The organism is Paracoccus laeviglucosivorans, from assembly GCF_900182695.1.
Taxonomy (GTDB): Bacteria; Pseudomonadota; Alphaproteobacteria; order Rhodobacterales; family Rhodobacteraceae; genus Paracoccus; species Paracoccus laeviglucosivorans.
Window position 1 is genome coordinate 1 of the sequence record NZ_FXTK01000024.1, and the last position, 44,801, is coordinate 44,801.

Consider the following 44,801-nt stretch of genomic DNA (forward strand, 5'->3'; position numbering starts at 1 on the left):
CCGAACCACGCTATCAGCGTCAATCCAGTCGTCCAGACGATGGGGAAACAGGGAAGCTTGATCGCGCTCAACGCCCTCAATGAATCCAGCCATCTCGACCTCCCGAAACCACGAGAAAGTCTAACACAGAAGGGAGTTTCCACACACCCTCGGCCGGGGCTTCGCCAAGCCGTGCAGCAGGTCAGGTCGACTGAGACGGGCGAGCCTGTAGGCTGCTGTCTCGAAGCCTGCTGCCCGAGAGAGCCATTTCTGCCCCAAAAGCCCTTCGCGGCACATTTTAATTGTTTGCATGCTTTCTGACGCCAAGTCGGAGCCGGAGGCAGCGTCGGCCCAAGCTCCTTCGACAGCACCTAATCTAAGATGAAGCAAACGCTTCTTTCATCACAAGCAAACTCGCGACATCTCTAAAGTTCAATGGGCTGGTCGGAAGCGTTTCCTTCACGACCGCCGATATTCTGACAGGAACTCAGACATGCCGCAAATCACCTGGAGATGTGCATCTGGAAAATCCTTCAGCATCGATGTGGCGGCTGGCCAAAGCCTGATGGAGGCCGCCCGCGATCATGATGTGGATGGGATTTACGGTGATTGTGGCGGCAATCTGGCATGTGCGACCTGTCACGTCGTCGTTCCGCCGGAATGGGTGCCAGTAACGGGCCAGCCGGATGCGATGGAAGACGACATGTTGGATATCGTCGAGACCGGGCGCACCGAAACAAGCCGCCTGAGCTGTCAGATCCTGGCCACCGAAGAGATGGAAGGCATGGTGCTTGACGTTCCGGGTGCCTGACAAAGGTCAGGGCAGTGTTTGATCGTCCTTAACCTGACCCACCAATCGGCTGCGCTGCGTCTGGACCCATGTTTTTGCACTGTCGATGAAGGTCTTGTGCAAGCGGCTCCGCTCGACGCCCCTCGTCATCAGCAGCCCAAGCTTCATCGGGCGCTGCTGCCCGGCCAGCGGAATGAACTTCATCGGGTTGCCGTCGGGGGCAACGTCGTGCATCGGCCTGACATTCACGATCGAATAGCCAAAACCGTTGGCGACCAGGCTCCGCATTACAGCGACATCGCGGGTGCGCTCAACGACATTGGCGCGAAGATTTTCATTTGCAAAGAACGACAGGAAATAGTCCGCGCTTAGCGGCAGGTCCAGAAGCACCATGGGGAACGGCGCCAGTTCCTGCACCGAGACCTCGGACAGATGCGCCAAGGGATGCCCGTCACCCAAGGCGACCAAGGGCGGCAGTTCGATCATCGGCGTAAAGTCGAGATCCTTGGGCAAATCAAGATCGTAGGTAAGTGCCAGATCGATCTTTGCTTGTCGCAGCAAGCTGAACAGTTCGGACTGATCGGACTCTACCTGCGAGATGCGGACCTCGGGATATTGCTCGACAAAGCTGCGCCGCAAGCCAGGCAGCACCACCTGCGCGAAGGTGCTGAGACAGCCGATGGCCAGTGGACCCCGCACCATGCCCGACAGATCGCCTGCAAGGTCACGCAAGGCACCGGCCTGGCGCAGCACGGTCTGCGCATGATCCAGCAGCTTGCGGCCCGCCAAAGTTGGCGTCAGACCCTGCGCATGATGCCGCACGAACAGTTTGACCCCCAGCTCGTCCTCAAGCTGGGAAATGCCCGCCGAAATGGACGGGGATGAGACGTTCACCTGATGCGATGCCGCCGCGATGCTGCCGGTTTCGCCCACCGCGACGAAATATTCCAATTGCCGCAGCGTATAGCGCAGTTGCATCGCCTGTTCCGATCCAGAGGCGCTGAGCGGCCTGCATTTGCTTTCGAAGCCTCTTCGCCTCGCGCCAAGAGCCTGTCGCGGCCTGACCGTTTTGTAAATGGCCCTTTGGGGAGTGCCGGTGACGACAAAAATCGGCCAGCCGGCAACCGTTCCTGCCTAGGTCAGGCTTTCCAGCACCCTGTCCAGCATGCGGTCGCAAGCCGCAAGCTGGCCGACCTCCAGGTATTCATCGGGCTTGTGCCCCTGACCCTCCATGTCGCCGGGGCCGCAGACGACCGTCGGAATGCCGATGCCAGCGAAATATCCCGCCTCTGTGCCAAAGGCCACTTTAATGGGTGCCTCGTTGCCGCTGAAGCCCGACACCCGATGCACCACCGGATCGTCCTGATAGACGGTTAGCCCCGGGTAGGCATTCGTCGTTTCGACGACAATGTCTGCTTCGGGACAGATCGCCTGATAGGGCCGCAGCAGGTGCTCGATCTCACTGTTCAGGCGCTCGATGAAATCGGCGGGATCATCGCCGCCGATATGGCGCAGTTCGAATTCAAGCGTCGCGAGATCCGCCACGATATTGAGAGCAGTCCCGCCCTGAACCCTTCCCACATGCACGGTCGAATAGGGAATGTCATAAGCATGGTCATGCCCGGCACTTGCGGCATATTCATCCTGAAGCTGGCGCAGAATACCGATCAGATCTGCGGCAAGGTGCAAGGCGTTGACGTATTTCGGCGCCAGCGAAGAATGTCCTGCCTGACCGCGACAAGTCGCGCGAAAGGCCACCTTGCCCTTATGCCCGATGGCCGGCCGCATGGACGTAGGCTCTCCGACGATGCAAAGTTCGGGCTGCCAGCGCAGCGCCTGATAGCCAGGCAGCATCTCGCGGATGCCGGTGCAGCCGACCTCTTCGTCATACGAGATGCACATCATCAGTGGCCGCTTCAAAGCGACGCCGCGCGTGCGCCCTGCCAAGGCCAGCATTGCGGCCAGGAAACCTTTCATGTCGGTCGTGCCGCGGCCATATAACCGCTCGCCATCCTGGGTCAGGGTAAATTCAGGGCGCGACCAGTTCTGGCCGGTCACCGGCACGACATCGCTATGTGCCGACAGCATGATGCCCCCTGAACCCTCTCCCAGCCGGGCGAGCAAGCCCGCCTTGGGGCCAGTCTGACTGGGCAAATGGTGCACCTGAAAACCGGCGTCCCGCAGATGATCTTCGGCGAACTGGATCAGTGCCAGATTGCTTTGCGCACTGACCGTCTGAAAGGAAATCAGGCGTTCGAGCAGCGCCAGCGTCGCGTCATATGGTTTCGTCATGGCTCCACCAAACCACAGTTTTTCCCCGCCTACCCTTTCCCAGTTCGCGGCCGGGCGAAAATAGCTTCTTCCATGTTCTTGCTGCGGCAAAACCTAAGCAAGATGTTTAGGATCAGCCTAATCCTTGCTCTAGGATTTCGTAATTTTCGGCCAATGTGCAGGCCGCTAGCTTCTCCAGATGACAGGGCTGCGTGTCATGCGCCCCACCAATCCGGAAAAGGATGCCGAAATGTCAGTGGAGAAAACCGACACACTTGTGATCGGCGCGGGTCAAGCGGGCGTGGCAATGAGTGAACATCTTCGCAATGCCGGAGTGCCGCATCTGGTTCTTGAAAGGGACCGCATTGCCGAACGCTGGCGCAGCGGGCGCTGGGATTCGCTGGTGGCGAACGGCCCGGCATGGCACGACCGCTTTCCGGGGCTGGAGTTTTCCGGCGACCCGGACGCCTTTGTCGGCAAGGATCAGGTCGCCGATTACTTCGAGGCTTACGCCAAGAAATTCGACGCCCCGATCCGCTGTGGCGTCGAGGTGCAGGAGGTGCGTCGCAATTCGGACCGTTCCGGCTTTACGGTGACCACCTCGCAAGGCGTCATCGAAGCCGAGCGGATCGTGGCCGCCACGGGACCGTTTCAGGTCCCGGTAATCCCGCCCGTCGTCCCAGAGCAGACCGACATTTTTCAGATCCATTCTGCGCAATACCGCAATCCACAGCAATTGCCCGATGGCGCCGTTCTGGTCGTCGGGGCCGGATCGTCCGGCGTGCAGATCGCCGATGAGCTGATGCAGTCGGGGCGCAAGGTCTATCTGTCCGTCGGCCCGCATGACCGTCCACCCCGCGCCTATCGCGGTCGGGATTTCTGCTGGTGGCTGGGCGTCCTTGGAAAGTGGGACATGTCGGCCCCGAAACCGGGCACGGAACACGTCACCATCGCGGTCAGCGGTGCAAAAGGTGGCCAGACGATCGATTTCCGCCGCTTGGCACAGGAAGGCATGACCCTGCTGGGCATGACTCAAAGCTGGGATAGCGGCACTTTGTCTTTCGCCGACGATCTAAGCCGCAATCTGGCGAATGGCGATGCAAACTATCTGTCGATCCTTGACGAAGCGGACGCCTATGCCGCGCAGAACGCCCTGGACCTGCCGCAAGACCCCGAGGCTCGCAAACGCTTTCCCGACGCACCCTGCATCTCGCATCCGATCCTTGCGCTTGACCTGGGCAAGGAGAACATCCGCACGATCATCTGGGCGACCGGATTTGCCGTCGATTACAGCTGGATCAAGGTCGACGGCTTCGACGAAAAGGGGCGGCCGCTGCATCATCGCGGCGTGTCTGTGGTTCCCGGCATCTATTTCCTGGGCCTGCCCTGGCAATCGCGCCGCGGCTCCAGCTTTATCTGGGGCGTGTGGCACGACGCCAAGCATGTCGCGGAACAGATCGGCATTCAGCGCAAATACATGGACTATCACTTGGAAGCTTCCCGCGTGTCCGAAACTGCGTAAGCCAGCATCGCTTTCCCAATCACCATGACAAACCTGACCACGGAGACCGACATGGCCCATCACCGCATCCGCAAGTTCAACACCAAAGAAACCTATCCCGAGCAGAAGCTTGACAACGACCTGTGCCAGGCCGTCGTCACGCAGGGCGGCAAGATCGTCTGGCTGCGCGGCCAGTGCCCGCAGAACCTCGACGACGCCAAGAACATCGAAAGCCACGATCCCGTCGAACAGACCCACAAGGTCATGCAGAACATCAGGCAGCTGATCGAGGAAGCCGGCGGCAGCATGGAGCATCTCGTCAAGGTTGTGGTCTACATCACCGACGTGCGCCACCGCGAAGCCGTCTATCGCACGATGGGCGAATATCTGAAGGGCGTGCATCCGGTGTCGACCGGGCTGGTCGTGCAGGCGCTGGCGCGCCCGGAATGGCTGGTCGAAATCGACGGCACCGCCGTTATCCCGGATTGAGGCGATGACTTTCTCGGTTGTCGCCCGCTGCGCCGAAACGGGCATGTTCGGACTTGCGATCTCATCTTCGTCACCGGCTGTCGCGGCGCGCTGCTCATATGCGCGGGCCGGTGTCGGGGCGGTTGCCACGCAGAATGTGACCGATCCCAGTCTGGGGCCGTTGGGTCTTGATCTGCTGGAGCAGGGTCTTAGCGCCGTCGACGCCGTGGCGAAGTTGCGCCAGATGGGCAAGTTCATCGAATATCGGCAGGTGCTGGCGGTCGACCGAAATGGCCTGACCGCCATTCACTCGGGCCCGAATTCGCTGGGGATCTGGACCCAGGCACAGGCGGAGGATGTCGCCTCGGGTGGCAACATGCTGGCCAATGAGGGCGTTCCGCAGGCGATCATCAACGGCTTTCTGTCGGCGGACGGCCATATCGGCGACCGGCTGATCGCCGCCATGCGTGCGGGCATCGCCCAGGGTGGCGAGGCCGGGCCGGTCCATTCGGCGGGCCTGAAGATCGTGGACAAGGTGTCGTGGCCCGTGGCCGACCTGCGCTGCGACTGGACCGAGGATTGCCCGATCGAAGCCGTCGCCAGCCTGTGGGATCTCTACAGGCCGCAGCTTGACGCCTATGTCCAGCGTGCGCTGGACCCGCGCGAGGCGCCGTCCTACGGCGTGCCGGGCGACGAATGACAGTCCGTGGCGCAGCCTGACCCGGCTGCGCCATCCATTCGCGGGCATCGCTTCGCGGCACATCCAGAGCAGATTGGGGAACAGATGCGTCATGTCGTCATCATCGGGGCTGGTCAGGCAGGTGCGGCCTGCGCGGCGAAACTGCGGGCGCTGAAATTCGACGGCGAAATCACGATGATCGGCGACGAGCCGTCGCCGCCATATCAGCGCCCCCCATTGTCCAAAGCCTATCTGCTTGGAGATATCGAGCAGGAACGGCTGTGGCTGCGCTCGGCCGAGTTCTGGGCGGAACACCGGATCAATCTGAGGCTGGGCCAGCCGGTTTCGGCCATCGACACCTCGGCAAGGCAGCTGCAACTGGGCGATGAGCGGCTGAGCTATGACGAACTGGTGCTCGCAACCGGCTCGGCGCCGCGTCTCCTGCCGGCAGCCATCGGCGGCGATCTGGACGGAGTCTTCACCGTTCGGACATTGGCCGACGTGGATCGCATGCGCGCCGATTTCGCGCCCGGTCGCGACCTCGTGGTCATTGGCGGCGGCTATATCGGGCTTGAAGCCGCTGCTGTTGGGCGCAAGCTTGGGCTGAATGTCACGGTGGTCGAGATGGCCCCACGTATCCTGCAACGCGTCGCCGCATCCGAGACCGCCGACTATTTCCGCAAACTGCACGGCGACAACAAGGTGCGGCTTCTTGAAGGCACCGGCGTCGAGCGGCTTTTGGGTGAAACCCGCGTGCGCGCGGTGAAGCTGCAGGACGGTCGCGAACTGCCCGCGGATTTCGTCATCGCAGGCATCGGCATCACCCCTTGCGATACGCTTGCATCTGCGGCCGGCATCGCGGTCCAGAACGGCATCCGCACGGATGCGCAGGGACGGACCTCGGCCGCGCATGTCTGGGCTGCCGGGGATTGCGCCTCATTTCCGCTGGGCGGTCAGCACGTGAGGCTGGAATCGGTCGGGCACGCCATCGATCAGGCAGAGCTTGTCGCGGCAAATATCCTGGGCGCGGCGAAAGACTATGTCCCGAAACCCTGGTTCTGGTCGGATCAATACGATTGCAAGCTGCAGATCGTGGGGCTGAACACCGGATATGACCGCACCGTGGTCAGGGCCGCAGAGGGCGCGCCGACCAGCGTTTGGTACTTCGCGGCAGAACGCCTGCTGGCGGTCGATGCCATGAACGATCCCAAAGCCTTCATGATCGGCAAGCGTCTCATCGAGGCGGGCAAGACCGTCGATGCTGCAATATTGGCCGACGCAGCTACGGACCTGAAGGCACTGATGCGCTAGGGTCAACTGACCGGCTTGCCGACCGCCTCGGTGAAATAGCTGCGCGCATGTTCGGCGAAGCGTCGCGCGACAAGGCCACGATGCACGCCTTCGCGGGACGCGAGCACGATGCGCAGCGGGCGTACATTGTCCGTGATCGCCAATGTCCTGACCTCGCGCCCGTCATAAGTCTCGGACGATGGCGGGCGCATGACCAGGAAGGTAAAGCCAAAGCCCGCAGCGACCGCGCTTCGCACCGCCTCAAGCGACGAAGACACATAGGAAATGCGGGGCGTCATGCCGTTTTCGGCCAATAGTCCTTCGAAATAATGCCGGCTACCCGGTCCATCCAGCATGACATATGGATCGCTCTCAAGCTCGGACAGGCTGATCGAGGTGCGATGGGCCAGCGGATGATCGGCGGAAACGACGACCATCGGTTGCAAGGACGCCAGCTCCAGCAGGTTCAGCCCAGTTGTATCCGCCCCCCTGTCATAGGTCAGCGCGAAATCCAGCGATCCCTCACGCACGGCTTCGGCAAGGTTCACCAGTGACATCTCGTGCGGCGTGATGGTCAAGGCAGGCTCTGCTTTGGCAAAACGGCGGATCAGATCGACCGCGAAGAACGGGGTAAGCGTCCAGAACACGCCCAACCGGATTTCGCCCGCCAGCTCGGCGGCGAGCGCCGCCGCTTCGCGCTCGACCTGGGCTGCCTGCTCTTCCAGTTTTAGCACATGCTCAAGGAATGAGCGGCCCTGAACCGTCAAGGTCAGTCCTCTCGCATGATGGCGATCGAACAGGATCAGACCCGTCACCGCCTCCAGCTTTTCAAGTGCCTGCGCTACCGACGGTTGGGAGATGTTCAGTACCCGCGCGGCCTGCGCAATTCCACCATGTTCCGCGACTGCACGAAAATAGCTGCATTGCCGCAAAGTAAAGCGAACCATATTTTTACGACCCAATCATCGGATATATGAATTTTTACCTTGTTTGAAAAAACGTCAAGATGAGGTGTAGCCCTTTGGCCCAAACCGCACTCAGGCCAATGCAAACACAAGGAGGTCAGCCATGACGCAAGTTCAACCCATCAGAGAATTGCTCGCAGCCGCAAGCCGCCCACTGGTAGATGCGCGGGCGATGCCGCCTTCGGTCTATAGCAGCTCCGATTTCCTGGCAGTTGAGAATGAATCCATCTTTGCCCGCGACTGGGTCTGTGTCGGTCGCGCCAGCAGCCTGCCCAATGTCGGCGACTACATCACACATGAACTGGCAGGTCAGCCGGTCGTGATCCTGCGCGACCGCGACAACCAGATCAGGGCCTTGTCGAACGTGTGTCTGCACCGCATGTCGACGATCGTCGAGGGCAGCGGCAACAAGCGCGTGCTAGTCTGCCCCTACCACGCCTGGACCTACGATCTGAGCGGCCAACTGCGCGGTGCGCCGTTCATGACAGAGACGACCGGTTTTTGCAAAGAAAGCTATAAGCTGCCCCAAATCCGCTGTGAGGAGTGGCTTGGATGGATCTATATCACACTGAACAAAGACCGCCCCAGCGTGGCGCAGGATCTGGCCGAGGTCGAGCAGATGATCTCGCAGTATCAGGTCCAGAACTATACCGAATGCTTCCGTGAAACCCATGTGTGGGACACGAACTGGAAGGTTCTCGCCGAAAACTTCATGGAAAGTTACCATCTTCCTGTCTGTCATGCTGCCACAGTCGGCGGACACTCGAAGCTGGAGGAGATGGACTGTCCCCCCGGACTAAGGAACTTCAACTACCACTGGATCACCAAAGAGGCGTCGCTGCCGATCGGCAATGCCCACCCGGACAATACGCGGCTGGAAGGGCGGTGGCGCAAGACAACTGCGCTGCTGACACTTTATCCAAGCCATCTGATCACACTCACGCCGGGATATTTCTGGTATCTGTCGCTGCAGCCGCACGGCACTGGTCAGGTCTCGATGATCTTCGGCGGCGGTCTTTCACCCGAATTCATGGCGGATCCGAAGGCCGAAGAATACATCACCTCGCTGAAAACCTTGCTGGACGAGGTCAACGTCGAGGATCGCGGTTGCACCGAAAAGGTCTTCCGGGGGCTGAGCGCAGATGCGGCGAAACCTGGACATCTGTCCTATCTGGAACGTCCGATTTACGACTTCATGCAGTATATCGCCGATCGGACCGCAGGGTTCGAACGCTCGTTTGCTCTGGCAGCGGAGTAGGGCGGATGGCTTTTGATAGCGGAAGCAAAGTTGATGCCATGAATGCGACGCTGCACGATGTTGCGGCGCTGCACGAACACGAGGCCCAGTGCTTGCCGGGTCGTTTTTACACAGATCCGGACTATTTCCGTTATGAGGTCGACACGTTTCTCTCCAAAGAGTGGCATGCACTTGGGCGGGCTGACGAGATCCCCAAACCGGGCGACTATTTCGTAACCCAGCTCTTCGATGAGCCGCTGCTGGTCGTGCGTGGCGACGATGACGAGGTGCGCATCCTATCGAACCTGTGTCGGCACCGCGGCATGCCGCTGGTGGAAGGAACAGGGTCGACCCGTCGCTTTGTCTGCGCCTATCACGCGTGGACCTATGGGCGAAGCGGGCAACTGATCAACGCCCCGCGCATGCGCGATAAGGGCGTGACCGACAAGAACTGCAGCCTACCGACCTTTCGTTGCGAGGTGTGGAACGGCTTTATCTATGTCAACCTGGACGACTCGGCCGCACCGCTCGCGCCGCGATTGGGTCAGTTGGAAAACCTGCTTGGCAACTATCGTCCGTCCGAGATGCGGATTGTCCGCACCTTTGAAGAGGACTGGCACACGAACTGGAAATGTCTGGTCGAGAACTTCATGGAGGCCTACCACCTTTCGGTTGTCCACCCCGAGACGCTGCATCCCTATACCCCGACCGGGCTAAGTCGGAAATCGATGTCGGATGACAGCTTCACCTCCTATTGCGCGAACTATCCGGACGCGGCCGCATCGCGCGGAACGGGCGCGGAGGGGCTGACCGAGGAAGAGCGGCGGCGTTCGACGTTGTTCAACCTTTTCCCGGCCCAGATTGCAAGTCAGGCGGCGACCCTGCTGGTGTCGTTTTCGATCAAGCCGCTGGCAGTCGATCGGATCAGGGTCCGATGGACCATGTCGACCCTCGGCGACGAGCTGACACAAGACGAGCTCGAGGAGCGGATCGCACTTTGGCACGAAGTGAACCGCGAAGATCGCGAAAAGCTTGAAAAGATGCAGCGCGCCCTTGCGTCGCGTCACGCGCCATCGGGACAGCTTGCGCCGCGTGACTACGAGGGCACGATCTGGGATTTCTACCGATACCTCAGCAGGCAAATCCCCGCGGTCGGCTCACCGCTGCGGGCCGTGGCCGGAGGCTGACAACAAGCCGAGGCCGGGAGTCGATCCCGGCCCTCAGCCCGTCGGCAGACCAAACTGCGGGGAACAACTGTCGCCGGCAGCGCAGTGAATGCGCCATGCGGTGGACGGACTTTCAATGACTGGCGGCGGTGCGGGCAGCATGCCGCCTTTTTTGTTTGAGCTGCTGAAAAACCGATCATCCCTTCTACCAAAATCGCCCAGCCGACCCTGATTTCCCGAAGATTAGCATCACCCTAATCAGCGTAATGGAATTGCGTAATTTACCCGGTCCATCGCAGTTCTGATGATGCCTCAACACTCATGCGATTGGGATCAAGAGCTGAGCAGAACCAGACGGCGACACCCGTAAAAGCGCGTTCGTCAAAAAATCGATAGGGAGCCAAAGTTGAGCACAGCTACCGCGGCCCGGATCAATCCGGAAGACGACGTGAAGGACAGCTTCGTCTCGTTCGAACGCGTTCAGAAAAGCTATGACGGCGAAACGCTGGTGGTCAAGGATCTGAACCTGACCATCGCCAAAGGTGAATTCCTGACCATGCTTGGCCCCTCTGGCTCAGGCAAGACCACCTGCCTGATGATGCTGGCGGGGTTTGAAACTGCGACTTCAGGCGAGATCCTGCTGGCCGGGCGCCCGATCAATTCTGTGCCGCCGCACAAGCGCGGGATCGGCATGGTTTTCCAGAACTACGCGCTTTTTCCCCATATGACGGTCGGTGAAAACCTGGCTTTCCCGCTGAAGGTGCGAGGCCTAGGCAAAGCGGAACGCGATGCGAAGATCGTGCGCGCTCTGGATATGGTCCAAATGGGCAGGCTGGTGAACAGACGGCCTGCACAGATGTCGGGCGGCCAGCAGCAGCGCATCGCCTTAGCGCGCGCCTTGGTGTTCGACCCCCAACTGGTGCTGATGGACGAGCCGCTGGGCGCATTGGACAAGCAGCTGCGCGAACATATGCAATTCGAGATCAAGCGCCTTCACGAAGAGCTTGGGATTACCGTGGTCTATGTCACGCATGACCAGGGCGAGGCCCTGACGATGTCTGATCGCGTCGCCGTGTTCAACGACGGCCGCATTCAGCAACTCGCGCCCCCAGCCGAGCTTTACGAACGCCCCGTCAACAGCTTCGTCGCCCAGTTCATCGGCGAGAACAACAAGCTGCCTGGACGTATCGAGGCGTTGGGACAAGGTGTGGCCACGGTGCGGCTCGTGACCGGTGAGCTGATCGACGCGACCCCGGTCAATATCACGGCCGCGGGGCAGGAAACGCTGGTCTCGATCCGGCCCGAACGTATCGAGTTCAAGCCCGAGATGATGCCCGCAGGCGCGCATCGGATCGGCGCACAGGTGCTTGACGTGATCTACATGGGCGACGTGCTGCGGGTTCGCATGAAGGTCGCGGGGTCCGAGGATTTCGTCATGAAATGTCGCAACACCTTGGGTCAGCGCCGCTTCAAACCCGGCGAGCTGGTCGAGATCGGCTGGCACCCTGAGGATGCGCGCGCGCTGGACCCGATTTAAGCACCGGGTGGTCGGCGCGCACTCTCGCTCTCGCAACAAGAAAGGCCGGAAAGGCCAGACATCACTCAACTGGGAGAAAGTAAGATGAAGAAGTTCCTAGCACTCAGCTGCGCCTTTTCGACCTTCGCTTTCGCGGCGCAGGCCGACATCACCGTCGTCAGCTGGGGCGGTGCGTATGAGAAAAGCCAAGTCGAAGCTTACAACAAGCCCTTCATGGCCCAGACAGGCACAAAGATCACCATGACCTCGGCAGACAATCCTGCGGGGCCGATCAAGTCGATGGTCGAGTCGGGCAACGTGACGATCGACGTGGCCGACTTGGAATACACCGATGCATTGCGCCTTTGCGACGAGGGCCTGCTTGAACCGATCGATCCCGCCAGTCTGCCGCCGGCACCGGATGGTACGCCCGCCACCGAGGATTTCCTTGAGGGTGCGGTGACCGAATGTGCCATCGCGTCGATGGTGTTTTCAAACGTCTACGGCTTCGACACCACCAAGTTTTCCGATCAGAAACCCAGCACCATCGCTGATTTCTTCGATCTGGAAAAATTTCCGGGCAAGCGCGGCATGCGTAAGACCGCCAAGGCCAATCTCGAGATGGCCTTGATGGCCGATGGCGTGGCGCCCGGCGATGTCTATGCGACGCTGGAGACGCCTGAGGGCCTGGACCGCGCCTTCGCGATGCTCGACAAGATCAAGGGGCAGACCGTCTGGTGGGAGGCCGGTGCCCAGCCGCCGCAACTGTTGGCGGATGGCGAGGTCGCGATGACCACTGCGTATAATGGCCGCCTGTTCAGCGCCGTGGTGACCGAAGGCAAGCCCTTTGAGGTCGTCTGGGATGGCCAGGTCTATGAATACGAGCTGTTTGGCATCCCGAAGGGTGCGCCGAACAAGGATGAGGCGCTGGAATACATCAAATTCGCCACCGGCACCCAACGGCTCGCCGACCAGACGAAATGGATCAGCTACGGACCCGCGCGGAAATCTTCGCTGCCTCTGGTCGGCTTGTTCGAGGACGGCAAGACCGAAATGGCTCCGAACATGCCCACCGCCGAGGCCAATATGAAACGCTCTCTGCGTACCTCGGTTGATTTCTGGGTCGATCGGGATGTCGAGATCAGCGAGCGCTTCAATACCTGGCTCACCAACTGATCCCATAGATCGCTTCCTGACGCTGAAGGGAGCGGGATTTTAAACCGACAATCGGGCGGCGAACTCAACCTGCCGCCCTTTTTTGTTGTCTTGGAGTAATCTCATGGCAGATCTCTCTGCGAATGGCGCCATCACCGGCAGCAACGTCGCGGTGACGCCACTTTCCACAACGGATGGACGCTCGCTGAAAACGGCGCTGGCCGCCGCACAATCCCGCGCCAAGCGCCGCGCCCTGCTGCTGGTTCTGCCGCTGCTGTTGTTCATCCTGATCAGTTTCGTCCTGCCGATTGGGCAGATGCTGCTGCGCTCAGTGCATAATGACGCCTTTTCGGCGAATATGCCGGTGCTGTCGGCCTGGTTCGACGAAAACCCCGGAAAAGCACCGGATGAGGCAGCCTACTCGGCTCTTGTCTCTGACCTGCGTCAGGCAAGGGCAGACAAGACTGCCGGACTGATCGGCACACGCGTGAACTACGACCTTGCCGGGTCGCGTTCGATGTTCACGGCCGCAGCCCGCAAGGCCCCGGAACTGGAGCCGCCCTACCGTGATGCTGTCCTTGCCATCAATGCGGACTGGGGAAACCCTGCATTGTGGCAGGCGATGCGTTCGGCATCGACGCCTTACACCGCGAATTTCTATCTTGCCGCGCTGGACATGACGCGCGACCCGCAAGGCAATATCGTCCGGGTCGAGGAAAGCCGCAGAATCTACGTTTCGCATTTCGTGAAAACATTCGTGTTTTCCGGCGTCATCACCGCGATTTGCCTGATCCTTGCCTATCCGGTCGCGCATATGTTGGCGACACTGCCGCTGGGCAAGTCCAACCTGCTGATGATCCTAGTGCTCTTGCCGTTCTGGACCTCGCTTCTGGTGCGGACGACGAGCTGGATGGTGCTGCTTCAGGAACAAGGCGTGGTCAACAACGCGCTGGTTGCCACCGGCACGGTGGACCCAGCCAATCGGCTATCGATGATGTACAATCAAACTGGCACCGTCATCGCCATGGTGCATATCCTTCTGCCGTTCATGATCCTGCCGCTTTACGCCGTGATGCGTCCGATCAAGCCGCATTACGTTCGCGCCGCGCGCAGCCTTGGCGCCAGCAGCTGGACCGCGTTTCGTCAGGTCTATCTGCCCCAGACATTGCCCGGCATCGGCGCGGGCGCCCTTCTGGTTTTCATTCTGGCCGTCGGTTACTACATCACGCCCGCCCTTGTTGGCGGGGCCAGCGGCCAGATGATTTCGAACTTCATCGCCTATCACATGCAAAGCAGCCTGAATTGGTCCATGGCCGCGGCATTGGCGGCGATCCTGCTGGCGGCAGTGCTGCTGCTTTACTGGCTCTATGACCGCCTTGTCGGCATCGACAACATCAAGCTGGGGTAAGTCCATGTCACTTCCAATATATGCTACGCCGCTTGAAAAAACTTGGCATCATATCCGGCGGATCCTGTGCTGTCTGGTCTTTCTGTTCCTGATCGCGCCGATACTGATCGTGATCCCGCTCAGCTTCAACGCCGAGCCATATTTCACCTTCACGCAAAAGATGCTGTCGCTTGATCCGACCGGTTTCTCGCTGCGTTGGTATGACGCGTTGCTGACGACGGGCATGCATGCCCCTGAAGCCGCGCGCGGTTCATCCTGGTGGCGGGACATGTGGGAACACGCGCAATGGATTTCAGCCGCCAAGAATTCGATGATCGTCGGCTTCTTCTCGACGCTGCTCGCCACAACGCTTGGAACCCTTGCAGCCTTGGGTCTCAGCCGCCCAGAGATGCCCGCCCGCCGTATCATCATGGCGGTGTTGATCTCGCCGATGATTGTCCCGATCATCATCACGGCGACGGGCCTGTTCTTTTTCTACTCGTCAATCCGTATTCAGGACTGGGGCATTCCCTATCTTGGCATCATTTTGGCGCACTCGATATTGGGCATCCCTTTTGTCATCATCACGGTGACTGCAACACTTGTCGGCTTTGACCATTCCTTAACGCGGGCCGCTGCATCGATGGGCGCCACCCCATGGACGACATTCCGAAGCATCACGTTGCCGTTGATTCTTCCGGGCATGATCTCTGGCGCGCTGTTCGCGTTCGTCACGTCATTTGATGAGGTCGTCGTGGTCATGTTCATCGCCAGCCCCGACGAGCAGACAATTCCCCGGCAGATGTGGAACGGCATCCGTGAGAGCATCAGTCCTGCGATCCTGTCGGTCGCGACCATTTTGGTAGTCTTCTCGGTTTTGCTTCTCACTGCTGTTGAGCTGCTTCGTCGGCGCAGCGAAAAGATGAGGGCTGCCGACACTTCCATTTAGGTCTAATCGAGAATTCCGGTTTGGGCTGTAATTTGGTGTCCAAAGTCGTTCAGTTGATGCAGTTTGCGCCGGAGCTTGGGCCGACGGAACGGTGGTGAAGGCGGGCCTCCACTATAGCTAATCCAGTTGTGCCGCGGAGCGCACCAACGGCGGCTTTGGGAAATGCCGCCGCGCAGCATCGGCGAGGCTCGACCGGCGGCTATGGGCCGCGCCTGTGTGGAAACAGGTGGTTAGCGGCGCGCGGGGAATCCGTGGTTGTCACTGCGGCTGATCCGCATCGACCACGTCAGCTGGCGATTTCAGCTGACAGACGCCGGATGCCGATCCGGGAGATGGTCCGTTTGACGTTATAGGCGAGGACGTTCAGTGCCATTTCCGTCCTGACGTTCGGTAGGCGCCTTGTTAGGAAGTGCGTTTCGCAAACACCCGTGAAATGGTCACGCGGCTCTGATCGACCATGAAGGCGATGGTCAGACGGCGCTCAAATCCGTTTTTGTTCCGGTCGGTGTCATTCAGCCGCTTGCCGACGTTTTCGAACGCGGCTAGTTCTTGCGAAGCCGATCGCGAATTGCTTGCTCGATTTGCTGATCAGTCTTCTCAGCCTCGACATCGGCCTGCAGAATATTCGCCGCCAGCGAGCCGAGTGCAGACCAGATTTCGTCTCGCATCCAACCCGCCGTGGCGGCCTGATCGGCAATTTCTAGGACAGCTTCTTCAAGGGCCCCTTTGCAATCCAATGCGCGATCCGCATAAGGCCCAAGTTGCTTTGGTCCGCGCATGTTGTTTGCCTATCAGCTAGTAGCGTGTCGTCCGACAATGACCCCTGCCTAGAGGACAGGGGTCAGCGACATCGCCGGGTCAGGCAGCCGCGCTGTCATCTTCATCGTCATATTCCGCAGCCGCGTCGTTGACCGAACTTTCGGCCAAGTCGTTAAGCTTCTGATCTGCGGCCTTTTCCTGTTCGAGGATGGAATCGATGTGATCGCGCACCTCATCAAGTCCCAAGGCATCAGCGAAAGCGCGGATCGACCCATAGCGCGTGATTTCGTAATGCTCGACCGCCTGACAACTGAAGATGATGGCAGCGTCGGCGGCAACTGAGTCGCCGAAATCCTCCAACAAGCTTTCACCTTCTTCGAGGATTCCATCAATCGCTTCGCATTTCTCCCCCCGCGCGCGCTTGCCCATCACCTCGAACACGCTCTCGAGGGTATCAATCTGGCCGGCGGTTTCTTCACGATGATGCTGCAACGCTTCCTTGAGGTCAGGATGATCGGCCTTTCTGATCATCTTCGGGAGCGCGCGATAAATCTTCTTCTCAGCGTAATAGATGTCCTTGAGCGCGTGCTCCAACAGGTCGGAAAGCGATTTCTGCTCTTTCGGGCTGCGGCGCGAAGCGGCGCGCTTGGCCACGGCCTGCGAGCGCTTCGTCCGAGCCGCGCCCGTGGCCTTGGTTGTGGACTTGCCCTCTTCCCGGGCTTTCTTGCGGGTGGCCGTTGCCGACTTTTTCGCGCTGCCTGACTGTGCTGTGGTCGAGTTCGTGCTCATCTTCAGCTCCTGTTTGAGGACCTATTGCGGTCGGAGCTAAAAGCCGAGTGTGGCGGCAGCGGTTCCTGTTTCCTGTGATGCATTAATTTAAGTTCTGCGACGCAATTTTGAGGAACAACGAGGCTGCTCCATGTCACCCCTTGGGTTTGCGTTAGACTTCAGTCAACTCTGTCTGATTGCAGTGCGCCATCGGGAAGCGGGCACTGCATGGCTCACGCCTCTTCCCATGGCAGCGTCAGCCACGCCCACCGTCTATCCAGGTTGGGATACTTAGCTGCATCGCCGCCGATGAATTTGAGGCAGGCTGGCAACTCGATGGCGCCGCACGACGTTCCAATCTAACAAAAATTTTAGCGAGAAGCGTCTCATGGGTTCTATCATCTATCTTGTTGGCCTTGTGGTCGTCGTCCTGTTCATCCTTTCAATGCTGGGGATTTCGTGATGGCGACACCAGGTATTCGGGACGCGACGGATCGCGGTTACGTTGATTGGGCGGCGATTTTCGCTGGTGCAGTCGTGGCCACCGGAGTAGCAGTCGTCTTCACAACATTCGCGGCCGCTCTAGGCCTTGGCTCGGTTTCGGTGGGCGAGGGCGGGGGGATCAGCTTCTGGTGGCTGATCATCACGGCGCTTTTCGTCGTGATCTCAATGGTGGTCGCCAATGCGCTTGGCGGCTATGTCGCGGGGCGGATGCGCCGTCCGGTCGGCAGCGCCACTAAGGATGAGGTGACCGTGCGCGACGGCTTCAACGGGCTGGCCGTCTGGGGCGTGGGCATGATCGTGAGCGCAGTCATTGCGGCCAGCGTGGTTTCGGGCGGGTTGAAGACCGCGGGCAATGTCGCGCAGACCGCCGCCGAAGTGACGGGATCGGCCGTGGGTGGCATCGCGCAGGGCGCAGGCCAGCTTTCGGGCGGCGTCGTGTCGGGAGCGGGTCAAGCGGTCGGCGGGTTGGCGCAGGGCGCGGGCCAAGCCGCAGGCCCGGCGCTGGACGACATGCTACCGCAGGGGATGCAAAGCAATCCGCTCGATTACATCACGGATCGGCTGCTGCGTGCCGATGGGCAGAACCCCGCCTCAACCCTTCAGCAGGATGCCGAAGCGAATATGAGCGACACGCAACGCCAGATCGCTGGGATCTTTGCCAATGTCATCCGTACTGGCGAGATTTCGGACGGCGACCGTGCCTTCCTACGCGATCAAGTCGCCGCACGCACCGGCGAGAACCCGCAAGAGGTCGATGCCCGCGTCAATGAAGCCGTCGAGCAGACCAACCAGATCCGCGCCGAAGCGCAGCAAAAGGTCGACGAGGCCAAGGCCGAGCTGGAGCGGCTGCGCACCGAAGCCCAGCAGCGCCTTGACGAGGCCAAGCAGCAAGCTGTCGACGCCGCCGAGCAGGCGCGCGTAACCGGCATCCTGTCGGCCTTCCTGCTGGCGGCCTCTGCGCTGATCGCGGCGGCCGCGGCATATATCGGTGCGGTCCGTGGCGGCCGTGACCGCGACGAGGGTCGCGTCTGGGGTGGCCTGTCCTATCGCGGTTAGTCATAGGCCAAGTTTCAACCTGTCCAAAACACAAAATGCCCCCGCCCGGGAATGACCGAGGCGGGGGCGTTCATTTCCGACCTTCGACATCCTAAACCTGTCGAGATAATTGGAACGACAAGCGAACAATTGATTGATAAGGGGGGAGGCATGATCACATGCCTTGCCGCCATCTGTCTTTCAGGAGCCGTCGCGATCGACGGGGATACATTGCGCCTGGACAGCCCGGGAAAGAACCTGCGGCTGCGGCTGTGGGGCATCCAAGCACCGGAGATCAAGGAGGCAGGTGGGGCCGAGGCCCGCCACGCGCTGGCGGCGCTGGTCAGCGATCGGCCGGTGGCCTGCGACCTGATGGACGTCGATCGCTATGGGCGGCCGGTTGTGCGCTGCCATACCGATACGGTGACCGACCTTTCCTGCGAAATGGTACGGCAAGGGCATGCCACAGACTGGCGACGATATAGCGGCGGTGCCTATCAGCACTGCAACCGAATAGTTCCCGCAGCGGCGGAAGAATTAGATTAAATCAGCTGCAGAAACTCCCGCTGAGGATCTGCCTTTTACGTCGCATTCAACGCTGGAGGGCGATATGAACCGCGATATCATCAAAGGCAAATGGGACCAGATGAAGGGTTCCGTGAAGCAAAAGTGGGGCGACCTGACCGATGACGACATGACCCAGATCGAGGGTGATGCCGACAAGCTTTCGGGCAAACTCCAAGAGCGCTATGGCTGGGCAAAGGAAGATGCCGATCGTCATGTGACCGACTTCTTCCGTGACGACGACGAACGCGGCGATGATACCCTGCGGGGCGATGATCGCCTCTGATAGGTAGGGGGAAGGCATTATCCCTATCTGGGTCCCGGTTCGGTGACGGACCGGGGCCTTTTATTGCTTTCGCCTTAGAGCAATAAGCCATCAAAGCCTCATTCATAACGGGAAGGTGCGGAATCTCATGGTGGTGCGATGAAGAAAGGTCACTCGATCAAGGTCGCCCTGACTGATGCCAGGACAGGCCGGACAGAGATTTACACAAATCCGCCTTGGTCGCTTCTTGCCCTGAACCTGACAATCGATGGGTGCTCGGTCACTCTGGTGCATTCGGATGGCGGCCGGCAGACAGTCCATGTGAACTCGTCGTTCGAAGCCATGACGGCGCGCTTTTCAAATTAGTGATTTCTGAAGCAAACCGCGTTCGACATTGCGGTGCGCCCGCCATTCTACCATTATGCTTGGACACCGTGCATGTACTCCCCGGCGCAAGTGCCCAGGGTCGTCGGGGAGACATGGTTCTGAGCTTCGCCGATGAAACGTTCGGTATCGAGGGTTGATCGGCATGTCCAAATCGACAGCTACAATTTCGCCAAAAAGGATAGTATCCCTTCGCGTGTGCCCAGCTTGTTCGGGCTTTTTTTCATGAGTAAGCTGTTTCGCGTTGTTAGCGATTGTCAGGTTAAAGGCCCCAGCAAGCGGTCACCTTCGGGGCCGCTTGATAGCTTCCGAACCCCCTTTTCTTGATCCAGTTCTGTGCACCAGATCGGTGGCCATCCCTCGTTTTTGGCCCATAGCTGGAGCATTTGGGCGCGCATGATGCGGCTTTGGTGCTCTGGTTAGACGCGGATCCTCAAACTTTTTGCGTTGAGGAGCGCTGCGCTTCGTTCAGATTCTGCAGATATGCGCCCTATTTCCTGACCGTCCACAGCATCGTGCGCTTCGCCCGCTCGCAGGGCATTCTCTGCCAGGGCCGGGGATCGGCGGCGAACTCAGCGGTCTGCTTCGTGCTGGGCATCACCTCGATCGATCCCGGTCGCAACGATCTCCTGTTCGAGCGCTTCGTCAGCGAGGAACGCCATGAGCCGCCCGATATCGACGTCGATTTCGAACACGAACGCCGCGAGGAGGTGATCCAGTGGATTTACCGCACCTATGGCCGCGACCGGGCCGCACTGACCGCCACGGTGATCCGCTACCGCGCCAAGGGGGCGCTGCGCGATGTCGGCAAGGCTATGGGTCTGCCCGAGGATCTGATTACCGCGCTCTCGGCGCTGATCTGGGCCTGGTCCGAGGATGGCGTCACCGATGCGCAGCTGCGCGAGCTGAACCTCAATCCCGCCGATCGCCGGCTGCGGCTGGTGCTGGATCTGGCCGCACAGCTGATGGGCGCGCCGCGGCATCTGTCGCAGCATCCGGGCGGTTTTGTCCTGACCCAGGACCGGCTGGACGATCTGGTGCCGATCGAACCTGCCGCCATGGCCGACCGCCAGATCATCGAATGGGACAAAAACGACATCGACGCGCTGAAGTTCATGAAGGTCGATATCCTCGCCCTTGGCATGCTCACCTGCATGGCTAAGGGGCTGGCGCTGATCGCCGAGCACAAGGATGCAAGCTATGATCTCGCCACCATCCCAGCCGAGGATCCGCGCACCTATGCGATGATCCGCCGCGCCGACACGCTCGGCACTTTCCAGATCGAGAGCCGGGCCCAGATGGCGATGCTGCCGCGGCTGAAGCCGCGCACCTATTACGATCTGGTGGTGCAGGTCGCCATCGTGCGGCCGGGCCCGATCCAGGGCGATATGGTGCATCCCTATCTGCGCCGCCGGGCCGGGCTGGAGGTGGTGGATTACCCCAAGCCCGAGCTGGAGGCGGTGCTGGGCAAGACGCTCGGCGTGCCGCTGTTCCAGGAGCAGGCGATGCGGGTGGCGATCGAATGCGCCGGCTTCACTCCGGGCGAGGCCGACATGCTGCGCAAATCGATGGCGACCTTCAAGTTCACCGGCGGCGTCAGCGCCTTCCGCGACAAGCTGATCGAGGGCATGGTCGCGCGCGGCTACGAACATGAGTTCGCCGAGCGCACGTTCAAGCAGCTCGAGGGCTTTGGTAGTTACGGCTTTCCGGAAAGCCATGCCGCCAGCTTCGCGCTGATCGCCTATGCATCATCCTGGCTCAAATGCTGGCATCCCGACGCCTTCTGCCCCGCACTGCTGAACAGCCAGCCCATGGGGTTCTATGCCCCGGCGCAGATCGTGCACGATGCGCTGGACCATGGCGTCGAGGTGCGCCCGGTCTGCGTCAACGCCTCCCGCTGGGACTGCACGCTGGAACCGACCGGGGACGAGACCCGCTTCGCGGTCCGGCTGGGTCTGCGCATGGTGAAGGGCCTCGCCAATGCCCATGCCGCCGCCATTGTCACCGCGCGGGCCGACACGCCCTTCGCCTCGGTCGAGGATCTCTGGCAGCGCGCCGAGGTGCCGGTGGCCAGCCTGACCCGCATCGCCGAGGCCGATGGGTTCCACCCGGCCTTCGGCCTTGCCCGGCGCGAGGCGACCTGGGCGATCAAGGGCCTGCCAGAGACCGAGCTGCCGCTCTTCGCCGCCGCGGCCCGCCGGGACGGTCGGGGGCACGAGACCATCGAGCCCGCCATCGCCCTGCGCCGCATGGCCGCGGGCCGCGAGGTGGTCGAGGATTACAGCCATGTCGGCCTGTCGCTGCGCCGCCACCCGGTGGCCTTCCTGCGTGAGGATTTCTCCAGACGCCGCATCGTCAGCTGCGCCGAGGCGATGTCCTTGCGCGACCGCCGCTGGTACGAGGTCGCGGGCCTGGTGCTGGTGCGCCAACGCCCAGGCTCGGCCAAGGGGGTGATGTTCATCACGCTCGAGGACGAGACCGGCATCGCCAATCTGGTGGTCTGGCCCAAGGTGTTCGAAGCCCATCGCCGGATCATCCTCGGTGCCGGGATGATCGCCGTGCGAGGCCGCGTGCAGCGCGAAGGCGAGGTCGTGCATCACGTCGCCCACACCATCACCGATCTATCCGCCGCCCTGAGCAGCGTCGGCGAACGCAACGCGGCCTTCCCGCTGCCCCATGGCCGCGGCGATGAATTCCATCATGGATCGCCCACGCCGGACCCGCGCGACACGCCAAAGGGCCTCAGAACCCGCGACATGTATGTCCGAGATCTGCATCTCGACACCATCAAGGTGAAGACGCGGGATTTTCGGTGAGGGCGGGGCGACTATCGCGATCAGGTGAAATCCGAAGACGGCGACCTGAAGCGAGGTAGTTGCGCAGACCACGCGTGATACTGGCCGCAGGTTGCCCGCATGTCTGAATCAACACACCGCGAACCAGCAACCGACACCCCGATTTCGGGCGACCGCTGCAGAACGGACCCGGCGGGTCGGCCTCTCGTCCAACGCGTTCGAGCACCATGTCTTCAGCCGCGAAAGCCCGATTGTGTTGAAAAACTCGCTTCAGATCCTGCAATGACATCGCGCTGAGCTCGGCCTGCGCGCTCCCTTCAAGCCGTTTGCGGGCCATCGGGGAGCAGCTTGGCGAGTTTGCGGAGGTTCTGGGCGGTTGCGGCGAGGAGGAATTCGTCTTTGGCGCCGTTCGGGCCGCGCAGACGCAAGCGGCCGAGGCGCAGGATGCGCTTGAGGTGGGCGAAGAGCATCTCGACTTTCTTCCGCCGTCGCGTGCTCTCGAGGTAGGCATCGGTTCCGGCAAAGGCGCTTCGACATGTTCTGCGAGACGAACGGGATCGAGCATCGGCGGACAACGCCAAATCATACCTGGACTAATGGGCAAGTTGAACGGATGAACAGAACGATCAAGGATGCGACCGACGAGCGTTTCCGCTATGACAGCCACGATCAGCTGCGCACGCATCTCGGCAATTTTAGGGCCGCCTACAAGTTCGCATTCAGGCCCAAGACCCTAGGCGGCCTCGCGCCTTACAAATACATCTGCAAGATCTGGACATCAGAGCCTGACAGATTCATCCTAAACCCGATCCGCAAATGCCGGGACTGAGCACCTAGGTTTAGCCTGCAAACTATTTTTCAACAGAAGTCAGCACCCTGCGATAGCGGTGCAGGCTGTTTTGCAAATGGGCGCGCATCGCCTTTCCGGCCTGTTCCGAGTCTGACGCGCCGATGGCGGATACGATCCGGGCGTGTTCCTGATGGATTTCGGCCAGACGCGCGGGGTCTTGTGCCATTGCGTCCTCCACCGGGTTCAGCGCCATCTGAGGCACCATCATGCTGCCTGAAGCATAAATAAAATCGCTGAACTGGCGGTTGTTCGTTGCCTGTGCGATGGCCTTGTGCAGCGCCAGATCCGCGCCGAAGGTGGGTTGTCCGGCCTTGAGCAGATCGCCGAAAACGCGGTGGCGATAGAAGATCTCTTCTTCCTGCGCGGGGGAACGGCGGATCGCGGCCAGGGCCGCGGCCTCGGTTTCGACCGCAAGCCGGAATTCTGACAGCTCAAGCACGACTGCCAGGTCCGCCTGACTATCGACGACCGCGACTTCGGGTTCGTTGCTGACGAACACGCCCGCGCCCTGATGAGATACGATCAGGCCTTCATTGCGCAGCAGGTCGACCGCCTTCCGCACGACGTGCCGTTTGACGCCGAAGGTGTTGATCAGCTGCGCTTCCGAGGGCAGCTTTTGCCCCGGCGCATATCGCCCGCTTGCAATATCCTCGCGCAGCGTTTTCAGGACGGTCTGCGCCTTGGCAGGAATGGCAATCCGCACGGAATGTCGCCTGTTGGTCGTTGAAATTACTTTCCGGTTATGAACGGTCCGAGGCTGCTGCTCAATACGCTGGTGGGTCTGAAACGGGTTTCGGTGGCGCGGACGCCACCGATCCTTCAGGTCAGACTGGCGATCATCTGTTCCAGACGGTCACAGGCCGATGCCAGTTCGGCGTCCGATGCCGCGATGGATAGCCGGATATGGCCCGGCGCGGCAAAGGCGCTGCCCGGCACGCTGGACAGGCCAAACCCTTGCAGCAAATGCGCGGCGACGGCGGTGTCATCGGCCAGAACCTCACCCGCTGCCGTGTGTTTGCCGATCAGGCCACCAATCTGGATAAAGGCGTAGAACGCGCCCTGCGGCGCGACGAAGCCGATCAGGGGCATGGCGGACAGGCGATCCGAGACCAGCTTTGCCCGTGCGGCGAAACGCGCCGCGCCTTCCGCCACGCATGTCTGATCGCCGGTCAATGCGGCCTCTGCCGCTGCCTGCACGATCGAACAGACCGAGGTGACGCTTTGCGACTGCATCTTGTTGATCGCGGCAATCAGAGGGCGCGGCCCTGCTGCATATCCCAACCGCCAGCCGGTCATCGCATAGGCTTTCGACACGCCATTCAAGATCACCGTGCGATCGCGCAACTCCGGGCAGGCGCTGCCAAAGGACGCGAAGGGCGTGTCGCCCAGTAGGACGTGTTCGTAAATCTCATCCGACAGGATTAGCACGCGCGGATGATCCGCCAGCACCGCTGCCAGTTCGCGCAGCTCATCGGCGGAGTAGATCGCGCCGGTAGGATTTGATGGCGAGTTCAGCAGCAGCCAGCGCGTTTGCGGGGTGAGGGCCTCGGCAAGACGCGCCGCCGACAGCTTGAAATCCTGTTCTGCGGAACACGGCAGGTATAGCGGCACACCGCCATGTAGCGACACGATGTCGCCATAGGAAACCCAGCAGGGACTGGGGATGATCACCTGATCGCCCGGTTCCAACGTGGCCAAAAAGGCGTCGAACAGGATCTGTTTTGCGCCATTTGCGACGGTGATTTCTTCAAGTGCGTAGGTCAGGCCGTTGTCGCGTTGAAACTTGTCGACAATAGCGCGGCGCAGGGATTCCGAACCGGCTGCCGCGCCATACAGAATGCCGCCTGCGCGAATGGCGGCAATCGCGGCTTCGGACACATGGGCGGGCGGTTCGAAATCCGGCTCGCCCAGCGACAGATCAACGATATCGCGGCCTTCGGCCCGCAACGCCCGCGCCGCCATGGCGATCTTCATCGAGGGAGAGGGTTGTATGGAACTGGCGCGCTGATTTTCGAAGCTCATCTTGGATATCCGATGCATATCAGGGAAAACGGGGCGGGATCACCGCCCCGCAGTTTCAGTTTTTTGCCACATATTCAAAGGCGATGTCGCGGGCCTGCGCTTCCGGGTCACGCTCGTCCACGGGGCCATAGCCGCCGCCGCCCGGCAGTTCCAGAACCAGCCTGCGCCCCGACGGAACGTGCTGGCGGCCCTTGGTTGCAAGCATCGTGCCGTCATCCAGCCGCACGACGCCAGGGGCGCCGTTTTCGCCGCCTTCACGGCCACGCGGCGGATGCGCCACACGGTCGAACATGGCGTTGAAGTAGATTTCATGCCCATCCGTCGGCGCAATCTCGACCACTTGGCCCAGACCGCCGCGGAATTTGCCCGCGCCGCCCGATCCGTCACGCAATTCCTTGCGCCAGAAGATCACCGGGCCGACATGTTCGGTCGCTTCGATCGACATGGAGTGGACGCCACTGGGGAAGGCCGTTGCGCTAAGACCGTCCAGCGTTGGTCGCGCGCCGGCACCGCCGCTGTTGAACAACAGAACCTCGGCCCTCTGACCGCCATCGGCGGGGGCAAGATTGCCGCGTAGCGGTCTGACCGAAACATGCAGATTCCACAGCGCGCCGGATCCTTCCGCCGGAACATGGCCGGGAAGCATCTTATGAACTGCGCCCAGAACCGCGTCGGGAACCAGATGGCCCAGAACGTGCCGGACCGAGACCGGGGCAGGGCGCTTGACGTTCAGGATGCAATCCTCGGGCGCCTTCACCTTGAACGGCAGGATCGAATAGTGGTTGTTCGGGATTTCCGGCGCGACCGAACATTTCAGCGCATAGCAGGCATAGGCCGTGGAATAGATCAGCGGGCAGTTGATCCCTTTCGGACTGGGCGCCGAGGTGCCTGCGAAATCGCAAGTGATGTGATCGTCCTGCACATCCAGCGTCACCGCGATGTCGATAGGCTCGCCATAGCCGTCCACGCGCATGATATTGTCATACTGCCCCTTGGGCAGCGCGGCGATGGCATCGACCGTGGCATCATAGCTGCGCTTGAAAATGAAATCGGCCAAATCTTCCAGATCGCTCATCTGGAATTCGTCCATCATATCCATCAGGCGCCGGTGGCCGATCTCATTACAGGCGGCCAGCGAATAGACATCACCCACGACCTGATGCGCTTCGCGGACGTTGTTGCGCAGGATCTGCACCAAATCCATGTTCACCTCGCCCCGCTTGGCGAATTTCATGATCGGGACGAAGATCCCTTCTTCATAAACCTCATTCGCGTCAGGCCCGAAGCCGCGCCCACCGACATCGACCACATGCGCCGTGCAGGCAAAAAAGCCGATCAGATCGCCGTTGCGAAAGCTGGGCGAGACGACGGTGAAATCATGAAGGTGGCCGGTGCCCTTCCAAGGATCGTTGGTGATGAAGACATCACCTTCGTAGATATTGTCGCGGCCAAGGTCATTGATGAAATGGCCGACGGCTTCTGCCATCGCGTTGACATGGCCGGGTGTGCCGGTGACTGCCTGCGCGATCATCAGCCCGGCGCGGTTGAAGACGCCCGCCGACAGATCGCCGGATTCACGGACGCTGGTGGAAAAGGCGGTGCGGATCAGTGTGACCGCCTGTTCTTCGACCACCGAGATCAGGCGGTTCCACATGATCTGTTTGTGGACATCGGAAAGAAGTTCGTTTGTCATATCTTTCATTCCCCGGATCAGGCGTTAGCTTTGGTGGCGATCAGCAGGCAGCCATCGGCCTGCAGGATCGCATCGCGGCTGGCCGTGACGATGGTTGAGGTTTCGCGTTCGGTGATGACGGCAGGCCCCGCGACCCAATCGCCAGGTTTCATGCTGCTGCGTTCGACAATGGCCGCGTCGTTGAAGCGGCCCTGTGCCGCGTCGAACATGCGCCGTTGGCCTGACACCTGTGCGGCATTGGTTCTGGCGGTGCGGGCCACCGGTGTGGGCGGCGTCACCTGCGATGTTGCGCGCAACGACCAACTGACGATTTCCACGTCCAGCCCGTCGATAACGCGGCCGAAGAAGCGTTCGTAGCAGTCGTTGAACAATGCGCGGAACGATGCCTCATCCGCCTGCTGATAGCTGCGAACCTCGATCGGGACCGGCACTTCCCAGCCTTGGCCGACATAGCGCATATAGGCCGTGCATTCGAGGTCAAGTTCACCGTCGCTGGTGCCCCGCCGGGCAAAGCCGGTGGCTTCGTCGGACAGGTCGCGGATGACCGCGTTGATCGCGGTGGCGTCGAAATGGCTAAGGCGGCTATAGGCCGAACGCACACTTTCAAAGCCGAAAGGCGCGCGCAGGAAGCCTATGGCTGATCCGACACCCGCGCCTGGCGGGATAAGAAGCGCGTCGATGGACAGCTTTTCGCACAGGCGTGCAGCATGCAGCGGTGCGGCGCCGCCGAATGCGATCATGGTGAATTCGCCCAGTTCCTTGCCATTTTCGACGGCATGCATCCGCGCGGCGTTCGACATGTTCTCATCGACCATTTCGCCGATACCATAAGCAGCGGTCGCATTGTCGATCCCCAGCTTGTCAGCCAGTTCGCGCTGCATCGCACCGTTCGACGCATCGGTGTCCAACTGCATTGTGCCGCCTGCAAAGCCATCCGGGTCCAACCGACCCAGAACCAGATCGGCATCCGTGACGGTAGGCTTGTCACCGCCGCGACCATAGCAGGCCGGGCCGGGTTCCGATCCCGCGCTATGCGGCCCCACGCGGATCTGGCGCATATTATCCACCGATGCGATAGAGCCGCCGCCCGCGCCGATTTCTACCATCTCGATCACCGGGATCGAGATCGGCATGCCGCTGCCTTTCTTGAAGCGCCATGTCCGTGCCACCTCGAAGGTTTTCGAGGTTTTCGGAACCTGCCCTTCGATCAGACAAATCTTGGCGGTGGTGCCGCCCATGTCGTAGCTGACGGCGCTGTCGATCCCGTAAGCCGCCGCGACATTCGCGGCGAAGATCGCACCGCCTGCAGGGCCGGATTCCAGAAGCCGGACGGGAAATTCGATGGCGCTTTCGACGCTGATGATGCCGCCGCCGGAATGGATCATGAAGACCGGGCAATCAGTGCCCGCATCCTTCATCCGGCCCACCAGCCGGTTCAGATAGGAGGCCATCAGCGGCTTGACGAAGGCATTAGCACAGACCGTGTTGAAGCGCTGAAATTCTCGCATCTGCGGCGATACCTCGGCCGAGATGGACACCGACAGATCGGGCGCCTTCTTTAGAAGCGCGTCGCGGACGCGGCGTTCATGGGTGTCGTTCAGATAGGAATGGATCAGCCCGATGGCGACGCTTTCAAAGCCTGCGGCGATGATACGGTCGCACAGGGCGTCAACCTCGGCATCGTCAAGCGGCTTCAGGATGGCGCCGTCGGGGCCGATGCGTTCGTCCAGAACGAAACGGTCATCGCGGCTGACCAGCGGGGCGGGCAGCACGATGTTCAGGTCATATTGTTCGAACCGGCTTTCGGTCCGCATTTCGATAACGTCGCGGAAACCCTTGGTGGTGATCAGGGCGGTGCGCGCGCCGCGCCGTTCGATCAGCGCATTCGTGGCCAGCGTGGTGCCGTGGATGATCAGATCGATCGCAGACAGCGGCACGCCGGCGGTGGCGCAGACCTGCTCGACGCCTTTGACGATAGCGTTTTCGGGGAATGCGTAGTCGGTCAGCACCTTCGTCGAGTGCAGGTCGCCCCCGATCTCCATCGCGATATCGGTGAACGTGCCGCCAATATCGACGCCCACCCTGACTTGCTTGCCATCTGTCGTCATTGTTCTTTCAAACTCCGCTTGCGGAACAGGCGATCGCCTTGCACCGGCACATCTTCTCTGAGCCCTCCGGCCAAGCTGGCCGGAGGTGGTGTCGTCGGTTCGGGTTGTCAGTTCAGGCTCGGTCGGAAGACCGAAAGTCGGTTAGTTGCCCGCCTTGCCGGTGAAATCGACGCCGGGCAGTTCGGTCGGTAGATCGGCGCGGTCTTGGCCGATCCATTTCAGGTAAAGTTCGTCCAGTTCGGCGTCGTGGCGGGTGACGAAGTCGTTCAGGTAATCCAGCATTTCCTGATCGCCCTTGCGTACGGCCATCGCCTGGATGTTGTCGGCGACCTTGTATTTCGCCTCATACCCGTCGCCGCGCCCGGTATTCTGGATCACGATCCCATAGGTTTTCGATCCGACGATGGCATCGACCTGACCCGACAGCAGCGCCTGAACTGTGGTCGCATCATCTTCATAGCCGCGGATTTCGGTGCCCTGCGGAGCTGCGTCCGACAGGATCGGTTCAAACGCGCTGCCGCGGTTCACGCCGATCACATAGCCGCCAAGGTCTTCGTTCTTGGTGATCTCGGCATCGGTGCGCGCCCAGACGGTGATGTTGTTCGAGGAATAGGGCAGGACGAACTGGATCACCTGCGCGCGTTCAGCCGTAACGGTCATCGAGGGCACAAGGAAATCGACCTGTCCGGTCGTCAGCGACGGGATGCGGTTCTGGCCGGTGATGCGGAAGAATTCAGGCTCGACCCCCAGATCGGCGGCGATCAGTTTGGCGACGTCGATGTCGAAACCTTCGTTCTTGCCGGCTTCGTCGATGAAGCCCCACGGGAACTGGTCCATCTGCACGCCGATTACCGCCTTGCCTTTTTCGCGCAGCTCATCAGGCGTGATCGCCAGCGCGGCCGAGGCCATGAAAGTGGTCGCCATCAGGGCGCCGGCGACGATTTTCTTGAAGCCTGTCGTGATGCACATGGGAAAACCTCCTGTTGATGTGCCGTTTGGCTGTTATTCGGTCTGGGCGCGACAGTCAGCCGCGCGCATTCAGGCGCCGTTCCAGCCGCGAACTGACCAGCGTCAGCGGCAGACAGATGGCGAAGTAGACAAGCCCGACGGTCGCGTAGACCTTCAACGGCTCGAATGTGATGTTGGACATCAGCTGCCCCGCCCGGGTCAGTTCGGTCAGGCCCAGCAACGCGGCCAGCGCGGTGCCTTTGACCAGATTGACCATGAAGCCGACGGTTGCAGGCAAACTGATCCGAAAGGCTTGCGGCAAAACCACGTCCCGCATCCGCGAGATATAGCCAAGGCCAAGCGCACGCGCCGCCTCGGTCTGGCCTTCGGGCACCGCCTGGATCGACCCGCGCCAGATTTCGGCCAGAAACCCGCTGGCATGCAGCGACAGCCCGGTAATCAGCGCCAGCCACAGTTCGACGCGAATACCGATGATCGGCAGGCCGAAATAGACGATGAACAGTTGGATCAGCAGCGGTGTGCCCTGAAACAGTTGGATATAGCACAGCGCCAGAAATCGCGCCGGGCGGATTTTCGACGTGCGCGCCAGCGCCACCAGAAGGCCAAGCAGCCCGCCGAACAGGAACGCCGCCAGCGACATCAGCACGGTCCATTTCGCGCCGTCGAGGATGAACAGAAGCTCGGGGAAGCCGAATGTGCGGATCATCTTTGCCTCACTTCGTCGGGTAAGAGAAATAGACCCGACCGATCATGCTCAGCCCGACCGAGAATAGCTGCGACAAGACCAGATAGATCGCGCCCAGCACGAAATAGACCTCGAAGCTGCGGAAGGTCCGGTTGTCGATCATCTGCGCGGCGTAGGTCAGTTCTTGCGCGGAAATCGACGCGACTAGGCTGGTGTTCAGCATCATCAGCACGAACTGGCTGCACAGCGACGGATAGACCGCGCGAATGGCAGGACGGAAGACGATGAAGCGGTAGACATCCGGCGTGGACAGGCCAAGCGCCTTGCCAGCTTCGATCTGGCCGGGGCGGATGGATTCCACACCGCTGCGCACGATTTCGGCGATATAGGCCGAACAGTTCAGCGTCATCGTCAGGATCGCGGCTTCCATCGCATTCAGGCGCAGGCCCAGCTCGGGCATGCCGAAATAGATGAAGAAGACCTGCACCAGAAACGGGGTGTTCCGCACCAGTTCGATATAGCCGATGGCAAAGGCGCGCAGCGGCGCAAGCGGTGCCATCCGCAACGCTGTCAGTACGATGCCGAAAACCAGTCCCAAAGCCATCGAAATGGCCGAGATATACACCGTGGCCCAAGCCCCTTGGGCCAGAAGGCCCCAGGCCTGAAAGATCGGGGTGAAGTCGAAGGTATAGTTCATCGCGCCCCTCAGTGGTTCAGGATCTGGCTGAGGAAAGCGCGCGTCCGCTCGTGCTGCGGATTGCCGAAGAATTCAGTCGGCGGGGCGGTCTCGATGATCTCGCCGCGATCCATGAAGATGACTCGATGGGCGACGGCACGGGCGAAACCCATTTCATGGGTCACGCAGATCATGGTGATGCCCTGATCGGCCAAGCCAACCATCGTATCCAGCACCTCTTTGACCATTTCCGGGTCAAGCGCGCTGGTCGGTTCGTCGAACAGCATGATCTGCGGACCCATGCACAGCGCCCGTGCAATAGCGACACGCTGTTGCTGGCCGCCCGAAAGCTGCGCCGGATATTTGTGGCCATGTTCGGCGATATGGACCTGTTCCAGAAAATGCATCGCCTTGTCCTTGGCCTCGGCTTCGGAAATGCGATGGATGCGGCGCGGGGCCAGCATGCAGTTCTGCAGCACCGTCAGATGCGGGAACAGGTTGAACTGTTGAAAGACCATGCCGACATCGCGGCGGACGTGATCGACATTCGCGCCTTTCTTGCCCAGCACATTGCCGTTCACCTCGATCGTGCCGCCCTGAATTTCTTCCAGCGCGTTGATGCAGCGGATCAGCGTCGATTTGCCGGAGCCGGACGGGCCGCACAGCACAAGATGCTCGCCCTTGTTCACGGTCAGATTGATGTCCCGCAGGACATGCATGGTGCCAAACCACTTGTTGACATCATTCATATGGATGGTCGTCTGGGACATCTGTGGCCTTTGCATTTGAATTGCCTGCGGGGCGGTCATGCGCGGATCTCGAACAGGGCGTCGATTTCGACTGCGAAGTTGCGCGGCAGCGACCCGGCGCCCAAGGCGGTGCGGGCATGGCGGCCCGGTTCGCCCAGAACCTCGACGATCAGATCCGACGCACCGTCGATGACGGCAGGATGATCCACAAATCCGGGCGCCGCATTCACGAAGCCGCGGAGCTGCAGACAGCCGGTCACCCGGTCTAGATCGCCGTCCAGCGCCCGCGAGACCTGCGCCAGCATATTGATCGCAGCGACGCGCGCGGCCTTGCGGGCATCGGTCAGCGAAATGCTTTGCCCGACCACGCCTTGATAGGCGTCCTCGCCGTCGACACGCGGCACCTGACCCGAAACGTAAAGCGTCGTCCCGCTGATCCGACAGGGAACATATGTCCCGCTTGGTCCGGCAAGTTTGGGCAAAGTTATTCCCAACTTGTTCAGACGTGATGCGACTGTTTCCATCGGCTCCCACTCCCTGTTGCTGCTCATCTTCTTGCGGTCCGGTTCGCCCATACCGCAAGTGATGTCATATCTTATTGGATAAGTTGCACGGTAATATTACGTTCTGTCAAGCGACCTTTTGAATAAGTTTTGCATTCAAAATCGGCAAAAACAGCACTGAAATATCAAACTATGTGCAGTAATCCGCTGGGAATCGCCGGTTTGAGTGCGGTTGCACGTAACATATCCGATGTCGTCATATCTTCTTGGCGTGGCCGATGAGGCGATTCGAGTGATCGTATCTCTTTCCCAACAGGTCGAAATGCGCTAACACCTGTCGGAAGCCCTTTCAGTCATTATTGGTGTCAGCCCTTGGAATCCCTCAGCACGCAGACGATCCGAAAAATTCAGTCCCGGATTCAGGGGGATGGGCTGGCCATCGGCGACAAGCTGGGAACGCTATCATCGCTTAGCTCTGAATACGGGGTGTCGCGGACGGTGATCCGCGAAGCCGTCGCGGCGCTGACATCTGACGGGGTCCTTACCACCCGGCATGGGGTCGGCGTATTCGTCGCCCGCGATGCTGCCGAATCAGCCCGGCGCGACCACGGCTCGCTTCTGCAATCAATGAGCCAGTTCAGCGGCTCGTTCATGGACATGCTGGAACTGCGCATGGCGTTTGAAGTTCATGCGGCGGGCCTTGCCGCCGTCCGCCGATCCCTTGCGCAAGAGGCGGCGATCTGGGCCACGGTGCGCGATTTCGAACTGTCGGCGAAGAACGATGCGGTTCTTGACGACATCGACTTTCAGTTTCATCAAGCGATCATTCAGGCTACGAACAATGCGGCGTTTATTGAATTCTTCGCCTTGATGGGCGCCCGAATCCTGCCCGCGTCGACATTTTCGCGCGCGCTGCATCCGACGCTGATCACCGACACCTATATCGATCAGACCACGCGTGAACACCGTGTCATCTGCGAAAGGATCAGTGATGGCGATCAGGAAGGGTCGCGCGACGCAATGCGCGCGCATCTGACGCGCGCGCATGATCGGTATCGGGGCATCGTGTTCCAGAACATCTAGCCCACTGGCTAAGGGTTATTCGCCCCGCAGATCCTGCGGCAGCAGACTTTCGGGGATATTCTGGAAGCAAACCGGGCGCAGGAACCGCCGTATCGCCATTGTCCCGACCGAGGTTGCCCCGAAATTGGTCGATGCCGGATAGGGGCCACCATGGACCATCGCATCGCTGACCTCGACCCCCGTCGGAAAGCCATTGGCCAGAACTCGTCCTGCCTTGCGCTCCAACACCGGCAGCAACTGGCGTGCCAGATCGGCGTCGGCATCGTCCAGATGCAGCGTCACGGTCAACTGACCTTGAAGTCGCTTGGCGATCTCGACCATCTGTGCCTGATCCCGCGCGGTGACCAGAATGCCCAAGGGGCCGAACACCTCTTCCGCAAGTTCGGGATCGGCTAGGAAATCATCACCTGACACCGTGAACAGGAAAGGCGATGCCTCTCGCTGGCCGTTTCCAGACGACACGATTCCGGTGACGCCTTTGCCCTGCGCGATCCGGTTGCAACCTGTTCGATAGGCGGCGGCGATACCATCGGTCAGCATCACTTGCGGCGCGACGGCCTGCAATGCCTCGCTTGCCGCCGAAGCGATGGTGTCGGCGTGATCCTCGATGACGATGGCAATGCCTGGATTGGTGCAGAATTGCCCCGCGCCCATGGTCAGGCTTGCCGCCCAGCCACGGCCCAGATCGCCCCCGCGCGCAGCAGCGGCGGCGGGCAGGATGAACATCGGATTGACCGCACCCAATTCGCCGAAGAACGGGATCGGCTCGGGCCGCGCGGCGCACAGATCGAACAGCGCCCGACCACCGGCCAGTGAGCCGGTAAAGCCCACCGCCTTGATCAGCGGATGTTGCACCAACGCGGTGCCGACCTGACGCGAACCGCCATGGACATAGTTGAAGACGCCGGGATGCAGATCGCAACGCGCAATTGCCGCAGCGATAGCCTCGGCCACGATCTCACCAGTGCCGGGATGGGCGTCATGGCCTTTGACCACGACCGGGCAACCGGCGGCAAGCGCCGATGCAGTGTCCCCGCCCGCGACAGAAAAGGCCAAGGGAAAGTTTGATGCACCGAAGACCGCGACTGGCCCGATCGGGCGCTGGATCAGCCGCAGATCAGGGCGTGGCAGCGGCTGGCGATCCGGCAGGGCGGAGTCGTGACGGCGATCCAGATAGTCGCCCTTGCGAATGTGATCAGCGAACAGACGCAACTGCCCGGTGGTCCGGCCACGCTCACCTTCCAGACGCGCCGCGGGCAGACCTGTTTCCTGACTGCCGATTTCGGTCAGCGCCGGACCACGCGCCTCGATTTCATCGGCGATGGCGTCCAGAAACGCCGCGCGGTCTTCGCGGCTGGAATAGGCATATTGCCAGAACGCCTCTTCGGCGGCCTGAACCGCGCGATCCACCAATTCGACCGAACCGCAGGCGAAGCAATGTGCAGGCCCATGCGCGGGGTCAGAGGCGAAAGTGCCGGGACCGGCCAGCCATTCGCCAGCGATCAGGTTGCCTTTTGGGGTAAAGCTCATCCGTTCGTCCTTTCCTGAATGCAGGGCAGCCCCGCGCAAAGGCAGGGCTGCTGTTGTGGCGTGATCAGTGGCGATCAGCGACGATGATCGCCGATCAGCCTTTCCATCATCGCCTCTTCCTCTTTCGTCAGATCGGTCAACGGCGCGCGCACCTTGCCCGCGGCAAAGCCTTGCAGGCGCACGCCCGCCTTGACGGCCGAGACGGCGTAGCCTTTCTGACGGCTGCGGATATCCATGAACGGATAGAAGAAGTCCCGCAGCAGGCGGTCGCAGGTCGCACGATCGCCCGACCGCAATGCGGTGTAGAACTCATTCGCCAGTGCCGGAACGAAGTTGAAGACAGCAGACGAATATGTCGTGAAGCCCGCGCCCAGATAGGCTTCTGCGAACAGTTCTGCCGTGGGCATGCCGCCCAGATACATCAGCCGGTCACCGGCCCGCGCGGTGATCTGCCGGACCAGACCGATATCGCCGGTGCCGTCCTTGAAGCCGATCAGGTTCGGGCAGTCATCGCACAGCCGCATCAGCGTGTCGGCCTGCAGGACCGAGTTGTCGCGGTTGTAGACCATAACGCCGATGCCGACCGATTGGCAGACCGCCTTAATATGTGCGTATAGCCCGGCTTGGGGCGCGTCGATCAGATAATGCGGCAGCAAAAGAATGCCGTCAGCGCCGGCCTTTTCCGCAGATTTCGCAATTTCGATAGCGATTTCAGTTCCGTAGCCACAGCCGGATACGATTGCGGTTTTGCCGGCGGCTTCCTTGGCGGCGGCAACGATGGTCGGCACTTCGGATGGTTGCAGCGAAAAGAATTCGCCCGTGCCACCAGCCGCGAACAGCACCGGCGCGTCAAAGCCGGACAGCCATTCGACATGCGCCTTGTAGCTTTCGGGGGCGAATTTTCCGTCTTCATCGAAATGGGTGACAGGGAAGGACAGAAGGCCAGCGCCAAGGGCGGATTTGATTTCTTCAGGGGTCATCGGGGACTTCCTCAGGTTCTCAGGGGGACTGCCGTATGCGTAATTCAGCACATGACGAATTGCAATATACATACGATGAATTAAGCAGAATTAATCATACGACGCGTGCAATTGCTTTGCTTTGGTTGAAAAGCGCGTAAAAAGTAGCATCAGCAAAGGAGCGCAGCTTGTCCGACACAGCCAGGATCAGACCAAGTCGTGTGACGGAGATCGTTGCGGCTTTGCGGGCGCGAATCGATAGCGGTCAGGTGCAGCCCGGCGACAAGCTTCCGACCGAGCCGCAGCTTTCCGCCGAATTCGGCGTCAGCCGCACCGTCATCCGCGAGGCGGTGGCGGCTTTGCGATCCGATGGGCTTTTGCAATCGCGGCAAGGGTCAGGGGTCTTCGTTCTGGCGCCCACGCGGACCGAACACGGCATGCTGACCGAGGTGGATCGCAGCAAACTGTCATCGGTCCTGTCGCTGCTGGAACTGCGCATCGCGGTCGAGACAGAGGCGGCAGCACTGGCAGCGCAGCGTTGCAGCCCCGATCAGGAAGAAGCGATGTTGGCCGCCTTGGCACATCTGCGGGCCGAGGTGCAGGCGGGCAAGAACGCGGTCGAGGCCGACTTCGCCTTTCATAAATCCATCGCCGCCGCATCGGGAAATCCCCGGTTTGTCGATATGCTGACCATGTTCGGCGAAGCCCTGATCCCCCGCAGCCGCGTGGGGGACGCGACCCAGACGGACCCGGACTATCTGTCTGCGCTGGATGGTGAGCATGTCTCGGTGGTTCGGGCCATCCAGAACCACGACCCAGAGGCCGCTCGCCGCGCGATGCGCGACCACCTGACCCATAGCCAGCGCCGTTACCGCGCGATGCAGATGGGCAGCGCCTGATCCGGGATCAGGATGCGCTGCGGTATTTGTCGGACCCGTTCAGCTTTGCCAGGGATTCCCCTGCCGCCAGCCGTTTGCGCCATTCGACTTCGCGCGCTTCATCGGCCGCGGCCCGCTGGACCAGTGCTGCCATATCGGGATTGGCGGGGTCGAGGCTCAACAACCCGTTCGCATCGCCAAATAAGAGATCGCCGGGTCTGACGATCACATCACCGATCAGAACCGGGCCGAATAGCTCGGCCCCCGGAACGTCCAAAACGCGGGTGGTCACGACGTTCAGCCCGCGTGCATAGACCGGCAGGCCAAGATCGCGCAGTTCCTCGATATCGGTGACGACGCCGTCTACGACGATCCCTGCCGCCCCGGCAGCCAAAGCGGCGCGGGCCACCATTCCGCCAACGCAGGCGATGTGATGATCGCCCGCGCGGTCGATGACCAGAACATCGCCGGGTCGCAGATCGTCAAGCAGAAGATGAACGGGAATTGCATCGGGCAGGGGCTGACGCAAGGTGACGGCGCGGCCCAGCAGCTTGCCCCCGGTCAGTGGTCTGATCTGTGGCGAGACGATCCCGCTGGTCAGATAATGGCCCAAGGATGCGGGCTGAATGGACCGCATCTCGTTCAGAATGGTCGGATCAATTGCCGCTGCATTTGCACGGGGATGCCGGATCATGCGCGGGCACCCCGCATAAGTTCAGCCGCCCTGCGGCAGCCAGCGTTCAGAAACGCCATGTCATTGCCGACCAGAAGCATATCGCCGCCCTCTGACAGAAGTTCTGCGACCTGCTCTGGTTCATAGGGGAAACAGGGCAGCATCACCTTGATATCGCGGGCATGGCAATCTTTGATCAACTGGCGCATCGCTTGCCGGACTTGCGGATGACGCATCGAATAATCGACAGGGATGCCGCAGGACAGGGCATAGTCGGCGGGGCCGAAATGGACCGCATCGATTCCCGGCACCGACAGGATGTCATCGATGTTTTCGAAGAATCCCGGGCTTTCGGCCATTGGGATCAGCAGCGTTTCCCGATTGGCGCGGGCGGCATATTCGGTCCAGTCAAAACCCGGCCCCCCATAGCCCGCCGACCTGACAGAGCTGTCACCGCCGCGCCGGCCCATGGGTGGAAACTTCGTCGCAGCAACGATGGCGCGCATCTGCGCGCCGTCGTGAACCTGCGGGATGATCACGCCTTCTGCCCCCAGTTCCAGCGCCTTACGCAGCGCGGCCGCGCCGCTGTCTGGTACGCGCACCAGCGGCGAGACCCCGGCCAGTCGGGCAGCTAGGATCATCCGCTCCATCGGCAGATCAAGGCCAAGGACACTGTGTTCGGCATCGATGAAGACGAAATCCAGTTCCCAGTTTCCGGCAATCTCGACTACAGCGGGCGCGCCGGAATAGACGTTCATCCCAAAAGTGGGCTGACCCAGCTTCTCGCGCAGACTCATCGCGTTGCCGCCATGATGCAGATGGCGTAATCTTGTGGGCGGCGATCTCGGAACGGGTGAACCTCGTAGATACCCGGATCGCGGATGATGGATTTCACCTGCGCCTGACCCAGATCGATATCCACGCTGAAGATGCCATCGGCCATGCTCGCATTGATGATTTCAGCGCCATCCGGGCCGATAACATGGCTTGATCCCATGAACTGCATGCCGTCATCTAGATCGTTGCGGTTGGCGGACATGAAATAGACGAAGTTTTCGGCGGCGCGGACGCGACTGAAGAGATCGGGCAGGATACGCGCCGCTTCGGGCCACGCGGCGGGCAGAACGATCAGCTCTGCCCCGTGCAGGGCCAGCGTCCGGGCAACCTCGGGGAAGCGGATCTCATAGCAGATCGCAATACCGATCCGCCCGATTTCGGTATCGAAGACCGATGGCCCTTCGATTTCGGGAATATCCACGAAGCGGTCGCCGATCATGAAGGGTAGATGCATCTTGTGATGCAGCCCGATGATGCCGTCTGGTCCGATCAGGGCGGCGGTGTTCAGCGCTTCAGCGCCCCGCTTTTGATAAAAGCCCACGACGACATGGATGCCGGTTTCGCGGGCAACCGCCACGATCGGGTCCAGATCGCCGCGTTCGATATCTATCGCAGCAGCCAGCAGGCTGTCGCGGTCATCGAAGGAACCGCCGGTCAGGAAGCATTCCGGAAAGGCGATCAGGCGCGCGCCGGTTGTCGCGGCCTCCCGCGATTTTTCCGCCACCAGACGGGTCGTGGCGGCCGTGTCGCCGTGAACAGGTGAGAATTGAGCGAATGAAATCTTCATGCAGCAGATCCGATCTGGAGGAGGGAAGGGGGCCGAAGCCGCCCGGCGTTCATTCCAAGCTGAAGCCCACCGCGTCGAACACGGTCTTGGTCAGTTCGGGGTCAAATGTGGCGGAATATTTCGCGATGACGGGCCGCACGGCGTCCTTCATCCGCTGCAGTTCCGCAGGCTCGATCTCGGTCACGGTATTGCCGGCCTCACGAATGGCCTTTAGCGCCGAGACCTGTGCATCGCGGGAAATCTGGCGCTGTTCGATGGCGGTTTCACGCGCAACTTCGGTGATCATTGTCTGTTCGTCGGGGGTCAGCTTTTCCCAGAACGGTTTGCCGATCAGCACGATCTGGGGGTTATAATTGTGCCTGGTATTCGACAGATATTGCTGAACTTCGTAGTATTTCGACCCATAGTTGAAGGGCGCGGTGGATTCCTGCCCGTCAACCGCGCCGGTCTCAAGCGCTGTGTAAAGCTCTGTCACCGCCATGGGCGTCGGGTTCGCGCCAAGCGCGGCCCACATATCGATCAGCAGCGGGTTCTGTTGCACCCGCACCTTCAGCCCCGAGATATCCTCAAGCGTTTTCACCTCGTGGCGGTTGTTGCTCAGCACTCGGAAACCCTGTTCCCAGAACGCCAGACCGATCACACCGTGTTCGGGCAGTTTGTCAGTCAGGAACTTCCCGACCTCGCCATCCAGCAAGTCATCGACCACGTCGACATCCTGATAGATGAAGGGCAGATCCAGAATGCCGAAATTCTGGTCCTGCGTGATCATATTGCCCGCATTCCAGACCATCATTTCGACGACGCCGCCTTGCAGCGACGACAGCACCTGAACGTCACCGCCCAGAACACCGTTGGCGAAAACGCGGGCATTCAGCTTGCCGCTGCTTCGCTCTGCCAGCTTTTCGGCGAAAATGTGCATCCCCAGAACCGGCGGCGTGCCTTCTTGCCCGGTTGCGGCGAATTTGATGGTGCGGTTGTTGATATCTTGCGCATGAGCGGCAGAAATCAGCAACGTGGTAGCCAGAATTCCGATCAGTGACTTCTTCATGTTGATATCCATGTTGGGGTTGGTTGGGGGGTCTTTGCGCCCCTTAATGTGAAATCCAGGATGCGGGGACGGTGACCAGTTCCGGAAACAGGACCAGCAGGAACAGGATGATGATTTCCGCGAGGAAGAAGGGCAGAGTGCCTTTCACCAGCGTCTCGTAATCCATCTTCCCGACTGCGCAGACGACGTTCAGAACCGTGCCGACAGGTGGTGTTATCAGCCCGATGGCGCAGTTGATCATGAACAGCACACCGAAATAGATCGGATCGACCCCGGCGGCGTCCACGACTGGGACAAGAATAGGACCCAGCAGCAGAATGGTCGGCGTCAGATCCATCGCGGTGCCGACGATGATGATCAGAACCATCAGCGCAAAGACCAGCAGCTTCGGATGTTCCATCAGCGGCTCGACCAGGGCGATGACCTGACCGGGAATGTCCGCGATGGTGATCATCCATGCGGGGATCGCCGCGGCGGCCACCAGAAACATCACCCCGGCGGCGGTCTTGCCTGCACGGAAGACCAGATCGATCAGGTCGTCGAAGGTTAGTTCGCGATAGACGAACATGGCGACACACAAGGAATAGGCGGCGGCCACTCCTGCGGCTTCGGTCGGGGTCACGATGCCAAAGCGCAGGCCGACGATGATGATGACAGGCAGCATCAGCGCCCAGAGGCTGTTCGCAAAGGTGCGCCCGACATCGGCCCAGTTTGCGCGCGGCTGCGGCGTCACGTCCTCAGACCGGGCGACGAAATACCACGCAACGGCCAGTGCCAAAGCGATCATGATGCCCGGCGCGATCCCGGCAAGGAACAGCCTGCTGATCGACAGGTTGGTGGCGACGCCAAAGACGATGAAGCCGATGCTGGGCGGAATAATCGGCCCGATGATCGAGGCCGATGCGATCAGGCCGCCCGCCCGTTCCTTGCTGTGCCCGGCAGCAACCATCATCGGCAACAGCAGTGCCGACAAAGATGCAGCGTCCGCCAGTGCCGAACCGGACAAGCTGGACAGAAGCACGCCGGCAAAGATCACCACATAGCCAAGCCCGCCACGGCGATGGCCGACCAGTGCCTGTGCCAGCGCGATGATACGGCGGGAAAGGCCGCCCGCATTCATCACCTCACCCGCAAGGATGAACAGCGGAATTGCGATCATCGGGAAGCTGTCGACGGCGTTCAGCAGGTTCTGTGCGATGATCTGACCATCGAACAAACCCATCTGCCACATCAGCGCCGCGCCAGTAACGATCAGGGCGTAGGCGATTGGGGCACCGATCGCGATGATCAGCAGAAGTGTGCCTGTGAAAAGCGTTATGGTCATTTCGAGACCCCGTTAGCCATCAGGCGTGCGGCCTCGTCTTCATCTTCGCCTGCGGCGACAATCAGGTTGGCGTCAGAAAGACGGCCCGTTACCAAAGCGATCAACTGCCAGATCAGAAACAGCGCGCTTGCGGCAGCAAAGAATACGCCTGCCGCATACATCAGGCCGATAGGCAGTCGCGTTGCCGGGGAAAAAACGTGCAAGTTGATCATCATTTGCTGCCAGCTTCCGGTCAGCAGCAACCAGGTGACATAAAGCATCACGGCATGGGTCACCGCGAAGGCCAGCTTGCGCAGCGGCACCGGCAGACGGCAGACCAGCATCTCGACCCCGATATGGCCGCGTTCATAGAGAACCAGCAGGGCGCCGACAAAGGTCATCCAGACATACATCAGCCCAGACAAACCTTCGGACAGATAAATGCCCATATTGAACGCATAGCGCAAAACGACACTAGCAAAGATCAGGAACAGTATCCCGAACATGCAGGCGATGACTATCCAGCGTAGTAGCGCGAGATAAAACTTGCTGAAGGCAGCCACGTTTCCTCCGTTCGCATAAGGAAGGGCGAACCCTTCATTTCGACCAAGGACGCGTGATCAAGGCTGACCGATATCGATCAGTCCAGCGATCGCCGCGATTCAGAATCGGGCTATCGCGCATCCCTCCCTAGGAGGCAGGGTTAAATTAGTTGTATGATGACTGTCAACATATGAATTAATCGGCTTGCAGTTTGCGATATCTTTCAAGGCTGCCTGCAAGGTGAAACCGCATTGTCTCGCGCGCGCCCACGACATCACGGCGATCAATCGCTGCGGCAATACGACGATGTTCCTCCAGCATCTTTGACAGGTAGTCCCGCGTGATCTTGGGAACCGAGGCGTGGATCAACTGGCTACGCGGAATGATCACCGGCCCGATAAACGACATGAAGCGCGGCATGTAGCCGTTCCCGGTCGCCTGCGCGATCGCCATGTGAAAGGCAAAATCAAGCTCACGCGGCTTTTCCGCGAATGTCTCGATATCATCGGCCATGGCAAGCGTTCTGTGGATATCGTCCATCTGCCGGTCTTCTCGCCGATGCGCCGCCAGACCTGCCGCTTCGACCTCGACCCCCAAGCGAAGCTCAAGGATCTCCAATATCTGCGCCAGTTCACCCGCCTCATCGGCGCTGATCTTAAGCGTCAGCCCACCTTGGCCCGATACGAAGACGCCAACCCCTTGCCGGGATTCGACCAGACCTTCAGACCGCAAATGGGCAATCGCCTCACGCACCACGGTCCGACTAACATTGTAGAGGTCGCAAAGCTGGGCTTCGATGGGGATGCGCTCACCAATCGGATACTCGCCATTCTCGATCCTCTCGGCAATATCGCGCGCCACGATCGAAGCCAGACTATCACGCCTGCGTTTCATTCCATACTCCAGCAATCAGACATCATATAACTAGCTATGCGTTTTTTCCTGCGGGCTGCAACAGGCTGGTGGCTGAGCTACTCCCCGATGCTTGGACAGCTTTCCGGCTGATTTAAGCTTCTCTTAGAAGGATCTTCGGCTTTCGTGCGATACGGGGGCTGCTGCCCGGCACGGCATATATGCCGGGCAGCGGCGGGGGCAGGATCGAATTAAGCTTGGCCGTGCTGGGCCGTGCAGTAGTCAGATCACCCCCGCCTTTTCATGTGGCCTGAACGGATACTTGGGGGAAAGCCCCGCATGAGAAGCACAGGGGATGAAAAGGCAAATGAACGATACAATCGGAATCGATATCGGAAAAGACACTCTCGTCATTCACCGTCTGCCAGACACGGCGACCCTCGAGGTCGGCAATAACAAGGCCGGTCTGACCACACTTCTACGCTGGTTGGGCCGGGACGAAGCGTTGCGCGTCGTCTTTGAGCCTACTGGCCCTTACCATAGGCTCTTGGAAAAGACGCTGGCAGCGGCGAACATTGCCATGATCAAGGTGAACCCGCGGCAGGCACGGCGCTTTGCCGAAGCCATCGGTCGCCTCGCCAAGACGGACCGGGTCGATGCGGCAATGCTGGCGCGGCTTGGGGCGACGCTGGATCTTCAAGCTCTTCCGCCTAAAAGCGAAATTCTGCACGATCTGAGAGAGTTACGCGTTTCCCGCCAAGGCCGGGTGAAGGATCGCATTGCCCTGACGGTGCGCCTCCGGCACGCCAATCTTGCGTTGATCAAGCACCAGCTCCGGCTCAGCATTCGTCAGGTGGAGGCGCATCTGGCCGAAATCGACGCTGCCATTCTCGAAGCTGTCAGGGCGGACGAAGCATTGTCGCAACGCTTTGACATCCTGACCAGCATTCCGGGCATCGGCGAGATCGCAGCCTGTGCCATGCTGATCGAGATGCCGGAACTCGGCCAGTTGGAGGCCAGACAGGCGGCAGCTTTGGCGGGCCTCGCGCCCATCACCCAGCAGTCAGGTAAATGGAAGGGGCTTGCGCACATCCAGGGCGGGCGGGCCGGCCTGCGAAGGTCTCTCTACATGCCCGCCCTGGTCGCCACGCGCTACAACGCGCCACTCAGGGAAAAATACCAGAAGCTGATTGCCAGCGGGAAGGCCGCGAAAATCGCCATCACCGCGATCATGCGAAAGCTGATCGTCCTCGCCAACGCGCTTCTGCGCGACAAACGAAACTGGACGCCAAATACCTCTTGCTGACAACGGATACTACTGCCTGCGCCTGCTGATCGGTTTCGATGCTGTTGAAGTAGACCACGGCGGGCGGCTGTCCGCCATGGGCAGTGTGGGGTCTTCGATGGTTGTAGAAGGTGATCCAAGATCCGATGGCGGCCTTTGCCTGCGACCCTGTTTCCCAGGCGTGCAGATAGACGCATTCATACTTCAGCGACCGCCACAGACGCTCGATGAAGACATTGTCGATGCGTAAGCGGCGGCTGCGCCCCACTTACGTTCAGCTTGACGGCTTGAAGTTCCAGGGCAACAGGACGTCGATCTGAGCCTGCGGGTGGCCGGCTGCG

General features: G+C 60.6%; 41 protein-coding genes and 3 pseudogenes. 19 read left to right on the forward strand and 25 right to left on the reverse strand.

The window, feature by feature from the left end; all coding sequences use genetic code 11:
- Nucleotides 1-472: 472 nt before the first annotated feature.
- Nucleotides 473-790, forward strand: coding sequence for a 2Fe-2S iron-sulfur cluster-binding protein (locus FN835_RS18010; protein ID WP_142664630.1), 318 nt, complete (start codon nt 473-475; stop codon nt 788-790).
- A 6-nt stretch (nt 791-796) separates the two neighbouring features.
- Here FN835_RS18010 and FN835_RS18015 read toward each other — a convergent pair whose 3' ends face one another.
- Together FN835_RS18015 and argE are read right to left on the reverse strand one after the other, a co-directional pair.
- The gene (locus tag FN835_RS18015) at nt 797-1,747 is read right to left on the reverse strand and encodes a LysR substrate-binding domain-containing protein (protein ID WP_142664631.1); all 951 of its coding nucleotides are present in this window, start codon (nt 1,745-1,747) and stop codon (nt 797-799) included.
- 156 nt (nt 1,748-1,903) lie between these two features.
- A complete protein-coding gene (gene argE / locus FN835_RS18020; RefSeq protein WP_142664632.1) occupies nt 1,904-3,061 on the reverse strand; it encodes an acetylornithine deacetylase in 1,158 nt (385 codons plus the stop codon).
- A 229-nt stretch (nt 3,062-3,290) separates the two neighbouring features.
- Between argE and FN835_RS18025 the strand changes: the two genes are divergently transcribed.
- The 4 genes from FN835_RS18025 (at nt 3,291) to FN835_RS18040 (ending at nt 6,999) form a co-directional block, all read left to right on the forward strand.
- Entirely contained in the window at nt 3,291-4,562 is a 1,272-nt protein-coding gene (locus FN835_RS18025; protein ID WP_142664633.1) for a flavin-containing monooxygenase, read from the forward strand.
- 51 nt (nt 4,563-4,613) lie between these two features.
- Complete coding sequence (locus FN835_RS18030; protein ID WP_142664634.1) at nt 4,614-5,030, forward strand: RidA family protein; 417 nt, start codon at nt 4,614-4,616, stop codon at nt 5,028-5,030.
- Between the two features lie 4 nt (nt 5,031-5,034).
- Nucleotides 5,035-5,709: a DUF1028 domain-containing protein gene (locus tag FN835_RS18035; RefSeq protein ID WP_142664635.1), complete on the forward strand. Its 675-nt coding sequence runs from the start codon at nt 5,035-5,037 to the stop codon at nt 5,707-5,709.
- Nucleotides 5,710-5,793: 84 nt separating this feature from the next.
- On the forward strand, nt 5,794-6,999 hold the full coding sequence (locus FN835_RS18040) for an NAD(P)/FAD-dependent oxidoreductase (protein ID WP_142664636.1): 1,206 nt from the start codon (nt 5,794-5,796) through the stop codon (nt 6,997-6,999).
- A 2-nt stretch (nt 7,000-7,001) separates the two neighbouring features.
- Here the strand turns inward: FN835_RS18040 and FN835_RS18045 are convergent, their stop codons facing one another.
- Entirely contained in the window at nt 7,002-7,925 is a 924-nt protein-coding gene (locus FN835_RS18045) for a LysR family transcriptional regulator (protein ID WP_142664637.1), read from the reverse strand.
- Nucleotides 7,926-8,046: 121 nt separating this feature from the next.
- Here FN835_RS18045 and FN835_RS18050 point away from each other — a divergent pair, with 121 nt between their 5' ends.
- The 6 genes from FN835_RS18050 (at nt 8,047) to FN835_RS18075 (ending at nt 15,353) form a co-directional block, all read left to right on the forward strand.
- Nucleotides 8,047-9,201 carry an SRPBCC family protein gene (locus FN835_RS18050; RefSeq protein ID WP_142664638.1) on the forward strand — a complete coding sequence of 385 codons (1,155 nt, stop codon included), beginning with the start codon at nt 8,047-8,049 and terminating at the stop codon, nt 9,199-9,201.
- Between the two features lie 5 nt (nt 9,202-9,206).
- The gene (locus tag FN835_RS18055; protein WP_246098796.1) at nt 9,207-10,367 is read left to right on the forward strand and encodes an aromatic ring-hydroxylating oxygenase subunit alpha; all 1,161 of its coding nucleotides are present in this window, start codon (nt 9,207-9,209) and stop codon (nt 10,365-10,367) included.
- Between the two features lie 385 nt (nt 10,368-10,752).
- Nucleotides 10,753-11,883 carry an ABC transporter ATP-binding protein gene (locus FN835_RS18060; protein WP_246098797.1) on the forward strand — a complete coding sequence of 377 codons (1,131 nt, stop codon included), beginning with the start codon at nt 10,753-10,755 and terminating at the stop codon, nt 11,881-11,883.
- 84 nt (nt 11,884-11,967) lie between these two features.
- Nucleotides 11,968-13,038: an ABC transporter substrate-binding protein gene (locus FN835_RS18065; protein ID WP_142664639.1), complete on the forward strand. Its 1,071-nt coding sequence runs from the start codon at nt 11,968-11,970 to the stop codon at nt 13,036-13,038.
- 103 nt (nt 13,039-13,141) lie between these two features.
- Nucleotides 13,142-14,425, forward strand: a complete 1,284-nt coding sequence (locus FN835_RS18070; RefSeq protein ID WP_142664640.1) for an ABC transporter permease — start codon at nt 13,142-13,144, stop codon at nt 14,423-14,425.
- Nucleotides 14,426-14,429: 4 nt separating this feature from the next.
- On the forward strand, nt 14,430-15,353 hold the full coding sequence (locus FN835_RS18075) for an ABC transporter permease (protein ID WP_142664641.1): 924 nt from the start codon (nt 14,430-14,432) through the stop codon (nt 15,351-15,353).
- 542 nt (nt 15,354-15,895) lie between these two features.
- Here FN835_RS18075 and FN835_RS18080 read toward each other — a convergent pair.
- Together FN835_RS18080 and FN835_RS18085 are read right to left on the reverse strand one after the other, a co-directional pair.
- Nucleotides 15,896-16,132 (reverse strand): hypothetical protein, encoded by a 237-nt coding sequence (locus FN835_RS18080; RefSeq protein WP_142664642.1) that lies wholly within the window; start codon nt 16,130-16,132, stop codon nt 15,896-15,898.
- A 79-nt stretch (nt 16,133-16,211) separates the two neighbouring features.
- Nucleotides 16,212-16,901, reverse strand: a complete 690-nt coding sequence (locus tag FN835_RS18085) for a YciE/YciF ferroxidase family protein (protein ID WP_142664643.1) — start codon at nt 16,899-16,901, stop codon at nt 16,212-16,214.
- A 441-nt stretch (nt 16,902-17,342) separates the two neighbouring features.
- Here FN835_RS18085 and FN835_RS18090 point away from each other — a divergent pair, with 441 nt between their 5' ends.
- The 4 genes from FN835_RS18090 (at nt 17,343) to FN835_RS18105 (ending at nt 22,448) form a co-directional block, all read left to right on the forward strand.
- Nucleotides 17,343-18,440: an ATP synthase subunit B family protein gene (locus FN835_RS18090; protein WP_142664644.1), complete on the forward strand. Its 1,098-nt coding sequence runs from the start codon at nt 17,343-17,345 to the stop codon at nt 18,438-18,440.
- 150 nt (nt 18,441-18,590) lie between these two features.
- Entirely contained in the window at nt 18,591-18,965 is a 375-nt protein-coding gene (locus FN835_RS18095) for a thermonuclease family protein (RefSeq protein ID WP_185958744.1), read from the forward strand.
- A gap of 64 nt (nt 18,966-19,029) precedes the next feature.
- Complete coding sequence (locus FN835_RS18100; RefSeq protein ID WP_142664646.1) at nt 19,030-19,269, forward strand: CsbD family protein; 240 nt, start codon at nt 19,030-19,032, stop codon at nt 19,267-19,269.
- Nucleotides 19,270-20,018: 749 nt separating this feature from the next.
- On the forward strand, nt 20,019-22,448 hold the full coding sequence (locus FN835_RS18105; protein WP_246098798.1) for an error-prone DNA polymerase: 2,430 nt from the start codon (nt 20,019-20,021) through the stop codon (nt 22,446-22,448).
- 296 nt (nt 22,449-22,744) lie between these two features.
- Here FN835_RS18105 and FN835_RS18110 read toward each other — a convergent pair.
- Nucleotides 22,745-22,942 (reverse strand): annotated as a pseudogene (locus FN835_RS18110) (transposase); the annotation flags it as partial.
- Between FN835_RS18110 and FN835_RS18115 the strand changes: the two are divergent.
- Nucleotides 22,942-23,264 (forward strand): annotated as a pseudogene (locus FN835_RS18115) (integrase core domain-containing protein); the annotation flags it as partial. The pseudogenes FN835_RS18110 and FN835_RS18115 sit on opposite strands and share 1 nt — an antisense overlap.
- A gap of 14 nt (nt 23,265-23,278) precedes the next feature.
- Here the strand turns inward: FN835_RS18115 and FN835_RS18120 are convergent.
- The 9 genes from FN835_RS18120 to FN835_RS18160 form a co-directional block, all read right to left on the reverse strand.
- A complete protein-coding gene (locus tag FN835_RS18120) occupies nt 23,279-23,980 on the reverse strand; it encodes a FadR/GntR family transcriptional regulator (protein WP_142664647.1) in 702 nt (233 codons plus the stop codon).
- A 116-nt stretch (nt 23,981-24,096) separates the two neighbouring features.
- Nucleotides 24,097-25,299, reverse strand: a complete 1,203-nt coding sequence (locus FN835_RS18125) for a pyridoxal phosphate-dependent aminotransferase (protein ID WP_142664648.1) — start codon at nt 25,297-25,299, stop codon at nt 24,097-24,099.
- 55 nt (nt 25,300-25,354) lie between these two features.
- Nucleotides 25,355-26,992, reverse strand: a complete 1,638-nt coding sequence (locus FN835_RS18130; protein ID WP_142664649.1) for a hydantoinase B/oxoprolinase family protein — start codon at nt 26,990-26,992, stop codon at nt 25,355-25,357.
- Nucleotides 26,993-27,009: 17 nt separating this feature from the next.
- Complete coding sequence (locus FN835_RS18135) at nt 27,010-29,100, reverse strand: hydantoinase/oxoprolinase family protein (RefSeq protein ID WP_142664650.1); 2,091 nt, start codon at nt 29,098-29,100, stop codon at nt 27,010-27,012.
- Between the two features lie 141 nt (nt 29,101-29,241).
- On the reverse strand, nt 29,242-30,069 hold the full coding sequence (locus tag FN835_RS18140) for a transporter substrate-binding domain-containing protein (RefSeq protein ID WP_142664651.1): 828 nt from the start codon (nt 30,067-30,069) through the stop codon (nt 29,242-29,244).
- Nucleotides 30,070-30,124: 55 nt separating this feature from the next.
- Nucleotides 30,125-30,775, reverse strand: coding sequence for an amino acid ABC transporter permease (locus tag FN835_RS18145; RefSeq protein WP_142664652.1), 651 nt, complete (start codon nt 30,773-30,775; stop codon nt 30,125-30,127).
- Between the two features lie 7 nt (nt 30,776-30,782).
- Nucleotides 30,783-31,451 carry an amino acid ABC transporter permease gene (locus FN835_RS18150; RefSeq protein ID WP_142664653.1) on the reverse strand — a complete coding sequence of 223 codons (669 nt, stop codon included), beginning with the start codon at nt 31,449-31,451 and terminating at the stop codon, nt 30,783-30,785.
- A gap of 8 nt (nt 31,452-31,459) precedes the next feature.
- Nucleotides 31,460-32,200 (reverse strand): amino acid ABC transporter ATP-binding protein, encoded by a 741-nt coding sequence (locus tag FN835_RS18155; RefSeq protein ID WP_142664654.1) that lies wholly within the window; start codon nt 32,198-32,200, stop codon nt 31,460-31,462.
- Nucleotides 32,201-32,235: 35 nt separating this feature from the next.
- Nucleotides 32,236-32,754 carry a RidA family protein gene (locus FN835_RS18160; RefSeq protein ID WP_342778602.1) on the reverse strand — a complete coding sequence of 173 codons (519 nt, stop codon included), beginning with the start codon at nt 32,752-32,754 and terminating at the stop codon, nt 32,236-32,238.
- Between the two features lie 300 nt (nt 32,755-33,054).
- Here FN835_RS18160 and FN835_RS18165 point away from each other — a divergent pair, with 300 nt between their 5' ends.
- On the forward strand, nt 33,055-33,765 hold the full coding sequence (locus FN835_RS18165) for a FadR/GntR family transcriptional regulator (protein ID WP_142664656.1): 711 nt from the start codon (nt 33,055-33,057) through the stop codon (nt 33,763-33,765).
- A gap of 15 nt (nt 33,766-33,780) precedes the next feature.
- Here the strand turns inward: FN835_RS18165 and FN835_RS18170 are convergent, their stop codons facing one another.
- Together FN835_RS18170 and kdgD are read right to left on the reverse strand one after the other, a co-directional pair.
- Nucleotides 33,781-35,295, reverse strand: coding sequence for an aldehyde dehydrogenase (NADP(+)) (locus FN835_RS18170; RefSeq protein ID WP_142664657.1), 1,515 nt, complete (start codon nt 35,293-35,295; stop codon nt 33,781-33,783).
- A 74-nt stretch (nt 35,296-35,369) separates the two neighbouring features.
- Entirely contained in the window at nt 35,370-36,275 is a 906-nt protein-coding gene (gene kdgD, locus FN835_RS18175) for a 5-dehydro-4-deoxyglucarate dehydratase (protein ID WP_142664658.1), read from the reverse strand.
- 167 nt (nt 36,276-36,442) lie between these two features.
- Between kdgD and FN835_RS18180 the strand changes: the two genes are divergently transcribed.
- Nucleotides 36,443-37,153 carry a FadR/GntR family transcriptional regulator gene (locus FN835_RS18180; RefSeq protein ID WP_221930473.1) on the forward strand — a complete coding sequence of 237 codons (711 nt, stop codon included), beginning with the start codon at nt 36,443-36,445 and terminating at the stop codon, nt 37,151-37,153.
- Between the two features lie 7 nt (nt 37,154-37,160).
- Here FN835_RS18180 and FN835_RS18185 read toward each other — a convergent pair whose 3' ends face one another.
- The 7 genes from FN835_RS18185 to FN835_RS18215 all read right to left on the reverse strand — a co-directional run bounded on the left by FN835_RS18185 (nt 37,161) and on the right by FN835_RS18215 (nt 43,217).
- Nucleotides 37,161-37,826, reverse strand: a complete 666-nt coding sequence (locus FN835_RS18185) for an RraA family protein (RefSeq protein WP_142664659.1) — start codon at nt 37,824-37,826, stop codon at nt 37,161-37,163.
- Nucleotides 37,823-38,602 carry an HpcH/HpaI aldolase family protein gene (locus FN835_RS18190; protein ID WP_142664660.1) on the reverse strand — a complete coding sequence of 260 codons (780 nt, stop codon included), beginning with the start codon at nt 38,600-38,602 and terminating at the stop codon, nt 37,823-37,825. Before FN835_RS18190 ends, FN835_RS18185 begins: the two co-directional genes overlap by 4 nt.
- Nucleotides 38,599-39,429 (reverse strand): carbon-nitrogen hydrolase family protein, encoded by an 831-nt coding sequence (locus FN835_RS18195; protein WP_142664661.1) that lies wholly within the window; start codon nt 39,427-39,429, stop codon nt 38,599-38,601. The genes FN835_RS18190 and FN835_RS18195 overlap by 4 nt, the downstream gene beginning before the upstream one ends.
- 49 nt (nt 39,430-39,478) lie before the next feature.
- Nucleotides 39,479-40,477 (reverse strand): DctP family TRAP transporter solute-binding subunit, encoded by a 999-nt coding sequence (locus FN835_RS18200; protein WP_142664662.1) that lies wholly within the window; start codon nt 40,475-40,477, stop codon nt 39,479-39,481.
- Between the two features lie 43 nt (nt 40,478-40,520).
- Entirely contained in the window at nt 40,521-41,801 is a 1,281-nt protein-coding gene (locus FN835_RS18205; protein WP_142664663.1) for a TRAP transporter large permease subunit, read from the reverse strand.
- Nucleotides 41,798-42,343 carry a TRAP transporter small permease gene (locus FN835_RS18210; protein WP_142664664.1) on the reverse strand — a complete coding sequence of 182 codons (546 nt, stop codon included), beginning with the start codon at nt 42,341-42,343 and terminating at the stop codon, nt 41,798-41,800. The genes FN835_RS18205 and FN835_RS18210 overlap by 4 nt, the downstream gene beginning before the upstream one ends.
- A gap of 175 nt (nt 42,344-42,518) precedes the next feature.
- Complete coding sequence (locus tag FN835_RS18215) at nt 42,519-43,217, reverse strand: FadR/GntR family transcriptional regulator (protein WP_142664665.1); 699 nt, start codon at nt 43,215-43,217, stop codon at nt 42,519-42,521.
- A gap of 325 nt (nt 43,218-43,542) precedes the next feature.
- On the opposite strand from FN835_RS18215, the gene FN835_RS18220 reads away from it, so the two are divergent.
- Nucleotides 43,543-44,481, forward strand: a complete 939-nt coding sequence (locus FN835_RS18220; RefSeq protein ID WP_142664666.1) for an IS110 family RNA-guided transposase — start codon at nt 43,543-43,545, stop codon at nt 44,479-44,481.
- Here the strand turns inward: FN835_RS18220 and FN835_RS21670 are convergent.
- A pseudogene (locus tag FN835_RS21670) lies at nt 44,405-44,725 on the reverse strand (integrase core domain-containing protein); the annotation flags it as partial. The gene FN835_RS18220 and the pseudogene FN835_RS21670 sit on opposite strands and share 77 nt — an antisense overlap.
- Nucleotides 44,726-44,801 lie beyond the last annotated feature (76 nt).

Bases quoted from the DNA above. Each gene is read 5' to 3' on its own strand.
- FN835_RS18010 (WP_142664630.1), top strand. From the start codon at position 473: ATGCCGCAAATCACCTGGAGATGTGCATCTGGAAAATCCTTCAGCATC.
- FN835_RS18015 (WP_142664631.1), bottom strand. From the start codon at position 1,747: ATGCAACTGCGCTATACGCTGCGGCAATTGGAATATTTCGTCGCGGTG.
- argE (WP_142664632.1), bottom strand. From the start codon at position 3,061: ATGACGAAACCATATGACGCGACGCTGGCGCTGCTCGAACGCCTGATT.
- FN835_RS18025 (WP_142664633.1), top strand. From the start codon at position 3,291: ATGTCAGTGGAGAAAACCGACACACTTGTGATCGGCGCGGGTCAAGCG.
- FN835_RS18030 (WP_142664634.1), top strand. From the start codon at position 4,614: ATGGCCCATCACCGCATCCGCAAGTTCAACACCAAAGAAACCTATCCC.
- FN835_RS18035 (WP_142664635.1), top strand. From the start codon at position 5,035: ATGACTTTCTCGGTTGTCGCCCGCTGCGCCGAAACGGGCATGTTCGGA.
- FN835_RS18040 (WP_142664636.1), top strand. From the start codon at position 5,794: ATGCGTCATGTCGTCATCATCGGGGCTGGTCAGGCAGGTGCGGCCTGC.
- FN835_RS18045 (WP_142664637.1), bottom strand. From the start codon at position 7,925: ATGGTTCGCTTTACTTTGCGGCAATGCAGCTATTTTCGTGCAGTCGCG.
- FN835_RS18050 (WP_142664638.1), top strand. From the start codon at position 8,047: ATGACGCAAGTTCAACCCATCAGAGAATTGCTCGCAGCCGCAAGCCGC.
- FN835_RS18055 (WP_246098796.1), top strand. From the start codon at position 9,207: ATGGCTTTTGATAGCGGAAGCAAAGTTGATGCCATGAATGCGACGCTG.
- FN835_RS18065 (WP_142664639.1), top strand. From the start codon at position 11,968: ATGAAGAAGTTCCTAGCACTCAGCTGCGCCTTTTCGACCTTCGCTTTC.
- FN835_RS18070 (WP_142664640.1), top strand. From the start codon at position 13,142: ATGGCAGATCTCTCTGCGAATGGCGCCATCACCGGCAGCAACGTCGCG.
- FN835_RS18075 (WP_142664641.1), top strand. From the start codon at position 14,430: ATGTCACTTCCAATATATGCTACGCCGCTTGAAAAAACTTGGCATCAT.
- FN835_RS18080 (WP_142664642.1), bottom strand. From the start codon at position 16,132: ATGCGCGGACCAAAGCAACTTGGGCCTTATGCGGATCGCGCATTGGAT.
- FN835_RS18085 (WP_142664643.1), bottom strand. From the start codon at position 16,901: ATGAGCACGAACTCGACCACAGCACAGTCAGGCAGCGCGAAAAAGTCG.
- FN835_RS18090 (WP_142664644.1), top strand. From the start codon at position 17,343: ATGGCGACACCAGGTATTCGGGACGCGACGGATCGCGGTTACGTTGAT.
- FN835_RS18095 (WP_185958744.1), top strand. From the start codon at position 18,591: ATGATCACATGCCTTGCCGCCATCTGTCTTTCAGGAGCCGTCGCGATC.
- FN835_RS18100 (WP_142664646.1), top strand. From the start codon at position 19,030: ATGAACCGCGATATCATCAAAGGCAAATGGGACCAGATGAAGGGTTCC.
- FN835_RS18125 (WP_142664648.1), bottom strand. From the start codon at position 25,299: ATGAGCTTCGAAAATCAGCGCGCCAGTTCCATACAACCCTCTCCCTCG.
- FN835_RS18130 (WP_142664649.1), bottom strand. From the start codon at position 26,992: ATGACAAACGAACTTCTTTCCGATGTCCACAAACAGATCATGTGGAAC.
- FN835_RS18135 (WP_142664650.1), bottom strand. From the start codon at position 29,100: ATGACGACAGATGGCAAGCAAGTCAGGGTGGGCGTCGATATTGGCGGC.
- FN835_RS18140 (WP_142664651.1), bottom strand. From the start codon at position 30,069: ATGTGCATCACGACAGGCTTCAAGAAAATCGTCGCCGGCGCCCTGATG.
- FN835_RS18145 (WP_142664652.1), bottom strand. From the start codon at position 30,775: ATGATCCGCACATTCGGCTTCCCCGAGCTTCTGTTCATCCTCGACGGC.
- FN835_RS18150 (WP_142664653.1), bottom strand. From the start codon at position 31,451: ATGAACTATACCTTCGACTTCACCCCGATCTTTCAGGCCTGGGGCCTT.
- FN835_RS18155 (WP_142664654.1), bottom strand. From the start codon at position 32,200: ATGTCCCAGACGACCATCCATATGAATGATGTCAACAAGTGGTTTGGC.
- FN835_RS18160 (WP_342778602.1), bottom strand. From the start codon at position 32,754: ATGGGCGAACCGGACCGCAAGAAGATGAGCAGCAACAGGGAGTGGGAG.
- FN835_RS18170 (WP_142664657.1), bottom strand. From the start codon at position 35,295: ATGAGCTTTACCCCAAAAGGCAACCTGATCGCTGGCGAATGGCTGGCC.
- kdgD (WP_142664658.1), bottom strand. From the start codon at position 36,275: ATGACCCCTGAAGAAATCAAATCCGCCCTTGGCGCTGGCCTTCTGTCC.
- FN835_RS18185 (WP_142664659.1), bottom strand. From the start codon at position 37,826: ATGATCCGGCATCCCCGTGCAAATGCAGCGGCAATTGATCCGACCATT.
- FN835_RS18190 (WP_142664660.1), bottom strand. From the start codon at position 38,602: ATGAGTCTGCGCGAGAAGCTGGGTCAGCCCACTTTTGGGATGAACGTC.
- FN835_RS18195 (WP_142664661.1), bottom strand. From the start codon at position 39,429: ATGAAGATTTCATTCGCTCAATTCTCACCTGTTCACGGCGACACGGCC.
- FN835_RS18200 (WP_142664662.1), bottom strand. From the start codon at position 40,477: ATGAAGAAGTCACTGATCGGAATTCTGGCTACCACGTTGCTGATTTCT.
- FN835_RS18205 (WP_142664663.1), bottom strand. From the start codon at position 41,801: ATGACCATAACGCTTTTCACAGGCACACTTCTGCTGATCATCGCGATC.
- FN835_RS18215 (WP_142664665.1), bottom strand. From the start codon at position 43,217: ATGAAACGCAGGCGTGATAGTCTGGCTTCGATCGTGGCGCGCGATATT.
- FN835_RS18220 (WP_142664666.1), top strand. From the start codon at position 43,543: ATGAACGATACAATCGGAATCGATATCGGAAAAGACACTCTCGTCATT.